This window comes from Thermomonas sp., from assembly GCF_023953935.1.
Classification (GTDB): Bacteria; Pseudomonadota; Gammaproteobacteria; order Xanthomonadales; family Xanthomonadaceae; genus Thermomonas.
This window is the reverse complement of record NZ_JAMLIW010000008.1, coordinates 57,672-113,388: the sequence shown is the minus strand read 5'-3', so window position 1 is coordinate 113,388 and position 55,717 is coordinate 57,672. Positions and strand designations below refer to the sequence as shown.

The window sequence follows — 55,717 nt, the reverse complement described above, 5'->3', positions numbered from 1 at the left end:
GGTGGTGAAGATCGCCGAGGACAGCCCCTGCGGCACCGCGTTCTGCATGGCGATGGCTTCCTGGATGTCCCGGAACTTCATCACGTACAGGATCGGCGCGAAGGTTTCGTGCTGGACGATGGCGGCGCTGTTGTCGAGGCCGGAGATGATCGTCGGCAGCACGAAGTTGCCGGGGCGATCGAGCGCGCGGCCGCCGGTTTCGACCTTGCCGCCGGCGGCCTTGGCCTGGGCGATGGCATCGAGGAAACCGTCCACCGCGTCCCTGCTGTTGAGCGGGCCCATCAGGTTGTGCGGGTCGGTGGGGTCGCCGATCTTGCCTTCCACCTGCTGGTAGGCTGCGACCAGCTTTTGCAGCACCGCCTCGTAAACCGATTCGTGCACGATCAGGCGGCGGGTGGTGGTGCAGCGCTGGCCGGCGGTGCCCACGGCGCCGAACACGATTGCCGGAATTGCCAGCTTCAGGTCGGCGCTGGCATCGACGATGATCGCGTTGTTGCCGCCCAGCTCCAGCAGGCTGCGGCCCATCCGACGCGCCACCCGTTCGCCGATGGTGCGGCCGACCTTGGTGCTGCCGGTGAAGCTGATCAGCGCCACCCGCGGATCGTCCACGAACTCCTGCGCCAGCTCGACGCCGGAGTCGTTGAACAGGAAGAAGATGTCCGGGAAACCGCCCTTGCGCAGCGCCTCGTTGCAGATCCGGGTGGCGGCGATGGCCGACAGCGGCACCTTGGGCGAGGGCTTCCAGATGCTGATGTCGCCGCAGATGGCGGCGATGAAACTGTTCCACGCCCACACCGCCACCGGGAAGTTGAACGCGCTGATGATGCCGACGATGCCCAGCGGGTGCCACTGCTCGTACATGCGGTGGCCGGGGCGCTCGCTGTGCATGGTCAGGCCGTAGAGCTGGCGCGACAGGCCGACGGCGAACTCGCCGATGTCGATCATCTCCTGCACTTCGCCGTCGCCTTCGGGCTTGGACTTGCCCATCTCCAGCGCCACCAGCGAACCCAGCGCATCCTTGTGGGTGCGCAGCGCATCGGCGCACAGGCGCACCGCCTCGCCACGGCGCGGCGCCGGGGTGGTGCGCCAGACCTGGAACGCCGCCTGCGCGCGCTCGAGGATGGCGTCGTAGTCGGCCTTGCTGGAAGCATGCACCCGCGCCAGGACTTCGCCGGTGGTCGGATTGACCGGTTCGATGACGCCGGCGTCGGTGGTTTTCGACCACTCTCCGTTGCCAAGGTAAGTGCCGGACTGTTCGGCGGCCAGGCCGAGCTGGCTGAGGATCGGGTGGGACATGGCGTACTCCGGAAACGAGAGGGGGGATGTGGGCCGTGACGCTGGCACCGATGCGGCAGGCACCGGAACGCGCAGCGCACGGCTGGCGACCCCGGCCCGATTCGAACGGGCGACCTTCCCCTTAGGAGGGGGACGCTCTATCCAGCTGAGCTACGGGGCCTGAACGTTGCATTATCGCAGCAGCATCGTGAAGCGGCCAGACTTGATTCCTGGCTTGGTTCCTGACTCCGATTCACTGGTCACGGTCCGGGTGACCCATGTCAATGCAGCCCGCAGCATCGGGCGTAGCATGGCCCGGCCCATTGCAAACAGGAGTCATTGGCATGTCCTTCCAGATTGATCCGGAGCCCAACGTCCACGTGTTCGACGCCCGCGGGATTGCCCGGCGGTTCCGCCATTCGGCGATCTTCGGCGCGCTCGGCGCGCTGCGCAACGGCGAAACCATGCGCTTCGTCAACGACCACGACCCGATCCCGCTGTTGCACCAATTGAACGAGCGCTTCGGCGAAAACCTGACCATCGACTACCGCCAGCGCGGCCAGGACGGCGTGGTGATCGATTTCGGCATCACCGGCCTGCTGGAAGAATAAGCGATGGCCTTTCCCGCGTTTTTCGACCAGGCCCCGAAAGTCCAGGTCCACGATCCGCTGTCCGAATTTCTCGGCGCCGCCGAGGGCGGGCTGATCGAATACGGCTATGCCGATGCGGTGCGCGTGGCCGGGCATTCCTGCCCGACCGTGGCCGGCGCCTACCTGATGGCCCGCGCCGGCCTGCACGCACTGTTCCCCGAAGGGCCGGCCGAGCGCGGCGGGGTGGCGGTGACGATGAGTTCGGCGGAAAGCGAGGGCACCACCGGCGTGATCGCGCAGGTGTTCACCCTGCTGACCGGCGCGGCGGCGGGCAACGGTTTCCACGGCATCGGCGGCAACTTCGTGCGCAGCGGCCTGCTGGGCTACGGCGGCGGCAATCCGGATTGCATCGCCACGTTCCAGCGCACCGACACCCACGCGGGCGTGCGGCTGGCGCTGGATTTCACCAACGTGCCGCCGTCACCGCAGATGCGGATGCTGATGGGGCAGGCGATGGCGCCCGACGCCAGCGCCGAGGTCCGGCGTGCGTTCGGCGAGGTCTGGCAGGAACGCGTGCGCCGCTTGCTGCTGGAGCACGCGGACGATCCGGCGGTGATCCTGGTCCAGGCGGTCTGAGCGTCGCGGCGCGGCGGGTCGGGGCCCACGCCGAGTGCTGGCTGCGGCGCTCAGCGCCGGATCGCCAGCACGCCATCCAGCGCCGGTTCGGCTTTGAATCCGGCGGTTTCCAGCCGCCGTACCACTTCGCGAGGCAGGTTGCGGCCCGCGCTCAGCCGGTTCGGCGCGCCGGTGTAATGGAACAGGCGCCCGCCGCGCCGCAGCACGCGGGCGAGCTGCCGGTAGAACGCCAACGAATACAGTTCGCCGGCGATGCCGAAGCGCGGTGGATCGTGCAGCGCGGCGTCGAAGCTGGCGTCGGGCTGATTGCCCAACGCCTGCAAGACATCCGCGTGCGTCAGCGCCAGCCGACCGCCGCTGGTCTCCGGATCCGGTGACCACGGATTGAGCCAGCGCAGCCACAGCACATCGCCGTTTCTTTCGAACGACTGGATGCGCGCCGCGCCGGCGTCGAGAGCGCAGGCGGCGAAATAGCCGAGCCCGCCGCAGGTGTCCAGCACCGCCTTGCCGCCGGGCTGGATCAAGGCCACCTTGCGCCGCGCATCGTCCAGCGGCGATTCCTTCACGGTCGGCAACATCTTGATGCCATCGATCTCGAAGGTCGGCACGCCCCACTCGGTCGGCACCAGCTTGATCAACTGGCCGCTGTAGCGCGAGACCGGCGCGTAGCCATCACCATCCCACCAGTACAAGGTGCGCTCCTTGAGCGCCTCCGGCCACGGGTAGTGCCGTCCGCGCCAGGTCCAACCGCCGTCGTCCAGCAGGGCGCGCCCGCTGCTGCGGCCAAGATCGAGCGAGCCGTCCCAGTGGGCCGCGCCGGCGGCAAGCGCAGCGCGCAGGGTGGTGGCGGACTGATGGGTCAGAAGGGGGCCGGCATAAGGCGTCATGCGGCGATTATCGCGGCAGGCGGGTGCTGCGGCATCGGGCCTTCCACGCGTCGCCGGCACCGGGACTGAATCCGGCGCGAGTTTTCGCGACAATGGTCTCCAATTCCCGCAACGTTTCTTCCATGGCTCTGATCCGCGTCGCCCTGCTGTCCCTGCTGATCATTACCAGCACGGTCCTGCATGTCATTCCGATCATGGCGGTGACTCTGGTCAAGCTGGTGTTGCCGATCACGCGGCTGAAAGTGGCCTGCAATCCCCTCCTGACCGGCCTGGCCGAGAGCTGGATCGGGGTGAACAATTGGGTGTGGGACAGCTTCACGCGCACCCGCCTGACCCTGGAGGGCGAGCTGGAACTCCTGCGCGATGGCCACTATCTGGTGCTGGCCAACCACCAGAGCTGGGTCGATATCCTGGTCTTGCAGAAGGCCTTCAACCGGCGGATTCCGTTCCTGCGGTTCTTCCTCAAGCGCCAGCTGTTCTGGGTGCCGCTGTTGGGGCTGGCGTGGTGGGCGCTGGATTTCCCGTTCATGGGCCGCTACACGCCCAAGCAGATCGCGAAGAATCCGGCGCTGGCCGGTCGTGACATCGTCGCCACCCGGCGCGCCTGCGAGAAATTCCGTGCGATCCCGGTGGCGATCATGAATTTCGTCGAAGGCACCCGCTTCACCAGCGACAAGCACCAGCGCCAGTCCTCACCGTATCGGCACCTGCTCAAGCCCAAGTCCGGTGGCGTCGCCTTCGTGCTGGATGCGATGGGGCAGGGCCTGCACGCGATCATCGATGTCAGCATCGCCTACCCGGGCGGCGCGCCCTCGCTGCTGGATCTGTTGGCCAACCGCGTGCCGGAGGTGCGGGCGCAGGTGCGGCAGCGGCCGATCCCGGCCGAGCTGGCCGGCGGCGACTACCAGAATGACCGCGAATTCCGCGTCCGCTTCCAGCACTGGATGAACGGGCTGTGGGCGGAAAAGGATGCGGAGCTGGCGCAGTTGCTGGCACCGCGCGTGGGCTGAGGCCGGGCGCGGCAAACGGCGCTTACATCTGCGAATCGTGCAGCGCGCCGCCGCGCAGGTCCACCATGTCCGGCTTGATGTCGGCAAAGCCGAGCACGCGGCCACCGTATTCCTTCGCGAAGGCATCGGCATCGGTGCGGTTGGCGAAACTGGCGATGGTGGGGCCCATCGAGCCCTCGCGTTTGCTGCCCAGCACGTAGCTGGCGGTCCTGGCGTCGATCCAGTGGCCCTTGGGCTCGTTCCAGTCGGCCTGGCCCATGTCCTGCACGTACACCGCGCGCACCGCGCGCACCTGTTCGCCGGCGAGCAGGGTGCTGAACAGCTCGACGGTGTCGCAGAAGAACGCGGGGCGGTCGGAATCGGCGTAGTGGATCTGCGCCTTGGGGCCGGGGTAATCGGCCAACAGCATGCCGTCCAGCTCGCAGGCGGTGCCGGCGGTGATTTCGACCGGCGTGATGGCGGCTTGTTGCGTCTCCGGTCTGGCGCAACCGCCAAGTGCGTTTGCACCAAGCGCGATAGCAAGGGCCAGGGCGAATGCGGCAGGACGCAGGGTCATGGTTTGAATCTCCAGTTGGCGAGCAGCAGGGGAAACACGATCCAGGCGAGCATCACGCCGCCCATGGTCAGCGGATTGCCGAGCGATTCGGGCATCACGCTGGCCAGCCCGTACAGGGTGCGCACGTCCTCCATCGAGAACACGTTGAGGATGCGGAACACGTCGGTCGGGTTGAGCATCAGCAGCCAGGCGAAGCTGTCGCCACCGACCTGGCCGCCGGTCGAGACCAGCAACCCCAGCAGCAGCAGATCGAACACGAGGACGAAGAAAAACCAGGCCGCGATTGCCATGCCCGAAGCGCGGGTGCGCTCACGCGCCAGCGTCGACAGCAGCAGGGCGATGCTCAGGAAGGCCAGGCCCAGCAGCACGCTGCTGAGCATGAAGCCGCCGTAGTGGTAGAGCGCGGCGGCGTTCATGTGTTTCCACAGCGCCACCGCCACGGCGCCGAATCCGGCCAGCGTGGACAGGGTGAGCGCCAGCGCCAGCCCGAGGTATTTGCCCAGCAGCAGTTCCAGCCGGGTGATCGGCAGTGCCAGCAGCAGGCCCAGCGAGCCGCGTTCGCGTTCACCGACGATGGCATCGAAGCCGAGCAACAGCGAGATCAACGGAATCAGGTAGATCACCAGGCTGACCAGGCTGGCGATGGTGAACTCGATCGAACGAAAGCCGACCTGGCCCTGTTGGGCACCGCCGAACCAGGCGATCACGAGCGAGAACACCGCGAACACCAGCGCGATGGCCAGCACCCAGCGGTTGCGGATGCGGTCGCGGAATTCCTTGGCGGCAACGGTGAGGATGGGGGTGAATTCCATGCGGTCCTCGGCTCAGCGTGACAGCCCGAAGAACATGTCTTCGAGCGAAGGTTCGAGCAGGCGCAGGTCGTGCACGCGCGCGTTCTGCGCGCCTAATGCCGCCAGCGCGGCCATCTTGTGCTGACGCGGGCAATGCCAGCGCAACCCGGTTGCAGTGGGTTCGGGTGCGGGGGCCAGTTCCAGCAGCGCGGCCGCCACGGTGTCGAGGTCGGCGGCGTCCAGATCGGCCTCGATCACCAGTGGCAGCGCGGTGCGTTCGCGCAGGTCCTGCACGCTGCCCACGGCGAGCAGCTTGCCCGCGGCCATGATCGCCAGACGATCGACCCGCCCCTGCAGCTCGGCGAGGATGTGCGAGGTGATGACGATCGTCGTGCCGGCAGCCTGCAGCTGGCGCAGAACCACGTAGAAATCGCGGATCGCCTCGGGGTCCAGCCCGTTGGTCGGCTCGTCGAGGAACAGCACCCGCGGTTTGCCGAGCAGGGCCTGGGCAAAGCCGAGACGCTGGCGCATGCCCTTGGAATATTCGCGCACCGGGCGCTTGCCGGCGTGGTTGAGGCCAACCTGTTCGAGCAATTGCGCGCACTGTGCCAGCGGGGCGCCCTTGAGACGCGCAAAGAAGCGCAGCGTTTCCAGACCGTCGAGGTTGTCGTACAGCACCACGCTTTCCGGCAGGAAGCCGATCCCGCGCCGCACCGCCCGGAACGCGCGCCCGCGCACCGGGGTGCCGTCGATCAGGATGGCGCCGGCACTGGGCGTCTCCAGCCCCAGCATCAGCTTGAACAGGGTGCTCTTGCCGGCGCCGTTGTGGCCGATCAGCCCGAGGATTTCGCCAGTGCGGATGTCGAGGTCGACGCCATCCACCGCGCGCAGCGCACCGAAGTGCTTGTGCACGCCGCGCAGGCTGATTGCGGTGGCCTCAGTGGCCGGGGAAATATCTGCCACGCCATTGGCTCCATTGTGCGTGCGCCGGGCGCATCCGCGGGCTGGGGTCGACCACCGACGGCGCGCGCAGGACCGGGAACTGCCGGCCGAGCAGGCGCAGGGTCTGGATCGCCGGGCTGGCCAGCAGCAGCTTGATGCCGGGGTGGCGCCAGGTCAGGCGATCGACGACGTCGTTGGCCTCGTAAGGGGTGTCGCCACGGTCGTCGCCGTCGCGGTCCCAGCCGAGATAATTGCTCCAGAAATTGCCGGTCTTCTCGCCCCAGCGCACGTCGCGTGAGGCGACGTAGCGCACCTGTTCACGGTTGTCGATGAAGTCGTTGCCCTCGACAAGATTGTTGATCGAGCCGGCTGACAGGTGCACGCCGACTCGGTTGTCGACCACCAGATTGTCTTTCAGGGTGACGTATTCGACGTCGTAGATGAAAAAACCGCGGTCGTTGCCGGCAACCACGTTGCCCTCGATCACCGAGTCTTGCAGGGTGCGCAGCATGATGCCGTGGTCGGAATTGCCCCAGGCGCGGTTGCCGCGCACCACCTGGTTGCGCACTTCCATCAGCGCCAGCCCGCCGCGGTTGTAGTAGGTGTCGTTGTCCTCCCACAGGTTGTAGTAGGAGTTCATGTAGTGGGTGCCGTAGCGGCTGTGGTGCAGGCGGTTGCGGCGGAAAATGGCGTGGTGGGAGACATCGACGTAGAGCGCATCGCGCACGAAGCTGATGTTGTTGTCCAGGATCCGCGCGCGCTGGGTGTTGTAGAGCTGGATGCCGTTGCCGCGCATCGGCGAGTCGTAATCGCGCTTGCCGGTGATGGTGTTGCGTTGGACCACGACGTCGTCGGCTTTCTCGATCCACAGGCCGAACAGGTTGTAGGTCAGATCGCAGTTGCGCACCACCGCGCGATGCGCGCCCGGATACACGTAGATGCCGGCGTTCTGGTCCTTCAGGCTGTCGCCGGAATCGCGCACGATCAGCCCTTCGATCACCACGTCCGGCGCGGTGATGCGGATGACGTCGCCCTGGTTGCCACCGCTGAGCGTGGGACGGTTCAGGCCGCGCAGGGTCAGCGGTTTGTCGATCAGCAGGTTGGCGCGGTAGTGGCCGCGTTCGATCTGGACCACGTCACCGGGCCGGGCTGCCTGCACCGCCGTGGCGAGGTCATCGCCGGGACGGACGGTGAGGGTGGCGGCGTGCGCGCCGGCACAGGCAAACAGGGCCGCCAGCAGCAGCCCCGGCAGGGCGAGCCTCATGCGATCATCCAGCCCAGCGATTTGAACGCGAGGAACAGGGCGGCGCCGATCAGGAGGTTCTTGAAGCTCACGTAGCTGATCATGTCAAAGATTCCGGCAACCCGGTAATTGTCGCGCCACCAGGGGCCGTCTTTCACGTAACGGCGTCCGTTCAGGCGGATCAGCACCTCGTAGACGCTCCAGCCGAACCACCAGGCGATGATCGCACCCGAAGAAAGCTGGCCCAGTGCCGCGAAGACCCAGGCGAGGGAGACCACGCCGGCCAGCACCAGCTCGGCGATCAGTCGCGCACGCTGGCCATGCCAGTTGGTGCGGCTCCACGGCCACAGGTGGTCGCGCAGTTCCAGCCAGACCCACTCCAGCACGCCGACATCGTGTTTGTGCGCAGGCAACGTGGGGTTGGTCGGCATCCGCGGATCGATCCCGCCCACCGCCTTGGGCAGGATCTGGTCTTCGAAGCGTTCACCCGCCAACGGCAGGTAATAACCGTTGTCGGCGATCAGCGTGATCGGCAGCTCGCGGCGCTCGCGGCGCTTGCGCTCCTTGGCCAGCGGCGGGCAGCCGGTGTTGTCGGTGTACAGGATCATGCAATCCAGGCAGTGCAGGCATTCGCGGTGGTCGATGCGGCCGTCGGCATCGATCGCCTGGGCGCCGCAGCCGATCGCGCAGACCTTGCAGATGTTGCAGTCCTGCTTGCGCTTGAGCCCGTACCAGCGGAACGTGCTGGGGATGGCCAGCGAGGCGCCGAGCGGGCAGACGTATTTGCAATACGGCCGTTCGATGAAGATCGACAGCCCCAGCAGCACCGCCACGAACAGCCCGTAAGGCCAGGCGCGGTGGGTGATGCCGACCAGGAAAGTGGTCTTGAACGGCTCGACTTCGGCCAATTTCTCCGCCAGCCCCATCGAGAACATCGAGGTGGCCAGCAGGCCGAAGAAGATCGCGTACTTGGCCCATTTCAGGCGGTCGTGCCAGTGCTGCGGCAGCTTGAACTGGAAACGCCCGAGGCCGAGGAAACGCGCGATCTTGTAGATCCCTTCCTGCAGCGAACCGAACGGACACATCCAGCCGCAGAACAGGCCGCGCCCGAACAGGAACACGGTGACGATGATGAAGACCCAGAACAGGAAGATGAACGGGTCGGTCAGGAACAGCGGCCACGACCACTGGAACAGGATCGAGTGGAACCAGGTCAGGACCTGAGTCACCGAGGGTTGCGCCATCAGTCCGAAGCCGACCAGGAAGATGCTGATCGCCCAGAACGCGTACTTGAAGCCGTTGACCGGCCATTTGTTCTTGCGGGTGGAGCGGCGGGTCAGTTTTTCGCGCAGCGCGTAGACCACGGTGACGACGACCAGCAGCAGCGCGAACAAGCCGATCTTGAGCGGCTGGGATTTCCAGATCCGCACCCAGGGTGCCTGCGCCTGTTCCACCGTCGGCCGTCCGCCCTGGAGCATGTCGGCTGGCAGCCACAGCGGTGCTTCGAACACCGCGAAACTGCGGTGGCCGGTGGCGCGGTCGACGCGGTTGCCGAGAAAGGCGAGTTTCCACGGATAGGCGGCCGAAAACGCGTGCGAGCGGATGATGAAGATCGCCGCTTCGGTGTAGCGCGGCGCGTCCGCCGCTTCCAGGCCATACAGGTTTTGCGCGTCGAGGTCGCGGAAGGTGAAGGAATCCGCCCCCTGCTTGACCTGCACGCGGTCGTAGATGCCGCCGCGCACGAAGCCTGATCCCTTGAACGATTCGTGGCCGGCGCTGCGGATCACGAAGAGGGCGTTTTCGCCGTCCTGCATGCTCTCGCGCAGGCGATCCCAGGTGTTGTTGCCCAGCAGGCTGCGGCCGACGTCGGGCTGATTCAGATCGCCGAACCACAGTTCGATGAACGGCTCGGCCGTGCGTGGCAGGCCCACCTGTTCGCTGCGGACGATCAAGCGCTGGACCGCGCCCAGCTTCACCAGTTCGTCCCAGCTGTAGTGTTTCCCGGTCGTGATGAAGCGCGCCTGCGTGCGCACGGTGGGGGCAATGATCCCGGTCTGGCGCGCGATCGCCGCGCCCGACATGGTGATGACCTGGTTTTGCGCCACCACGGTGACGGTGGCGCCGGAAATGGCGTCCACGCCGAGCACGTTCTCGTCCGGACGTGAGGGGCCGACCTCGATGGTGTCCTTGACCGTCTTGCCGATGTACTGGTCGTTGAAGTGGACCAGCGCCGATTCCGGGATGCCCAGCAGCAGGATCGGCTCGGAATGCTTGAGCACCTTGACGCCGACATAGCGCCCTTGCGTGTCCATGCCGATCAGGGTGATGACCGGCTTGCCCGAGTAGGCGGGAGTGTCGGTGATGTCGGTTGACAGGAACACGTAGCCCAGCAGCTTCTTCTGCGGGCCGTCATTGTCGTAGGCCTCGACGTAGGGTGGCCGGCCCTTGCGCTGCGAAAAATGGCTCGCGCCCGGGAACACCTCCTTGCACGGAACCATCGCGCACAGGTCCGGTGCGGTGGCCAGATTGTCCGGCAGCTTGGCTTCGTAGGTATCGGCGGCGGCGTGGGAAGCCAGCAGCGTCAGCGCGAGGAACAGCGGAACCCAGAGGGCGAGGAACCGTTGAACAAGTGGGGGCATTGCAACCATCCGAAGCGGGGGAAACAGGCGCCGCGCTTGCGCGGCGCCTGCGGGTCGATGCGGTCTTATGCCTCGACGATCATGCGCGTGCGCATCTCCAGATGCAGCGCATGGCAGAAGGTGGAGCAGTAGGCCCAGAACACGCCCGGCTTGTCGGCCACGAAGGTGACCGACTTGGTCTCCTGCGGGTTGATGACGAACTGGATGTTGTACTTGGGCAGTGCGAAGCCGTGGGTGAGGTCTTCGACCTTGTCGAGGTTGGTCAGGATCAGGGTGACGACGTCGCCCTTCTTGACCGTGAACTCACGCAGCGAGAACGCCGGTGCCTGCGAGGTCAGCTTGACCGTTACCTTGTTGCCGTTGCGGAACACCCCGGATTCCTTGGGGTCCTTGATCACCAGCGGCGAATCATCGAGGTCGTAGACCTGCTTGGTCTTGAGGATGTCGCGCTTGAAGATGATGAAATCATGCGGCTCGCCGCGCACCGGGTGGTCGGCCAGCAGCACCATCTTCTCGCCCGAGATGTCGATCAGCTGTTCGTTCTCCGGGTGCAGCGGGCCGACCGGCAGGAAGCGATCCTTGGAGAACTTGCAGCCCACTGCGAGGTACTTGCCGTCCGCGGCCTTGGTTTCCGACTGCGAGGCGTTGATGTGGCCGGGCTGGTAGTGCACGTCGATGCGGTCGATCACGTACTTGGCGCTCTTGTCGCCCTTGTGGAAGGCGATGGCCTTTTCCACGTTCCACTTCACCACCTGACTGTCGAGGAACAGCGTGGTGTAGGCGTTGCCGCGGCCGTCGAACGCGGTGTGCAGCGGGCCCAGGCCCACTTCGACCTCGGCCACGATGGCGTCATCAAGCTTGTCCATCTTGCCGTCGAACCAGTCCAACACCTTGGTCAGTTCGATGGTGGTGGTGGTGGGCGAGAGCTTGCCGGCGCAGATGAAGTACTTGCCGTCCGGGCTGGCGTTGACGCCGTGCGGGTTCTTCGGCACCGAGACATAGGCCACCAGCGCGGTCTTCGCATCCTTGTTGGCTTCGTGGGTGCCGTCGACCACCGGCACGCTGGAATCGCCGTAGGTCTTGAACTTGCCGTCCTTGACCGCCTGCTCGATGCGGGCTATGTGGAAAAACGCGCAGGCGTCGCGCTCGGCCGACATCATGTCCTCGTAATGCACACCGTTTTCGGTGTTGTACTGGTTGGTTGCCGCCAGCTTGCCGTCATAGGACGTGGCCACGAGGTCGCAGTTGCCGTCGATCAACACCTGCCAGCGCACCTGCATGGTTTCGGCGTCGACGCAGGAGAACAGCGAGCGGTACTTCTCCGGATTGTTGACGTCGGTGCCGTCGTTGGGCAGCGGAATGCCGAATTCGCCGCCGCAGAACACGCGGGTCGTGTAGTTGATGGCCGGGTCGACCGGATCGGCCTTGTCCGGGAAGATGCCGTGGAAGCCCTGCACGTTGGGCAGGTCGGTGATCTTGTCGCAGACCATGTAATCCAGGCGGATGCGCGCGATCCGGGAGTTGATCTTGTCGTTGATCCACGCGTAGCGGCCGTCGTAGTTGCCATCCTTGTAGGACGCGTGGGTGTGGTGGGTGTCGGCCACGTTGTAGCGCAGGTTGCCGTCCGGCCGGGTGCCCATGATCTCCTTGGATTCATTGGTGATGCCCCAGCCCACCAGGGCGTCCGGCGCGAAGCAGGGAATGCGGTGGATCTCGCGGCCCGAGGGCAGGCCGAGCACGCGCATGTCGCCGTTGTGGCCGCCGCTCCACAGGCCGTAATACGTGTCCAGCTCGCCCGGTTTGACCTCGATCGGGCTGGCCTTGCCTTCGGCACCGGCGGCGGCACCTTCACCGGTGGCCCCCGGCGCGCCAGTCTTGTCACAGGCGGCAACGCCCAAGGTCAGGCCGACGAGGGCCGTGGTGTTGATGAATTTGCGCCGGCTCATGCCGGTACTGCTCAGTCCGGGGTCTTCCTTGTGGTCGTCACTCATGGTCTGCCTCGTTGGCCTTGGGTGGGTGGATCGGAGGGGTTTCCGATTCAGGACAAATGCTCGCCCGAACGAGTGTTGGCTGAATTGCGCTGGATCAAATTTTTGCGTGATACCCCGGCTAAACTGTCTGCGTGCGGCGACGTGTCCGATAGGCGGTATCGATCGATGACGCGCCACGCCGCGAACCGTTTCCCAACCCGTCAATAAGCAGAGGCAATTCGAATGAAACTGTTTCCCTTGGCAGCCGCCCTGTCCTTCGCACTGCTGGTTTCGGCCTGCGGCAAGAACGAAGCCCCCGCACCCGCTGCAGAAGCCGCACCGGCGGCCGAGGCTCCGGCCGCACCGGCGGAAGCGGCCCCGGCCTCCGAAACGGCAAGCGCCACTCCGGACGCGGCAGCGGCCGGCGACGAGGCCGGCAAGAAGGTTTACGGCGCCACCTGCGCGTTGTGCCATGCCAGTGGGCTGGCCGGTGCGCCCAAACCGGGCGACAAGGCCGATTGGGGCCCGCGCATCGCGCAGGGCAAGGACACGCTCTACACCCACGCGCTCGAAGGCTACAACGGCAACGCCGGCGCCATGCCCGCGCGCGGCGGCAATGCCTCGCTCAGCGACGAGGACGTGAAGGCGGCCGTCGATTACATGGTGGCGCAGTCGCAATGAGTCGTTGCCCAGGATGATCGGAGAGTTGACGTGACAGACGCAGGCCAGAATGGTCGGTGGACGCGGCGGCGCTTCAGCATGGTGCTGCCGTTGCTGGGTGCGCTGCCGTGGGCGGCGCGGGCGGTGGTGGCGGACGGCATGGCGGTGGCGGCGGCACCGCAGCGCGGCCGCCGCGCACTGCTGGGGACGCAGATCGATATCATCGTTGACGGCGTTGATTCTGGCACCGGGCAGCGAGCGCTTGAGCGGGCGTTCGCGGAAATGCAGCGGCTCGAAGCGCTGCTGAGCCGCTACCGCGCCGACAGCGCGGTGCGGCAAATCGGAAACGCGGCCGGCAAGCACCCGGTTGCCGTTCCCGCCGAGGTGATGGCGGTGCTGCAGTCCGCACAGCGGGTCTACCGCGAGAGCCGCGGCGCCTTCGACCCCACCATCGGCGCGCTTGCCGGCTGGCGCTTCGAACCGGGCCAGCACGCGGCGCCGAGTGCCGCCGAACTCGCCCGGGAGCTGCGTCGCGTCGGCGCTGAAGACCTGCGCTTGGATGCCAGGGCGGGAACGGCCTACCTGGCCCGCCCGGGCATGGCGCTGGACCTTGGCGGGATCGCGAAATTGCCGATCCTCGATGCCGGGCTGCGCGCACTCAAGCGCGAAGGCGTGGCCAATGCCCTGATCAACGGCGGCGGCGACGTACTGGCGATGGGCAGGCTGTCCGGCCGGCCGTGGCGGGTGGGCGTGCGCGATCCGCGCAGTCCTGCGCGGTTGCTGGGCGCGATCCGGATCGATGGCGGCGGCGTGGTGGCGTCTTCCGGTGACTACGAGCGCGGATTCCTGCGCGATGGCCGGCTGCTGCACCACGTGCTGGATCCGAAAACCGGCTGGCCGACGACCGGCGTCCACGGCGTCACCTTGTTCGCCCGAGACGTGGAAGCGGTCAACGGTTGGGGTACCGCGCTGATGGTGCAGGGCCCGTCCGCGGCTCCAGCCTGGAGCGCCGAGCGACCCGGCAGCGCCGTGCTCAGCGCCAATGCCGATGGCTCGGTCTGGCAATCCGACGCGATGCGGCCATTACTTTTGCCGGTCGCGGCATGATGTGAAACGCGTGGAAGCTGCAACTGATTCAAGTACATTGCAATCATCTTGAGAGGGTGCCCATGGAAACCGTCAACGTCCTGACCCGTCCTCGCTACGTCCGCAGCGTGCGCCTGCTGCACTGGTGGATGGCGCTGCTGATCGTGGCCGCTTACGTGCTGGTCGAATTCCACGGGGAATTCCCGAAGGGCAGCGCGCCGCGCAATGCGATGATGCAGGGGCACTACTGGGCCGGCATCACGATCTTCCTGCTGGTGTGGTGGCGGCTGTCCGCGCGCGCGCGCGGCGGCACCCCGCCGATCGTGCCGCCGCTGGACAGGTACAGCGCGCTTTTGGCCAAGCTCACGCATCTGGCCCTGTACGCCTTCTTCATCGTGATGCCGGTGCTGGGCTGCCTGACCGCGGCCTACGAAGGCAAGCAGGTCCTGATTCCGTTCACGCAGATCGCCCTGCCGGTGCCGGTGGCCGTAGACAAGGACTTCGGGCACCAGCTCGAGGACATCCACGGCACGATCGGAACCCTGTTCTACTGGGTGATCGGCCTGCACGTGCTGGCGGCGCTGTGGCATCACCTGTTCAAGCGGGACAACGTGCTCGAGCGCATGCTTTGAGCGCTTGCGCTTGATCGAAGTCACATCGCGTCCATGCGGCTGCGCGCACCATGCACGCTGCATTCGTTGACGCAGCACCAAAGGCGGGTTTCATGGAATTTCACATCCGATTGGCAACCGATGCGCCGGATCTTGCGGTGATCGCCGATGCGCTGCAGCAGGCCGATCCGGCGGCGATCGTCGATCGCGATCCGGCCGATGGCAGCCTGCTGCGTGCAACGGTCTGGATGGATGGCGAGGAGCTCAAGCTGGTGCTGACCCAGGCCGGCTACCCGCCGCGCAGCATCGAACAACAGGCCTCCAATTGCTGCGGCGAGTGCAGCGGCTGAGGCTTGCGGCCACCACCCACGACAACAACACGGAGTCTTCATGTCAGGACCGACCTCCAAATCCATCGGGACGCAAGGCCAGCCTTGGGGCGATGCTGAAAAACGGCAATGGCGCGCGCTGCAGTCGAAGAAACGCGGCTACGCCGACGAAGTGCTGGCGCGAATCGACGCGCTGCGCGGGCGTTTCGACGTCGAACAATACGGCACGCTGGATTACGCCCCCGACGGCAGCTATCCGCTGTTTTCCCTGCGCAGCCGCAACTGGGACGACGCGCGCCCGGTCGCGCTGGTGACCGGCGGCGTGCATGGCTACGAGACCAGCGGCGTGCACGGTGCGCTGCAATTCCTCGAACGCCATGCCGAAGGCTACGCCGGCCGGGTCAATATCCTGTGCGCGCCCTGCGTCTCGCCGTGGGGCTATGAGCGCGTCCAGCGCTGGAACCCGCTGGCGCTGGACCCGAACCGCTGCTTCCGCGCCGACAGCCAGGCGCCGGAGTCGGCGGCGCTGTGGAATCTGGTGCAGCCGCTGCGCGGGCGCTTTTTGATGCATATCGACCTGCACGAAACCACCGACAGCGACGAAAGCGAATTCCGCCCCGCGCTGGCCGCGCGCGACGGCAGACCGTTCGAACCCGGCACCATTCCCGATGGCTTCTATCTGGTGGACGACACCGAGAACCCGCAGCCGGCATTCCAGGACGCGATCATCCTCGCGGTGGCCAAAGTGACGCACATCGCGATGTCGGACATGGACGCCACCATCATCGGTTCCCCGGTCGTGGCCGAAGGCGTGATCCGCTATGCATTGGTGGAACTGGGGCTGTGCGCCGGGATCACCGGCGCACGCTACACCACCACCACCGAGGTCTATCCCGACAGCCCGCGCGCGACCCCGCAGCAATGCAACGACGCGCAGGCAAGGGCGGTGTGTGCGGGGCTGGATTACGCGTTGGCGCACTGCTGCTGAGTGCGTGGCGGCGCTCAGCCGGCGGTGGATTGCAGTCCCGGCCGCAGACGCCGCATCTGCACCCAACCAATCCCCCAGAACAGGTAGGGCAGGGCCATGGCGATGCGGAAGGCGTCGCTGCGGTGGCCGCCAGGTGCCAGCCAGTCCAGCAACAGCCCGATGCCGAGCACGATGGCAATGGTCGAAATGAAGCCGCCGACGTTGACCAGCGCCAGCGCGGTGCCCACCCGCTCCGGTGGATGCGCGCTGCGGGCGAATTCGAATGCCAGCATCGCTCCGGCAAAGCCGGCGCCGACGGTGGTCATCACCAGGGCCAGCAGCCAGCTTGGCGCCGCGCCGGGCCACAGCAGGGCAGCGGTCCACAGCGCGATCGATGCGTACAGGAAGCCATCGAACAGCGGTACGTGCAGGCGCGGGCTGCGGCCGGCCAGGACGCCCACCACCGGGCCGCTGAGCATGGAGGCGGCGGTCAGGCAGGTCAGCAGCAGCGGGGCTGTCTGCTTCGACACGCCCTGGCCTTCGATCAGCCACGGATAGCCCCACAGCAACAGCAGCGCGTTGGGCAGGAACATCCCGGAAAAATATGCCCAGAACCCGAACCGGGTTTGCGCATCGCCCCAGCACGCGCGCAGGCTGGCCAGCACCGGCGGGTGGGCGTGCTGCGGCGATGGCGGCGGATCGGGCACGCTGAAGAACATGATCAGGCCGGCCACGATTCCGAGCATGGCCGCGATCAGGTAGGTCTGCTCCCAGCCCAGATGCGCCAGCGCCCGGGCCATCGGTATCGCGGTGGCCAGCGCGCCGATCTGGCCCGACAGCGAAGTCAGCTGGGTCAGCAACGGGTTGCGCCAGGGCGGAAACCACAGCGCCGCCAGCCGCAGCACCGACAGGAACGCGGTGGCATCACCCAGCCCGACCAGCGCGCGTGCCACCAGCCCCATTGGGTAGGAATGGATGAAGGCGAAGCCGAGCTGGCCGATCGTCATCAAGGCGATGCCCGCCGCCAGCAGCCGCCGCGAGCCGTAGCGGTCGAGCAGCAGGCCGACCGGGATCTGCATCACGGCGTAGACGAGGATTTGCAGCACGATGAAGCTGGACAGCTGCGTCGAGCCGACCTGAAAGCGGTCCGCCGCCGCCAGCCCCGCCACCGACAGCGAGGTGCGGTGCACCATCGCCATCATGTAGACCAGCGCGGCGGCGCCCCAGACGCGCCAGGCGCGCCAGGCGCGCGTCGGGGTGACAGCTTGGATTGCCTGCATGACCGCGTTCAATTGTCCATCGGCCCGGACGCCTTGCTCTGCGCACTCACCGGATCGGCTCATCCAGCATCAATGCGCGCACATAGCGCACCGGCGGGGCACCGTAGGACAGCACCTGGTCGTGGTAGGCCTTGAGGTTGAAGGCGGCGCCCTGGCGCGCGCGCACGGCTTCACGCAGATCAAACTGTTCCTGCGCGCCGACAAAATAGGTGGGCAGCTGCGCCGAGGTGAGCTGGGCGCGGGTCCATTTGCCGGCGGCTTCGCTTTCCTGCTGGAAGGTGTCGTGGGTCATCAGTCGCATGGCCTGTTCGCGGCTCCAGTCATCGACGTGCACGCCCTGGTCGAGGATGGCGTTGGCGACCGTGCGCAGGTAGAACTTGAGCTGGACCAGGTGGAACAGCGGATCATTCGCGAGATAGCCCTGTTCCTGCATCATCCGTTCGGTGTAGACCGCCCAGCCTTCGGCGAACAGGCCCGAGCGCAGGACGCCGCGCAGCACCGACGGATACTTGGCCGAGTGCCAGCCTTCGAGGTAGTGGCCGGGTACGCCCTCATGGATCGCCAGCAGCTCGATCATCGAATCGTTGTATTCGCGCAGGAATGAATCGGTCTGCGCCTGGGTCCAGTCGTCCGGGATCGGCGAGATCGCGAAGAAGGTCTTGAGGTTCTTGTCCAGCGGCCCGGGCGAATCGCAATAGGCCACCGCCACCCCGCGCTGGAATTCCGGCATCAGGATCACGTCCACCGGGGCGTCGGGCAGGGTGACGAGATCCTGCTTGCGCACGAACTCGGTGGCTTCCTGCAAGGCCGCCTTGGCGGCATCGACCACGCCATCGCGCGCCGGGCGGTGGGCATAGGCCAGCGCCAGCGCGGCTTCGATTGCGGCCTGCTGCTGATCGTCGCTGGGATTTTCCGGCAGCGCCGGGGCACCGGGCTTGTCTTTGAGCACGTCGCGGGCGATGCCATACATCACCCCGCGCACGCGCCGGATCTCGGCCTGCGCGCGCTGCTTGATCTCGGTGCGGCTCAGGTCGGAGGACAGCGCAAAGCGCAGCTTCTGGTCGTACTTCTCCGCGCCGAGGCGGAAATCGCCACGCGCGTTCGGCACCAGCGTGTTCTCCAGCCATGCCTGTTGCTGCGCCACCGCGGCCTTCAGTTGTTCGATGGCGGCGCGGGTGCGTGCGGCATCGGCGGCCGGCAGTTCGGACAGGTGCGGGGTGATGAAGGTATCGACGATCGACAGGATGCCCTTGTTCTGGCGTGCCACCGTCTGCGCGTGGATCAACGGCACCCGCGCCGGGTCGAGGTTGGCCCGGGCCTGCGCGAACAGCGCCGGGATCAGCTCCATCCGCGCGGTCGCGGCGCGGATGCGCTGCGGCAACGGCGCGAATTCACGCGCCATCAGGCCGTAGATCGCGCTGCCGGCCAGGTCGTTGTAGACCTGCGGATCCCAGGCCCAGGCCTGCAACACGCGCGTGTTCCACAGGTCGGATTGCAGTTGGTTGCGCAGCAGCGCTGCATCGACCTGGTTCTGCCGCGACAGCTGCGCCACAGCGATACCGTTCAAGGCATCGAGCAGGCCCTGCTCGGTGGCCTCGCGCTGCTGGCGGCCGGCGGCGCTGAGGTCGTCGAGGCGGTCATCGAAGCGATGGTCGCCGGTTTGGGTGGCGGACACCGGCGACAGCCGCATCCACGCATCCAGGGTTTGCTGCGACAGCGCGGCGAAGCGGGCATCAGCGCTGGTCGCGGGCGTGGCGGCGCTGGCTTGCGGCGGATCGGCGGGTAGCTGGGCAGGCGGCGTCGCGAGAGCGGTGCCGGAGGCCAGCAGCGCGGCGAGGGTCGATGGCAGCAATGAGCGGCGCATGGTCGTATCCGGCAATGGAGAATTCGCCACGATACGCCGCTGATGCGCCCGATGTCAGCGAACCGTCGGGCAGGGGCGCTCCCATCCAACGGCACAGGCGCCGCGCCGCGCGGTCGGCTAACGTGCCCGCTTCCTCTGTTTGGAGCTTGCCCGTGAACCTGCGCCTGTCCGGACTCTGCCTTGCCCTCACGCTGTCGCTTGCCACCTCCGCCGCCGCCGCCAGCGACCCGGCCGCACCGTCCGCCGCCGGATCGCCGCAGATCGGCGCGTTCGGAATCGACCTGGGCGCGCGCGATCTTTCGGTGCAGCCCGGCGATGACTTCAATCGCTACGCCAGCGGCCACTGGATCGAGGGCTATCAGCTCAAGCCCGACGAAGCCTCCTATGGCACCTTCAACGCCCTGCGCGATCACGCCGAGGAACAGGTGCGCGGGCTGATCGAGGGCTTGCAGCAGCGCACCGACCTTGCGCCCGGCAGCAACGGCCGCAAGATCCGCGACCTCTACGCCAGCTACATGAACCGCAGCGCGCGCGACGCCGCCGGCATCACCCCGCTGCGGCCGGTGCTGGATCGGATCGCGGCGATCGACTCCAAGGCGGCCTTGATCGAAGCCTTCGGCCGCACCGGGATCGATGGCAGCGATGCGCCGTTCGGTCTCTACGTCGGCACCGATCGCAAGAATCCCGATCGCTACCAGGTCAGTCTCGGCGTGGGCGGGCTGGGCCTGCCGGATCGTGATTACTACCTCGATGGTGATGCGCGATTCGTCAAGATCCGCGCCGCCTACCTTGAACACATCCAGCGCATGCTCGGTTTCGCCGGCGTCACCGGTGCCGACGCCAAGACCCGCGCCGAGGCAGTGCTTCAGCTTGAAACCGCGCTGGCTCGGCCGCAGTGGGATCGAGTCAAGCTACGCGACCGTGACAAGACCTGGAACGTGCGCACGTTCGCGCAACTGCAGGAACAGTACCCGGGCTATGACTGGGCCGCGCAGCTGCGCGCGCAGGGCATGCCGCAACCGACCGACCTCAATATCAGCACCCCGGACGTGCTGCAACCCGTTATTGCGCTGATCGATGCCACCCCGCTGGCGACCTGGCGCGATTACCTGACCTTCCATGCCGTCGATGGCAATGCGTCACTGCTCAGCCGCGAGATCGACGATGCCGCGTTCGCCTTCAACGGCAAGGTGCTGTCCGGTCAGCAGGCCCAGCGCGACGACTGGAAGCGGGCGGTGGCCTTTGTCGGCGGCCGCGGTGGGCTCGGCGATGCGGTCGGCGAGCTCTACGTCGCCCGCTACTTCAAGCCCGAAGCCAAGGCGGCGATGGATCAGCTGGTCGAGAACCTGCGCGCCGCGCTGCGCCGGAACATCGAGCAACTCGACTGGATGGGCGCTGCTACCAAGGCCGAGGCCTATCGCAAGCTGTCGACCTTCCGCCCGAAGATCGGCTATCCGACGAAATGGCGCGACTATTCCAGCGTGACGATTTCGCCGAACGATCTGGTCGCCAACGTGATGGCATTGCGCCGCTACAACCGCGATGACCAGAACCGCCGGGTCGGCCAGAAGACCGATCGCGACGAATGGTTCATGACCCCGCAGACCGTCAACGCCTACTACAACTCGACCTTCAACGAGATCGTGTTCCCGGCCGCGATCCTGCAGCCGCCGTTCTTCGACGTGAACGCGGACGCGGCGGTCAATTACGGCGGCATCGGTGCGGTGATCGGCCACGAGATGGGCCACGGCTTCGACGACCAGGGCAGCAAGTCCGATGCCGACGGCATCCAGCGCAACTGGTGGACGGACGAAGACCGCGCCCGCTTCGAACAACGCACCAAGGCGCTGGGCGCGCAGTACAACGGCTATTGTCCGCTGCCGGGCCAGTGCGTGAACGGCGGGCTGACCATGGGCGAGAACATCGGCGACCTCGGCGGACTGTCGATGGCCTGGACCGCCTACCAGCTCAGCCTGCACGGCCAGCCGGCGCCGGTGATCGACGGCTTCACCGCCGGCCAGCGCTTCTTCCTGTCATGGGCGCAGGTCTGGCGTGGCAAGTATCGCGACGAGTCGCTGCTGACCCTGATCCGCACCAACCCGCATTCGCCGGGGATGTATCGCGCCAACGGCCCGGTGCGCAACCTCGACGCCTGGTACGACGCATTCGGCGTCAAGCCCGGCAACGCACTGTACCTGCCGCCGGAGCAGCGGGTGCGGATCTGGTGATCGGGTAGCGCGCCAGCCAGTCGCGTGTGCCCAAGCTATCGCGCCCGATCAGGTAGGACGTGCGACTGGCCAGATCGGACTTCAGCGCCATGGTGGCGTCATAGGTCGCTGCGATCTTCGCGCCCGGATCGGCGGCGACCGGAAATTTGCCGGCGCATTTTTCGGTATCGCTCGAAAACGCCGCCAGCCGCTCGGTATTGCCGGCGGTGACGCCGATGACGGTGGCACCGGCCGCCTTGAACTTGTCGATCGCACGCGAGAATGCGGCCGCTTCGGCATTGCAGCCGGGTGTGAACGCCGCCGGGAAGAAATACACCACCACCGGACCCTGTTTCAGCGCCGCCTTCAGGTCATAGGTGAAGGCGTGGCCGGCCAGAAACGCGGGAGCGGTGAACGCGGGCGCGGGCGCACCCGGCTTGAGCGCGGCCAGCGCCGGCAGGCTGAGCGCGGCGGTCAGGACGAAGGCAAGCATCTTGCGCATGATCGTGGTCCTCGCTGTGTTCGGGCAGCATACGCAGGCGCGTGTGAATGGCGTATGGTTGCCTTGGAACGAACGCGGAGAGAGGGCATGGCCACCGGCTGGGCGGGCGATGGCGCGGTGCAGGAGCAGATCGATGCGACGGTGAAGGACGGCATCGCCCGGGCGCGGGCGAAGCTGCCTTCCGGGCCGGGCCTGCGCCATTGCGAGGAATGCGACGTGCCGATCCCGGAAGCGCGTCGACGCGCCGTGCCAGGCGTGCGCCTGTGCGTGGCCTGCCAATCGGCGCGTGATCAGGAAGGCGCAGCGTTTGCCGGCTACAACCGCCGCGGCAGCAAGGACAGTCAGCTGCGCTGAAACCTCGCGAAAAAAACGCCCGGCACGTGGCCGGGCGTCGAAGCTGAAGCAGTCGCGGGCCGAACTCAGTACAGCGCCGCGGTGAAGATCGCCGAAAGGATCGCCGGCAGGATCATCGCCGAACCGTTGTCGTAGCGGCCGTACTGGTAACGCTGGTAGTAGCCGTCACGGTAGCCGCGCTCGAAGCCCTGGCGGAAGTAGTACTGGTAGGTCCCGAGGTCGGTGTAGTAGCCGTAGTAGCCGTAGCTGCCATCCATGTAGCCGTAGCTGCCTCGGTAGTCGAAGCGCCAGCGGTCAGCGCGGTCGGCACGTCCGGCGCGCCAGCCTTCCTGATAGCCGTCGCGGATGGCCTGCTGCAGGAAGCTCACGCCGTAGCTGTTGGTGTAGTAATAGTTGCCGCCGTAGTTGTAGCGGTAGTTGTACGGGCTGTAGTAGAAGGCGTTGTTGTAGTAGTAATTGTTGTTCTGGTTGCGCCAGCGCAGCTGCATCGCCAGCCAGCGCCGCCAGTAGTCGCGGTAGAAGCGCGATGCATTGTGGCGATTGTGGCGGTCCAGATCATGGTTGTAGCGGTTGTACTGGTCTCGGTGCCACGACTGCTGGCGCTGCCACTGGGTGTACTGCTGGCGCTGCTGGTTGATGCGCAGTTCCTGGTGGCTGCGGTCGATGCGCGTCTGCCCGCGTTCCACGCGTGCCGGCGGGAGGGTGTATTCGCTGCGACCGGCGCGCATTTCCGAGCGCACGTCCACGCGCGGAGCGGGTTGCCGATCCGGACGCTCCCTGCGCGGGACGATCGGCGTGCCGCGGTTGGGGCGATCCGGGCGCTGATTGCTCGTGGTGTCGCGGTTCGGGCGATCCTGCCGCTGGAAGATCGGCGCATCGCGGTTGGGACGATCCGGGCGCTGATTTCGCGTGGTGTCACGGTTCGGACGCTCCTGGCGCTGGAAGATCGGCGCATCGCGGTTGGAGCGGTCCGGGCGCGGGCTGTCGGTGGTGTCGCGGTTCGGGCGGTCCTGGCGCTGGAAGATCGGCGCATCGCGGCTGGAGCGGTCCGGGCGCGGATAGTCCGCGGTGTCGCGATTCGGACGGTCCTGACGCTGGAAGACGGGACGATCCTCGCGCTGCGGCATCTGGCGCGGCGGTTCGGCGCGCTCGCTGCGGACATTGCTGGATGGCGAAGGCTCGCCAACGCGAATCCCCTGGTTGGAGTCGCGTGCTTGCCCGCGGTCGCCGGAGCGGCTCGCGTTTGAGTCGGAATTCGCGTCATCCGAACGCTGCTGGCGATCGGCGCGGCGCTGGCGATGGTTCTGGCCTTGATCCTGCTGCGCGAAAGCCGAGGAAACGCTGCCGAAGGCAAGCATTGCGCCCAGCAAAGTGACCGTGAGGCTGCGGGTGGCGGGTGTGCGGCTCATCTGTCTTTCTCCCCGGGGACGCAAACCATTCGCGCCCTTCGCGTGCAGTTGACAATTGCAAGAATGAATCAAAGCTGAGAGTTGCCGGTCTGCCCGCATTTTGCAAGCTCCCATTCAGTTTTGAGACCGCGGCACGGGTGACGATCGACACGCGCAATCCTGCGCAATGCAAGCAAACTGGCGCTTCGGAGGTGCCACCAATGTCCCGGGTTCCGCGTTGCTTGCTGACGTTGGCGCTGTGTGCGCCGTTGCTTTCCGTTCAGGCCGGACAGGCCAGTCAAGCCGATCCAGGCGTCACTCAACCCGCGCTGACCGCCACCACCGCGGCAACGGGACTCCCACGCACGCCCGAGCAGCTGGCGACTACCATTACCCTGGCCGATCTCGCTTTCAGGGTGGATCCATCGCGTCAGCGACTGGACGGTGATGCCAGTTTGCACCTGCGCGCGGATCGCCCGGTTGCGCGGCTGGTCGTCGATCTCGATCGCAACTACGCGATTGTTTCGGTGACGGTGGACGGCATGCCGGCGCGCTGGAGCAACCCGGAAGGGCGGATGACGGTCGAACTCCCGCGACCGCTGGCCGCCGGCGCGCAGGCCACGCTGCGCATCGCCTATGGCGGACATCCGCACGTCGCGAAAAAGGCGCCCTGGGACGGCGGCATCGTCTGGGCCACTGCGCCAACCGGCGAGCCCTGGGTGGCCACGGCAGTGCAGGGCGAGGGCTGCGACCTGCTGTGGCCCTGCATCGACCATCCGATGGCCAAGCCACTGGAAGTGATCGAACGGGTCACGGTGCCGTCCCCTCTGGTGGCGGTGGGCAACGGGGTGGCCGAAGGAATGGAAGAACGCGATGGCTGGCGCACCTACCGTTGGCGCGCGCGCATGCCGGACACCTACGCGATCACGCTCAACGTCGGCCCCTATGAGCTGCTGGAAGCCGACTACCGCAGCCGTTTCGGCAACGTCATCCCGCTGCGCTACTGGTACTTGAAGGGCCACCGCCAGAAGGCCGAGGGCCTGTTCGCCGAGTTCGCGCCCATGCTGGATTTCTTCGAGGAAACCATCGGTCCGTATCCGTTCGCCGATGAAAAGATGGGCGTGGTCGAAACGCCGTATCTGGGCATGGAGCACCAGACCGTCAACGCCTACGGCAACGATTACCGCAAATCCGAGACCGGCTACGACTGGCTGCTGCAACATGAGTTCGCGCACGAGTGGTTCGGCAACCAGCTCACCAATGTCGATTGGGACGATTTCTGGCTGCACGAGGGATTTGGCACCTACATGCAACCGCTGTACCTGCAATGGTTGCGCGGCGACATGGAATACATGGCGGCGCTGATGAAGATGCGCTCGGTGCTGATGCTGCGGCATCCCATCGTGGCGGGCCGCACGATGACCGAAAAGGATGTGTCCGATGCCGGCCGCGGCCCCGGCAACGACGTCTATTACAAGGGCGCATTGATGCTGCACACCCTGCGCGGCCTGATCGGCGATGCCGCGTTCCTGCGCGCCACCCGCGAACTGGTCTACGGCACCGATACCCCCCGCCCGGGTAATTTCCACCCGCGCTTTGCCTCGACCGACGATTTCATCGCGATCGTCAACCGCGTCACCGGCAAGGACTACGGCTGGTTCTTCGACGTGTATCTGCGGTCGATTCAATTGCCGCAACTGCTGGCGGAACGGGATGGCAGCACGCTTTCCCTGCGCTGGAAAACCGAGGGCGACAAGCCGTTCCCGATGCCGGTGCAAGTCCGCGTTGGCGATCATGTGGTCGATGTGCCGATGGCCGGCGGTCGCGGTGCGGTGACGATTGCCGCGGGCGAAAGCTACACCATCGATCCGCATTCGCGGGTGCTGCGCGATCTGCCCTGGATGGCCGACTACCAGCGCGACATGGCCGAACGCGCGCGCGCGGCAGCGCGGCCGTGATACGGGGCCTTCCGGAGTCTTGCTTGCGTCTGTGCCGGCCGCCTGCCTGCCTGCGTGCCCGGCCCGCCGCGCAAGCAGACGATCCTGCCTGTGGTTGTTCGTTCTGACAGTCGGTTCGCGCTTGCGTCCGCGCCGGTCGCCTGCCTGCGTGATCGGCCCGCCGCGCAAGCTGCGCTTCCTGCTCCGATGCGCGGCCGCGGGCCATCCTTGGCCCGCTCGGACCGATCACGCAGGCAGGCGACCTTGGGGCTTCTGTGCAGCACGTCAGGTTTTGTTTGCGGTTCAAGATCCTGAAGCGATGGCCGCCCCTGAAACCGCGGTTTCAGACCGCAGAACGCGAGAGCCTACAGGTCGCGGGTTGCCCGGTCGGGTTCGAGCAGGCCATGGATGGCCTGCGGCCGCGAATCGAAGCTGGACGCATAGCTTGAGCGGCGAACCCGACCGGGTGACCCGCGACGCATCACAGCCCGCGCCATGCATTTAGCGATCGTGTGGTCCGCGACGCATCGCGGCCCGCGCCGTACGAACCCGACCGGGCGACCCGCGACGCGTTGCATTCTGCAGCGGGCAACTCCCGACCCGGCCGCTCGCTACCAGTGCACCCCGCGCATCAACGCCGCGAACGCGATCTGCTCCTGGCTGGGCGCCGCATCCTTGCCTTCGCCCTTGGCGGCCGAGGAATCCGGGAACAGTTCGAAGGCGGTGCTCATCACCACCTCGTAGGCCTTCGGCGCCACCGCGTTGATCAACGCCGAGAAGATGCCGAGGCGCGTGGCGATCCGGCTGGGACGCTCGATGATCCCCTTGACCACCAGGTCGGCGGCCTCGTCCGGAGTCAGGGTCGGCACGCTGTCGTACATCTTGGTCGGCGCGATCATCGGCGTCTTCACCAGCGGCATGTTGATGGTGGTGAAGGCGATATGCTTGCCCGACAGCTCGCCCTGCGCGCAGCGGCTGAAGGCATCCAGCGCCGCCTTCGACGCCACGTAGGCGGAGAACCGCGGCGAGTTGGCCAGCACGCCAATCGAGCTGATGTTGATGATGTGGCCCTTGCGGCGCTCGATCATCTTCGGCATGAAGCCCATGATCAGGCGCAGGCTGCCGAAGTAGTTGAGCTGCATGGTGCGCTCGAAATCGTGGAAGCGGTCGAAGCTGAGCGCGATCGAGCGCCGGATCGAGCGCCCGGCGTTGTTGACCAGCACGTCGACGTGGCCGTGCTTTTCCAGCACGGTCGCCACCAGGCGGTCGCAGTCGGCCATGTCGGCCAGATCTGCGGTGTAGGCGAACACCTTGCCGCCGGCGGCGATCATGGCATCGCGCGCGGCGAACAATTCATCCTCGCGGCGGGCGACGATGACGGTGATGGCACCCGCCGCCGCCACTTTCTGCGCGGTGGACAGGCCAATGCCGGAGGAGCCGCCGGTGATCACCACCACCTTGCCGCGCACCTTGCCCTTGAGCGAGTGGTCGATGAACAGATCCGGGTCGAGGTGGCGTTCCCAGTAATCCCACAGCCGCCATGCGTAGGATTCCAGCGGCGGCACCGCAATGCCGCTGCCTTTGAGCGCACGTTCGGCCTCGCGGTTGTCGAAGCGGGTGGGGTAGGTGATGAAGCCGAGCACGTCCTTCGGGATGCGGAAATCGCGCAGCAGCATGCCGACGAAGCGCCGCACCGGCGGCAGCCCACCGATCGCGGCACGCACGCCACCGGGCAGGAACGCGAACATGCGCGCGTCGATGCGCATGGTCATTTCCGGCGCGTGGCCGGCGCGGGCGAAGGTATTGAGGACTTCGCCGGCGCGCATCGGATCGGGATCGGTGAGGTGGAAGCAGTGGCCGTCGAGGCGCGGCTTGTGGGCGATGTGATCCATCGCCGCGGCGACGAAATCGACCGGAACCAGATTGATGCGGCCACCTTCGATGCCCAGCGTGGGCATCCACTGCGGCAGCATTTCGCGCAGCTTCTTGAGGAAGGTGAAGAAATAGTACGGGCCGTCGATCTTGTCGATCTCGCCGGTCTGCGAATGGCCGACCACCATGCCCGGCCGGTAGATCCGCCACTTGACCCGCTTTTCGGCGCGCACCAGGCCTTCGGAATCGTGCTTGGTGCGCAGGTAGGGATTGTTCAGCCCCTCGGCCTCGTCGAACATGTCTTCGCGGAACACGCCCGGATACATGCCGGCCGCGGCGATCGAGCTGGCGTGGTGGAAGCAGCCGGCCTTGAGCGCGGCGGCGAGGTCCAGCGCGTGCTGGGTGCCATCGACATTGGCCGCCCGCTGCGATTCGGCATCCGCCGCCATGTCGTAGATCGCGGCCAGGTGGAAGAAATGCTTGATCTTGCCGCCACCGAGGCTGCGCACCTGCGCGGCACTCAACCCGCAGCGCGGCGCGGTCATGTCGCCGGCCACCGCCACGACGCGCTTGCCGTCCCAGCCCTGCCTCTTCGCCAGCGCGGTGAATTTCTTCATCGATTCCTTGCGCACCAGCACGTGGATGGTGCCTTTGCGCTTGAGGAGGAGGTCGATCAGATGCCGACCGATGAAGCCGGTGCCGCCGGTGACGAAATAGCTCATGCCCAGTCCCTGCCCATGTTGAGTGGATATCGATGCACGCCGTGGTGCCTACGTTGCCAGACCTTCGGCCGCGCGACAATGCTCCCCCGTATTGACCCTTGCGCCGGTGCGTGTTGTCATGCCTGCATCCAAGCCGAGGAGGTGTGCCATGGCCGATCTCAAGGCCGCGTTCGAACAGGCGGCGGTCGCCATCAAGGGGCTCAAGGAAAAGCCCGACAACGACACTCTGCTGCGCCTGTACGCGCTGTACAAGCAGGGCAGCGAGGGTGATGTCAGCGGCCCCAAGCCGGGCTTCTTCGACTTCGTGGCCACCGCCAAGTACGAGGCCTGGAGCAAGCTTGCGGGCACCGATCAGGCGCAGGCGATGCAGAAGTACATCGATCTGGTGAAAAAACTCACGGCCTGATCGGGATCATTCGTGGCCAGGCAAACCCGCCAGCGCATCCTCGATGCTTCGCTTGCGATGTTCAACGCGCAGGGCGAGCCAAACGTCACCACCAACCACATCGCCGACGAGCTGGAAATCAGCCCGGGCAACCTGTACTACCACTTCCGCAACAAGGACGACATCATCGAGCAGCTGTTCGCCGGCTACGAGGCGCGGATGGATGCGGCGCTGGCGGCGCCCGAGGGGCGGCTGCCGGGGCTGGAGGACATCTGGCTGCAGCTGCACCTGGTGTTCGAGTGCATCTGGGATTACCGCTTCCTGTATCGCGATCTGGTCGACATCCTGACCCGCAACCGGCGCCTGCGGATGCGCTTCGCGCGCATCCTCAAGCGCGCCGACGAGCGCGCCCGAACCGTGCTGCGCGGGCTCCAGCGCGCCGAGATCATGCGCGCCTCGGCCGCGGAACTCGATGCCGCGTCCACCAATATCCTGGTGATCGCGACCTTCTGGCTGAACTACGCCTCGGCGCGCGGCGAGCACGACGAACGCAAGTCGATTCGCGATGGCATCGTCCAGGTCATGCTTTCAATCGCGCCATTCCTGCGCGATGCCGAACGGCTGCACCTCAATACGCTGACCGGTGCCTATCGCGATTGAGACGACATCGGATTTCGCGCCGCCGCGATGTGGCATGAATCGGGGACAACTGCCGGCAGCACCGAACGTCCCGGCGCTGCCGGCGTGACGATCAGCCCACAGCCCGAGCGGTCTTGCGGCCCGCGCGCTTGGCCGTGCCCGACGTGCGGGCCGGGCTGCGCCGGGCGCTCGTCTTTGCGGGCTTGTCCGCCTTGCGGCGGGCGGCGTGCTGCGGGCCGAGGCTGAGGCCAACCCGCTGCGCAAGCGGCGCGATGCCGGCCTGCACGGTGCGGCCGATCGGGCACAGGAACGGCTGGATGCGGTCGCTCAGGCTTTCGATGCCGGCGCGGGTGTTGGCATCGAGATTGCGCAGCGCGTAGCGGGCGTCGGCGGCGGCAATCCGGGTGCGCAGGCCGGCCTCGTGGGCAACGCCGGCCGCACCGCGGCGTGCGGCGACGGCGGCGCCGAGCGCGGCCAGCCACAGATGACGCGGATTGAGGTCGAGGGCTTCGGCGCGCTGGGCGCGGGACTTGCTGGACTTGCGGGCGGCCATGGTGCTCTCCGTGGTCTGGGTGACTATGACCATGGTCGCGCCGTCGTGTGGAGCAATCACACTACCGGCGCACTTGCCATCGCGGCCGACTGGCCCGATGCTCCCATCCACACCGGACTCTGGAGCTGATCGACATGGCCGCGAAGAAATCTCCCGCCTGGGCTGCGTTCCCGCATGACGCCAAGGCCTTCCAGTACGCGGGCGATGCGCTGAAGAAAGCCTGGCCGAAATTGCACGCCGGTGACTGTGAGCCGTTTCCGGATGCCAAGCACGCTGCAGCATTGCTCAAGGCCGCCGGCAAGCTCGCGCCCAAGCTCGACGCGGAGGCGCTGGCGACGGCCTTGCAGGACGCTTGGCGCGCCTTCCATCGCGGCGACTTCCAGCAGGCGCATGAAGCCGGCGCAGCCCTGGGCCCGGTCGGTGCATCGGTGGCGGTGAAGGCAGTGGGAATCCATTCAACCTATCTGGTGGAAGACGAAGACGAGCGCCTGCGCCGCTACGAGCAGGCCGGCAAGCTGGCCGAGGCGGCGATCAAGGCTTTGCCGGATGAGGCCAACAGCCACTATCGCCACGCCTTCGCGCTGGGCCGCTACAGCCAGGGCATTTCGATCGCCAAAGCGCTCAAGCTGGGGATCGCGGGCAAGGTGCGTACCTCGCTGGATGCGGCACTGGCGTTGGCGCCCAAGCACGCCGAGGCGCATACGGCACTGGCGCTGTACCACGCCGAGATCGTCGGCAAGATCGGTGCGATGATCGGCGGGCTGACCTATGGCGCCAAGGCCTCCGAAGCCGAGAAGCATATTCGCGAGGCGCTCAAACTCACGCCCGCCTCGCCGATTGCCCATGTCGAGCATGGCAACCTGCTGCTGTTGCTGGATGCGCGCCGCAACGAGGACGCCGCCGCCGAGGCCTACGAGAAAGCCGCCAAATGCAAGCCGCTGGACGCGATGGAGACCCTGGACGCGGCATGGGCGCGTGAACAGATCGAATGACCCGCGTCGGGTAGCGGCTTCGGCGCTGATTGAATCGATCCGGTCAGCTGCGAGTCCCGACGCTGACCGAATCGTGGATCAGGTGGCTCAATAGGCCCGGCAGTGGGTGAAGCGCACCGGTTTGTCGCTGCCGTCCGGCGGCTGCAGCTGGATGCGCGAGGCCGCCAGTTCCGGGTACTGTTCGAGCAGCGGGCAGATGTCGTTGATCGGATCCGCGTTTTCCGAGGACAGATAGACCATCAGGGTCGACTGGCTGGACCACAGGGCGCGGCTGACGCCAAACAGCGTGGCCACCGCATTGGCAGCCTCCTTGCGGCGCTGGTCGAGTTCGCGGGTATCGGTGGGAACGCCGGGGATGGCGGGACGTTCGTCCTGGGGCGCCGCAGCGGGCTTGGGGGGCTGCGCCACTGGCGCGGAAGCCGCTGCAGGGGCAGCGACGGTGGCTCCGCTGTCGGTGGTGGCAGGCATGAGCCCATCCACGACCACGAAGGCCAATCCGCCGGCCAGCGCCGCACCGAGCCAGGCAAAGGCCAGGGATTTGGGCGCAATCGCGGCCGGCGGCGGTGTATTTGACACCGGGTCTTCGGGATGGGCGACGTAGGGGCGCACTTCCGGCCACAGGGTCTCGCCGTCGATCAGCTCGACCTGATGCTGGGCGACTACATCGCTGACGCCGCCTTCGAAACGGCCCGGGGTCACCACGATCACCCGGCTGGCGCCGCGCAGGGAGGCCTTGGTTGCGGCAGCTGCCACGACCTGTGGCGCGACCGTGGCGCCGGTGCCGTACTGGCAGGAGAGCAGCGCGCGTTCCCCACCGCGTTCAAGCAGGATGTCACTGCCGTCGCTGGGGATGCCGTCGGGCGGATCGTCCGGCCCGATCACCGGGCGGTAGCCGCGGCCGTGCATGGCCTGCAGCACCAGCCGGGCGAAATCGCGCCAGCGCAGCTGGGCAAGTTGCTCTGCACCGCGCCGCGTCGGCTCGGCCTGCGGCACGCCGCCCTTGCCCCGCAGCCAAACGGTCAAGCCTGCGCCGACGCCGGCAAAAACAACCAGTGCGATCAAGAAAGGAATCATGCGTTGTGCGCTTGCTGTGAGCTGGGCGCAACTATAGCGCGCCGCACGCGTTCTTGGGCAGCCTGCGAGGCCTTGGAATGATGCCCGCCAGTCCGATCAGTCGCGGGAGGGGGAGCGCAGCAGAGGCGGACTGGCGGGACTTGGGATGCACGCGGATCAACCACTTGCGTGAATCACCCGCGGCCGGCCATCCATGGCAGCAGATTTCCGGCATTGCCGTTCGAATGACGAGGCCGTGACGGGCGAGGGACGCCTGGCGTGCAGGCGTCGGACATGGCCCGGATAGCCAGTGTCAGGTCGGGATCGGTCGACCTCGCGGCCGACGGCATCCTTCACGCCGCCGGGTTGGCCGCGCCCGATTTGGTCTTCTTCGCAGCAGGCTTGCGGGACTTGGCTGCTTTCTTGATCGGCGCGGCCTTGCCGCCGGCCTTTTTCGCGGCAGCCGGACGCGCCGGTCTGGCGGCTTTCCTTGCACTGCCGGCAGTCGGCGCGGCACCGAGCTTGTGCAGGGCGGTGGTCAGGCGCTCGACGCGCTCGGTCAAGGCGTTGAGGTCGTCGCGGCCGGGGACGCCCAGCTTGACCAGCGCCCGCTGGACGCGCTCTTCGAACACCTTCTCCAGCTTGTCCCAAGTGTCGGCGGCGCGCTCCTTGGCCTGGCCGACGCGGCCTTCGACCGCACCCTTGACGCCCGTCACCCGGCTGCCGGCGAAGCGGCGCGCGGTCTGCTCCAGCGACAGGCCGTCGCGGACCAGGCTTTCGAACAGGCGGCCACCTTCGGCCTGGGCGCGGTTGAAGGCGCCCATGCCGGCCAGCCAGATCTGTTGCGCGGATTCGGTGATCGAGCGGTTCATGCGCGGTGCGTCGGACTTCGGTGCGGAGGTTTTGGCGCCGGACGAGTGCTTGCTGGCGGACTTCTTGAGCTTGGCCATGACGGTTTCCCTGCGTCGCGTGACGCGTTGTTGGTTGGATGGATTGCGGCCAAGAATCCGCCGTCCGTCTAGAGCTTTCACACCACGCGCTGCAGCAGGTGTTCGATGTCGTCCAGGTTGCGGGCGAGCCGGGCGGTCGTCTCGGTCCGGCGCACGCCGGCGGGCAGGGCATCGAGCAGGACGCGGCCGTGATCGGCCAGCACCTCCTCACGCAGGCCGATGCCGTGCCGCGCCAGCAGCGGTTCCAGAAGTTCACGCCGGTTGCGCAAGTCGTCGAGGGTGTTGCGATAGCCGAGCTGGGAAATTCGCTGCCGCGCCGAAAAGCTGAAGATGTTGGTGTAGAACAGTTCGCGATCGATCGCGTTGGGCTCGAACACGACCTGGTTGATGTGCGGGTACTGCTGCGGATAGCGGGCCAGACCGACCTGCATCCGCGATTGCAGCATGGTGCGCAGGGTTTGCGACAGCACGCCCGGCAGCCCGGCCTGGGCGATCTGGCGGTCGCCGTAGCGGGTCTGGCCGGCTTCGCGGGTCGGATTGAACGGCACCAGCGGATTGATGCCGATCAACAGGTCGACGTCGCGCTCGAGCAGGATGGAAGCGTGCATCGTGCGGCGCAGCGCACCATCGACGAAGTTGCGTCCGCGCAGTTCGACCGGCGGGTACAGGCCGGGCAGGGCCGAGCTGGCCTGCACGGCACTGGAAATCGGCACGTCGTCCCAGCCCGGCCCGCCGAAGCAGGTGGTTTCGCTGCTGTCCAGGTCAACCGCGATCACGAACAGCGGCCGCTTGAGCTTGCGGAAGTCGTTGCTGCGGCCCTTGTGCGAAAACAGCTCGCGCAGGAAGCGCTCGATCGGGGCGTTGTCGAACAATCCGGTCGGAATCAGTCCGCCAAGCCGATTGAGCAGCTCCGACCAGCGCGAGCCGGTATCCGGCGTCACCAGGTCGTGGAGCAGGCGCAGGCCTTGCCGGGGCGCTGCCGCCGCGCGTTTGAGGTATTCGCGAAATGCCGGTTGCAGGAAGATCTCCGGCGAGAAGGACGCATCGGTGCATTCGCCCTTCAGGAAGATCCGGCACAGCTCCGCGGTGTCCATGCGGTTGGCCAGGCCGGCGGCGAAGAAGGCGCCGGAACTGACCCCGACGTAGCCATCCAGCCGGGTGAGTTCAAGGCCGTCGCAGGCTTCCTCGAGCGCACGCAGCACGCCCAGTTCGTACATCGCCCCGACCGGCCCGCCGCCGGCGATCGCCAGACCAATCCGCGGATGGCGTTGTTTGGGTCCCGGATCGCGCGCCGTGTGGATCGAAAGCATGCGCCTGCCTTGTGTGCTGACCTGGCGAGTGTAGCGGAGGCGGCGCGGTCGCGTCGTGCGCGTCAGCGAGGACCGAAGACAAGCAGCGCCGACAGGCCGACCGCCAGCAGGGCCGCGGCCACCAGCAGCCACGGGACCCGGCTGGCCCAGCCGCGCGGCGGCGGCGCGGGTGCAGCATCGAGGTCCCGTGCGTCCCGGTGCGGCAGGGGCACCGGCGCGGGCGGGGCTTCCAGCACGAAGCGGTGCTGCGGGCTGAACGCGAGCTGGTCGCCGCCGAGGAGCACGGCCTCGCGCACCGTCCGGCCGTTGACCTGCACCGTGTCCGCCTGCGCGTGCAGCAGGACTTGCCCGTTGTCGACCTCGACCAGGGCGTGCTGCGGCAGGATGCCGTGGCCTTCGATCCGCAGCTCGGCGTCGCCGGCGCTGCCGATCCGGCAGGGCCGGTCGAGGCTGATGCTGCGGCCGTGGTGGCGGCCACCGACGCCGCGCAGAACCAGGCGCACGCTGGCGGCCGGGTCCTGCGGCGGGGCGATTTCGGTCGCCGGCCGCGAGTCCACTTCGGCCAGCAGCAGCAGCTTGCGCCCGGCCACGTGGATGCAGTCGCCGGCCCGCAGCATGGCCAGCTGCTGGATCGGGCGGCCGTTGACATGGACGCCGCGCAGCGGCTCGGCGACCGTCAGCCAGATCCCGCGGCGGTCATTGCTCAGCTGCAGCAGCCAAGGCGATTGGGCGTCAATCGGGGCGAGCTGGCCCGCGCCATCGCGACCGAAGGCCAGCACGCCGGCCTCCAGCGCAAGGTCGGGCCGACTGTCGTCACAAAATCGCAGGAACGGATGCTTCATCGTCGCGCAATCTAGCAGGTTGAGCCGGCATGGCGCGTGGCCCGCGCACGGGTGTGGAAGACGGAAGGCCCCGTTTCAACAACGCGGCAGGCTGCTAGCATGGGCCAAACCCCGACCACGCCGCGGCTGCCGCGGTCCCCGACGCAATTCTTTCGGAGCCTTGGCCACGCATGTCCCGCATCGATATCCGGCACGCCCATTCCCTGTCCCGGGCCAAGGCAAAAAAGGCCGTCGACGAGGTGGCCGTCAAGCTCGCGGAGCGGTTCGGGATCGACTACACCTGGGAGGGCGATGTGCTGAACTTCTCGCGCCCCGGCGTGGATGGGCAGATTGCGCTGGGCGCGGACGAACTGCACGTACAGGCCAAGCTCGGGTTTTTCGCGGCAATGTTCAAGGAGCCGATCGAAAGCGAGATCCGCCGCGTGCTGACGGAAAAGTTCTAGGCCGATAGCCGCCGGTCATTGATCGAGCATGGCCTTCGGCCCATGCGGCCGTGCTGCGCTGCGGCATACTGGCGGAATCCGACCGCCGGAAATGTCCATGACGCGCGCCTTCAACTTCAGTCCAGGTCCGGCCACCTTGCCCGAAGCGGTGTTGCAGCAGGCGCAGGACGAGCTGCTGGACTACCGCGGCTGCGGCGCCTCGGTGCTCGAAATCAGCCATCGCGGCGCCGACTTCATGGCGCTGGCGCAGCGCGCCGAGGCCGACCTGCGCGCGCTGCTGACGGTCCCGGACGAATATGCGGTGCTGTTCACCAGCGGCGGGGCGACCACGGTGCAGGCGCTGCTGCCGCTCAACTTCGCCGCGCCGGGGCAGGCCGCCGACTACGTGGTGAGCGGACACTGGGGGCAGACCGCGCTGCGGCAGGCGGCGCCCGTGATCGATGCGCGGATTGCCGCGAGCAGCGAAGACGGCGGGTTTCGCGATCTGCCCGAGCGCAGCGAATGGCGACTCTCGCCGGAGGCGGCCTACGTCCACCTGACCGCGAACGAGACCATCCACGGGGTGGAATGGCGCCAGCTGCCGGAGTTCGGCAGCGCGCCGGTGATCGCGGATTTCAGCTCGTCGATCGCCTCCGAGCCGCTGGACATCAGCCGCTTCGGGGTCGTTTACGCCGGTGCGCAGAAGAACCTCGGCCCGGCCGGCATCACCGTGTTGATCGTGCGCCGCGATCTGCTCGAACGCGCCGGCCAGCCGCGCGCGCCGATCCTCGACTACCGCGCCCAGGCCAAGGCCGGCTCCATGCTCAACACCCCGCCGACCTGGAACTGGTACCTGCTCGGGCTGTGCCTGCGCTGGATGCGCGATGAGGGCGGGGTGGCCGAATTCGCCAATCGCAATGCGCGCAAGGCGGCCTTGCTGTACGCCGCGATCGACGGCTCCGGCGGTTACTACCGCAACGAGGTGGCGGCACGCGCGCGGTCGCGGATGAACGTGCCGTTCTTCGTCCACGACCCCGCGCTGGATCCGGTGTTCGTCGCCGAGGCGAAGCAGGCCGGCCTGATCGGGCTCAAGGGCCACCGCGTGCTGGGTGGAATGCGGGCCTCGCTGTACAACGCGCTGCCGGAATCCGGGGTGCAGGCATTGGTCGATTTCATGCAGGAGTTCCAAAAGCGTCATGGCTAGGAAAAAAGACGAGTCGTTGAAAGTCGTGAAGCCGTCGTCTCCGCGCAAGCGGGCCGCTTTTCACGACGCTGGACGTCGTGAATCCAAGGGCACTGGCCCTGGTGAGGAAACGTCCATGGACTCCCGCTTGCGCGGGAGTGACGAGCAAAAACCGGGCGCGGCGCCGTCCCCGCGCAAGCGGAGTGCCAGAAGCGCTGCCATCGAGACCACGTCGGCTGGCGCCAATCCGCAAGCAAGCGGCGACCAGAAAAAGCCCGACCTGTCGCAGGTGCGCGCGCAAATCGATGGCATCGATCGCCAGATCCAGCAGCTCATCGCCGATCGCGCGCACTGGGCGCACCAGGTCGGCAAGGCCAAGGGCAAGCTGGCGGCGGCGGTCGATTACTACCGCCCCGAGCGCGAGGCGCAGGTGCTGCGGCAGGTGGTGGACCGCAACGACGGCCCGCTCTCGGACGAGGAACTGGTGCGGCTGTTCCGCGAGATCATGTCGGCCTGCCTGGCCCAGCAGGAGCCGCTGAAGATCGGCTATCTCGGGCCCGAGGGCACCTTCAGCCAGCAGGCGGTGTACAAGCATTTCGGCCACTCGGCGCACGGGCTGCCGATGGGCAGCATCGAGGAAGTGTTCGCCGAAGTGGCCTCGGGCAGCGCGGATTTCGGCGTGGTGCCGGTGGAGAATTCCGGGCAGGGCACGATCCAGGTGACGCTGGACATGTTCCTGAGCTCGCCGCTGCGGATCTGCGGCGAAATCGAGTTGCAGATCCACCAGTACCTGCAATCGCGCGGCGGCCACATCGAGGACGTGGAGCGCGTGTTCGCGCATCCGCAGACGCTGGGCCAGTGCAGCGGCTGGCTGCGCAAGCATCTGGCGAAGGCGGAAAAGATTCCGGTGTCGAGCAATGCCGAGGGTGCGCGCCGGGCGCGCGGCGCCGACGATGCGGCAGCCATTGCTGGTGAGTCGGCGGCGGTGGTGTACGGGCTGAAGAAAATCGCCGGGCCGATCGAGGACCGCGCCGACAACACCACCCGCTTTCTGGTGATCGGGCGCGAGATGTTCCCGCCGTCGGGCAATGACCGCACCTCCCTGCTGGTGTTCATCCGCGACCGCCCCGGCGCGCTGTACGGCGTGCTCGAACCATTGGCACGACGCGGCATCAGCATGAACCGGATCGAGTCGCGCCCCGAGCACGGCTACAAATGGCAGTATGCGTTCTTCATCGATGTCTCCGGCCATAGTCAGGTGGCGCCGCTCAAGGATGCCCTGGACGAGATCGCCGAACATGGCAACGAGGTGCGCGTGCTCGGCTCCTATCCGGTGGCGATCACGTGATCGACTTCGGCCAGCTCGCGGTCCCCGGCATCCGGGGCCTGCGCGCCTACGATCCCGGGCATGATCTGGTCGCGCTGCGGCGGCAGGCCGCGCAGGCCCTGGTCGAGCTGGGCTCCAACGAAAATCCGTATGGCGCCAGCCCGCGCGCGAAACAGGCCGCCGCCGTCGCGCTGGAACGCCTGCACGTGTACCCGGACCCGCTGGGCGGCGATCTCAAACGCGCGCTGGCGCGGCAGCACGGCGTAGGCGTTGAAAACATCGTGCTCGGCAACGGCTCGCACGAGCTGCTGATGCAGTGCGCGCAGGTGTTCGCCGGCCCCGATGACGCGGTGGTGGCCTCGCAGTTCGGGTTTGCGGTGTACGCGCTGGCCGCGCAGGCGACCGGTGCGACGCTCATCGCCGCGACCGCCAATCCGCACGACCACGCGATGCCCCGCGGGCACGATCTCGACGCGCTGCTTGCAGCGATCAGTTCGCGCACCAAGCTGGTCTATCTGGCCAATCCCAACAATCCCACCGGCACCTGGTTTGGTGGTGAGGCGTTTGCCGCGTTCCTGGCCGCGGTTCCCGCGCGGGTGTTGGTGGTCGTCGATGAGGCCTATGCCGAATATGTCGATGCCGCCGATTACGCCAGCGCGCTGCCGCTGCTGGCCGCGCACCCGAACCTGATCGTCACCCGCACCTTCAGCAAGGCCTACGGCCTTGCCGGCGCGCGGGTGGGCTATGCGCTTGCCCACCCGGACTGCATTGCGGTGATGGAGCGCGTGCGCGAAAGCTTCAACGTCAACGCGCTCGCACTGGCCGCGGCCGAAGCCGCGCTGGGTGATGAAGGGCATCTGCGCGCGGCCCTGGAAGACAATCGGGTGCAGCGGCAGGCGCTGGCGGCTGCACTGCACGCCTGGGGACTGCCGGTGACGCCCTCGCAGACCAATTTCCTGCTGGTCGAGTTCGGCCCCGAGACCGCCCGCGTCGAGGCGGAGCTGATCCGGCGCGGGATCGTGGTGCGTCCGATGGCGGGCTACGGGCTGGCCGATTGCCTGCGCATCACCGTCGGTACCGCCGAGGAAAACGCGCGGCTGCTGGTGGCGCTGGGCACGATCCTCGCATGAGCGCGGTGCAGAACTGGCGAGCCGGGCCGGGCGCAGCGCTGCGCGGGACCTTGGCGATTCCCGGTGACAAGTCGATCTCGCACCGGGCGGTGATGCTGGCGGCGCTGGCCGACGGAATTTCGCGGATCGACGGATTTCTGGAAGGCGAGGACACCCGCGCCACCGCGGCGATCTTCGCAAAGCTGGGGGTACGGATCGAAACCCCGTCCTCCTCGCAGCGAATCGTGCACGGCGTCGGCGTGGACGGGCTGCGCGCCCCTGCGGGCGCACTGGATTGCGGCAATTCCGGCACCGGGATGCGGCTGCTGGCGGGTCTGTTGGCCGGGCAGACGTTCGACTCGGTCCTGACCGGCGACGCCTCCCTGTGCAAGCGACCGATGCGCCGGATCTCCGAGCCACTGGCGCGGATGGGGGCCCGCATCGACACCGCCGCGGACGGCCGGCCTCCGCTGCGGATCAGGGGCGGGCAGGCGCTGGTCGGCAGCGACCATGGGCTGGAAATCGCCAGCGCGCAGGTCAAGTCCGCGCTGCTGCTGGCCGGGCTGTATGCCGCAGGCGACACCGTGGTGCGCGAACCGCACCCGACCCGGGATTACACCGAGCGGATGCTTTCCGCATTCGGCGTTGATATCGCATTTTCACCCGGCCACGCCCGGCTCCGCGGCGGCCAGCGGCTCGCTGCCACGGAGGTTTCGGTGCCGGCGGATTTTTCCTCGGCGGCATTCTTCCTGGTCGCAGCCAGCATCGTGCCGGGTTCCGAACTGCGACTGCTGCAGGTGGGCCTGAATCCGCGCCGGACCGGGCTGCTGGCGGCACTGCGGGCGATGGGCGCGGACATCCACGAAGAGAACGCATCCGTTCAGGGCGGCGAGCCGGTGGCCGATCTGGTGGTGCGGCACGCGCCGCTGCGCGGGATCGAAGTACCGGAAGCGCTGGTGCCGGACATGATCGACGAATTTCCGGCGCTGTTCATCGCCGCTGCCTGCGCCGACGGCCCGACCGTGGTGCGCGGTGCCGCCGAACTGCGGGTGAAGGAGTCGGACCGCATCGGGGTGATGGCCGCCGGGCTGCGAACGCTGGGCATTGGCGTCGATGAAACCGCGGATGGCGCGACGATCCATCCTGGCGTGCTGCAAGGCGGCAGCGTCGACAGCCACGGCGACCACCGCATCGCGATGGCCTTCGCGGTGGCGGCGCAGATGGCCGCGGGCCAGGTGGACATCCTCGATGTGGCCAACGTGGCCACGTCCTTCCCGGGGTTCGAGGTTCTGGCGCGCGGCAGCGGGTTCGCGCTGGAACGCCTCTGATGCGCCCGGCGTGGTTTCGGGAAGCTCGTGCGAGGTCGAGGCCGCGCCGCGTGCGCCGTCGCTCTGATCAGTCGGTGCTGCCCTCGTTGTCCACACGGCCCAAGCCGGTGCGGGAATCGACCGATCCCACCTTCGAGTCCTTGATGCACTCGTCGACATCGACCTGCGTCATCGTGGCATAGGGCCGGAACGCGGGCAGGGAGGCGGCCAGTTGCTGCTGGCTGGCGTGCATCGGTGGCAACAGTTCGCACAACCCGCGCGCCGCGGCTTCGATCTTCTCGCCTTCGGCCTTCATGCGCGCCTCGTAGGCCTGGCGCGCATTGTCGCCACCGAAGATCAGGCCCGGAATCCCGAGCACCGCGCTGCCGGCGATGTCCACCCCGCGCGCGCCGACGTTCATCCCGGCATCGGCCACGGCAAACACCCGCTCCCGGTAGGCCAGCAATTGCTGGCGCTGGGCCGGCGTGATCGCAACCGGCTTGCCGTCGATCAACAGGTCGCCCGCGGGCGTGATTTCCGCCTTGGGCAGGCCGCCGGCGCGGCCGTTGATCTGCTTGCCGCCCACCTGGATATCGAAGCCGTTGTTGAGGCTGATATTGGACGAACGCATGGTGCGGCTGGCCTGGGCGAAGGCCTGATCGACCTGCTGGCCGATCACGCCGAGGCCCGAATCGCTGCTGGCCTGAGCCGGCACGCTGCCGACCGCGGGCTGGGTGGCCGGAGCCGGGGCTGCGGTCGGGGTCGGCGATGCCACGGGGGGCGTTGCCGGTGCCGGTGCTGGCGTTGGTCGGCTACAGGCGGCCAGAGATACCGAGGCGAGCAGGGCAAGGGCCATGGGGCGAATGACATTCATTGCAGTCTCCGGGTCGGCGGGGAAGGGTCAGCCTTCGTCGCGCCAGCGGCGCAGGCGGATGGCGGCGGTGATCATGGCGATGCCGACGCCGGCGCCGAGCCACAGCTGCGGCGATGAAAGGACGCTGGACATGGCTTGCAGGATGCCGGCGTAGCCCATCTCCCCCGCTGCCGCACCCCGGAACATGGCCGGATTCATCGCGCTGGCCCAGGACGCGGGGAACACGCCGCCCAGCAGGTGCGCCACCACGTTCTTCCAGAACCATTTGCTGTGCAGGTCGAAGCTGCTGCCGTAGTCCAGCCAGCTGAGGACGCCGCCGGCCACCACCGGCAATGCAATCGCCCACAGGAACGGCTTGGTCTTGGCCCAGGCCGAGCACAGCAGCAGCCAGCCGGCGCTGGGCAGCGCCCACAGGGCGTACAGCGGCAGCGCGGCCAGCACGATCCCGACGTTGCCGAGCAGCACCCGCGGGCTCCAGACCAGGGCCAGCGGATTGCCGTGGTGGATCAGGATGAACACGCTGGTAATCAGCATCTGCGCGATCATGGCGACGATTGCAATGCCGGTGGCCAGCACCGGGGCCAGCACCAGCGCGGCCAGCAACTTGGACAGGACGGTGTCACGGTCGGACACCGGCAGCGACTTCCAGAACAGCACGCTGCGATCCTTGCGGTCGTCGTAGAGGGCGCCAAGGCAGTAGAAAAAGACCACGAAGCCCAGCACCGCCATCGGCCAGAACATGGCACTGAACGCGCCGATGCCGAGCAGGTCGACCAGATGTTGCTGTTCGGCCGGTGACATCTGCGCGCTGATGCTGTTCAGGTCCAGGCCGTTGATCACGAACTTCCCGCCGCCGGCGCTGCCGCTGCCGGCAAGCGCCTGGCGCAGCAGGACTTCGGCGATGACCAGGCCGATCAGATGCATCAGCACCGTGATGATGCCGGCCACCAGCGGCCCCCAGAAAAAGCCGCCGCGATGCTCCCAGTACTCGCGCTTGAGCAACAGCTTGAGCTTGTGGGTGGGGTGGGCGGTGGCCTTGACGGTCGGCGCGGATTCAACGATGGCGTTCATGCGTAGGTCCCTTTCATGGTGGCGACGAACAGGTCGGCCAGGCCCGGCGTGCGGGTTTCGCCCAAACCGGAAAGCTGGTCGGGGCTGGCGCCGTCGTAAAGCATTACGGTCTTGCCGAACGGCAGGGCACGTTCGTCGATGGGTTTGAGTGCGCGCGCGGCGTCCAGCCGGTCGGCGTTCACCAGCACCTCGACGTAGCGTTCGCCCAGCGTGTCCATGCTGGCGTTGAGCACGACCTTGCCTTGCTGGATGAACATCACGTCGGTGAGGATGTGCTCGATTTCCTCGACCTGGTGGGTGGTGATGAGGATGGTCTTTTCCTCGTCGAAATAGTCTTCCAGCAGGCGCTGGTAGAACTGCTTGCGGTAGAGGATGTCCAGTCCCAGCGTGGGCTCGTCGAGCACCAGCAGGCGGGCGTCGATGGCCATCACCAGCGCCAGGTGCAGCTGCACGATCATGCCCTTGGACATTTCCCGCACCCGCATCTTCGGCTTGAGCTGGGTGCCCTGGAGGAGTGCATGGCAGCGCGCCGGGTTGAAGCGCGGATGGACCCCGGCCACGAATTCGATGACCTGGGTCACCGTGATCCAGCGCGGCAGAACGGCGACGTCGGCGATGAAGCTGACATCCTGCATCAGCGCGTCGCGCTGGCTGCGGGGGTCCTTGCCCAACACCCGCAAATCGCCCTCGAATTGGGTCAGACCGAGGATGGCCTTGAGCGCCGTGGTCTTGCCGGCGCCGTTGGGGCCGATCAGGCCGACGATGCGGCCGGCGGGGATCGAGAAATCGGCGCCATCGAGGGCGAGGGTGTTCTTGTACGCCTTGCGCAGCCCGCGGGCCGCGATGACGCTGGTGTCCGTGCTGGTACTCATTTCGGCCCCCACTTGCCATTGGGATCAAGAAGTTCCTTGGCGTCCAGGCCGAGGCGCTGGATGCGCTCCAGGATCTGTGGCCATTCGTCGTTCAAAAAGCGTTCGCGCTCGCTCGAGCGCAGGCGCTTGGTGGCGCCATCGGTGACGTACATGCCCAGCCCGCGGCGCTTTTCGACGAGGCTGTCATCGACCAGTTCCTGATAGGCGCGCGAAACGGTGATCGGGTTGAGCTGATATTCGGCCGCCACTTGCCGTACCGAGGGCAGGGCATCGCCGGGCTTGAGCAGGCCGTCGAGCATCATCGCCACGACGCGCTCCTTGAGTTGCCGATAGATCGGAGCACCATCGCTCCATTCGACGCTGGTCATGGCTTACCCCAGAGGCTGGAAGGAGAAGAACGGCATCCGCAGGGAGTGCCGCAGCCGGTGCGTGGACAGCCGCCGTGGCGGATCGCCGTCGGGGCGGATGTCGCTGGCAGCCGCGCCCGCTGCCGTGGGCAGGTCGGAGCTGGCGTCGGACCCGGATCCCGGATCAGAGCCCAGGGCGTTCAAGGTCACCAGCAGCAGGCCGACGGCCGTGGCCGCCAGGGCGGGTCGGAAGAATTGCTTGATCGTCATCGCGGTCGCTCCACGGCGTTGAGCTCGGTGTTGTAGGCAAGTATAACACTACAATTGTGGCCGTCAAGCGCCCCAGACCCAACTGATGGCCTATGCAGCGGATCGACTCATCGAGAGGCGGGACCGAAACGCAACGCCGGATCCGGTGGCCCATGCGCACGGGAACGGGCGAGAGGTGGCCAAGGATTGCCCGCAGCCGCTCCAGCAAGGACAATGGCGGTTCCGGGCCAGGCGCCCGAGCCGCCTGTGGAGATCATTGGATGAACCTCATTCCGCGCGCGCTGGGTGCGCTGCTCGCGGTCGTGCTGATTGCCGGCGCGGCCTGGGCGCAAAGTACCGCACCAGTGAGCGAACGCGACAAGGTCGGCTACATGGTGGGCCTGGATGCGGGACGCGCGATTGGCCCGGGCCTCCAGGATCTGGACCAGGCCGCGTTCACGCGCGGGATGGAAAACGCGATGGCTGGCGGCGCGCCGCTGGTGCCGGAAGAAGAAGCGCGGGCAGCGCTGCGCACGCTGCTGGCCAGCATCGGCGCACGCACTTCCGGCAAGCCGGCGGTGGCGGTGGATCGGGTCAAGACCGGGCTGGTGGTGGGCACCAACGTGGGTCGCTCGCTGGCCCATCTGCGCGGTGAATTCGACCTGCCGATGTTCCTGCGCGGCCTGCACGATGGTGCGGATTCCAGCATCCCCGCGGCGCTGGATGCCACGGAGCTTGCCCGCGTGCGTGCCGCATTGGCCGCGCGCGTCACTGCGGCGCGGCAGACGGAACAGGCTTCGGCGCAGGAGCGCGAACAGGCCTTTCTGGCCGAGAACCGCAAGCAGGCCGGCGTGTTCGTTACCCGCAGCGGCCTGCAATACAAGGTGCTGCAGCAGGGCAACGGCGTGCGCCCGCGGCCCGACCAGCGGGTTCGGGTCCACTATGTCGGCAGCTTGCTCGATGGCACCAAGTTCGACAGCTCCTACGATCGCGGCGAACCGGCGGAATTCGGTCTGAATCAGGTCATCCCGGGCTGGACCGAAGGCCTGGGCCTGATGCCGGTGGGTGCGAAATACCGACTCTGGATTCCCGCGCAGCTGGGCTATGGCCCGGCCGGTGCGCCGCCAAGGATCCCGCCCAACGCGACTTTGGTGTTCGACGTGGAACTGCTGGGCGTCGAATGAGTCAAACTGCCTCCTTTTCAGCTTCTTCTTCAGCTTCTTCTCCCGGCACCTGCGGCCGGGCCCATCCTGTCCCCCGGAGCCACTGACCGATGAACCCGATTCTTCGCACCACCGCACTGACCGCATCCCTGCTGGTGGCGCTCACCGCCTGCAAGGCCGCCAACAAGCCCGTCGACACGGGCACGAACGGTGCCCAGGCCGGCAATGCCGCTGCGGCCACCCAATACCCGGGCCTGCCCACGGAGAAGGACCAGGTCAGCTACACGATCGGCATGGCGATGGGCAAGCAGCTCACTGAAATCAAGGATGAAATCGACGTCGATACCCTGATCCGGGCGCTCAAGACCCAGCTCAGCGGTGGCCAGGCGCAACTGACCGAAGCCCAGGCCCAGCAGATCATGCAGGCCTTCGGCCAGAAGATGCAGGCCAAGCAGATGGCGGAGATGATGGCGGCGCAGCGCGCCAATCTGGAGAAGGGCGAGAAGTTCCTGGCCGAAAACGGCAAGAAACCGGGCGTGGTGACGACCGCGTCGGGCCTGCAGTACCAGATCCTGACCCCGGGCACCGGTCCCAAGCCGGGCGCGGCCGATGGCGTCAAGGTCAACTATGTCGGTACCTTGCTGGATGGCACCAAGTTCGACAGTTCCTATGATCGCGGCGAGCCGGCGGTGATGCCGCTGTCCGGCGTGATTCCGGGCTGGTCGGAAGGCCTGCAGCTGATGCCGGTGGGCAGCAAGTTCCGGTTCTGGATCCCCTCGCGCCTGGCCTATGGCGAAGAGGCCGGCCCGCCGATCGGACCGAACCAGGTCCTGGTGTTCGAGGTCGAACTGCTGGATGTGGTCAAGCGCCCGCCGGGGGCGCCGAACGCGGCGCCGGCACCCGAGGCGGCACCGGCACCAGCGCCGGCACACTGAGCCTGGCACCGTCCGCCGCGCGTCTTGCGATGCGCGGCGGATTCGGTCGCTGCAACGGAGTTGACTCGATCGGCTCCGATCCAACCGGAAGGATTCGAATTCCATGCGCGTCTGCATTTTCGGCACCGGCTACGTCGGTCTGGTGACGGGGACTTGTCTGTCCGAGGTGGGCCACGAGGTGCTGTGCATCGACGTGGACGCGGCCAAGGTCGAAGCACTCAACCGCGGGGTCGTGCCGATCTTCGAACCCGGACTGGCGCCGATGGTGGCCAGCAACCGCGCCGAAGGCCGGCTGCGGTTTTCCACCGATGCCGCCGCCGGGATAGCGCATGGCGAAATCCTCTTCATCGCGGTCGGCACGCCGCCGGACGAGGACGGCAGTGCGGATCTCAAATACGTGCTGGCCGTCGCCGCGACCATTGGCCAGCACCTGCAGCGGCCGGCGGTGGTGGTCGACAAGTCCACCGTGCCGGTCGGCACCGCCGACAAGGTCGCCGCGAAGATCGCCGAAGCGCTGGCCGCGCGCGGTGCACGGATCGCCTTCGACGTGGTCTCCAATCCCGAGTTCCTGAAGGAAGGCGCGGCGGTCGATGATTGCCTGCGCCCGGACCGGATCGTGATCGGCACCGACAGCAGCGCCGCGCTCGAAACCATGAAGCGGCTCTACGCGCCGTTCAATCGCAATCACGAACGGATCGTGGCGATGGACGTGCGTTCGGCGGAGCTGACCAAGTACGCCGCCAACGCGATGCTGGCGACCAAGATCAGCTTCATGAACGAAATTTCCCGGATCGCCGAGGAAGTTGGCGCCGACGTCGAGCTGGTGCGCAAGGGGATCGGTTCGGATCCGCGCATCGGCTGGCGCTTCATCTACCCCGGTGCCGGCTACGGCGGCTCCTGCTTCCCCAAGGACGTGCAGGCGCTGGCCAAGACCGCCCTGCAGCACGGCGTGCGCACGCGCCTGCTGGATGCGGTGGAAGCGGTCAACGACGCCCAGAAGAGCCATCTGTTCGAATTGATGGTGCGGCATTACGGCAGCGTCAGCGCTCTGCGCGGCAAGACCGTAGCGCTGTGGGGCCTGGCCTTCAAGCCGGATACCGATGACATGCGCGAGGCCTCGAGCCGGCGCCTGCTGGATCACCTCTGGGATGCCGGTGCCAAGGTGCGGGCGTTCGACCCCGAGGCACTGGCTGAGGCGAAGCGGCTGTATGGCGAGCGCGCCGATCTTGCCCTGTGCGACTCCTCGGCGGAGACGTTGGAGGCGGCCGACGCGCTCGTCGTGATCACCGAGTGGAAGCAGTTCCGCAGCCCCGATTTCGCCGCGCTGAAGCAGTCGCTGACCGATGCTGTGCTGTTCGATGGTCGCAACCTGTACGAACCCACCGACGTCGAAGCCGCGGGCCTCGCCTACTACGGCATCGGGCGCGGGCGCTCGGTGCGCAGGGCCTGAGCGTGGCCGATCTCGACCAGCGCCTGATCGATCTGGAAACCCGCCTGACCTTCCAGGAGCAGGCCTTGCAGGAACTCGGCGATGCGCTGGCCGCCGCGCGTGACGCGGAGTCGCGCAATGCGCTGCTGCTGCACCGCGCGCTGGAGGACCTGCGACTATTGCGCAGTGCGCTGGCGGCCAGTCCGGTCACCGGCGATGCCGCCAGCGAACCACCGCCACCGCATTACTGAGCCGCCGCAACGCAATGAGCAATTCCCTGCGCGACCAGCTGTTGGGACTGGGATTCAAGTCCGCACCGAAGCCGCCGTCGCCCGCGAAGCCGGCGGCACGCGAGCGCCCGCAACCCCATCGCCCGAACACGGAAGCGACGGGCCGTGGCAAGCCGTCGCAGGCGGGCAGGCCCCGGCCTCCACGCCCGCCGAAACCACAGGGCGACATCGATCTCGCCAAGGCCTACGCGATCCGCGCGCAGCAGGACAAGGACGAACGCATCGAGGCCGAGCGCCTCAAGCAGGAAGAAGCCAGGCTGCGCCGCGAAGCGCGTGCCAGGCTGGAAGCGTTTCTGATAGACAAGGCCCTGAACGTCGCCGATGCCGATCACGTCCGCCACTTCGACTACGGCGGCAAGATCAAGCGCATCCACGTCAATGCCGACCAGCTCAAGGCGCTCAACACCGGCGCGCTTGGCGTGGTGCAGCTCAACGGGCGCTATCTGCTGGTGGACGCCGACACGCTGGTGCAAGCCGAGGCCATCTTCGCGCCGGCGGTGGCGCTGAAGGTGGATCCGAACGCGCCGGTCGCGGATGACCCGTATGCCGATCCGCAGTACCAGGTGCCGGACGATCTGGTCTGGTGAGGCGGGGTTTCGCCTTGACTTTGCCCCAACGGCATTTGCCGTATTCCGGAAACTCGCTGGTTCCGTCGCCTCTGCATGTGCAGGCAGTCCGGGGCGAGTGTCCTTGGGCGCGAAATAAAGGGGGAGACGTCGGCCGCAGGTCGACGTCGGAGGACATTCGCGCTCAAGGACACTCGCCCCGGACTGCCACCTCCGGCACACGAGACCAATCCCCAATGCGGAGATGGGCCTCCCAAACCGTAGGTTCGACGGGGAAGCGGCGCTACCTCACTCCGGATCGTAATCCAGGTTGAATGACAGCCAGCGCTCGGCCTGCTTCAGGTCCACGCCCTTGCGCTTGGCGTAGTCGGCCACCTGGTCCTTGGTGACCCGTCCGACCACGAAATACTTGCTGTCGGGATGGCTGAAGTACAGGCCCGAGACGCTGGACGCCGGGTACATGGCGAAGTGGTCGGTGAGGGTGACGCCGGCGCGCGCGGTCGAGCCGAGCAGGTCGAAGATGACGCGCTTCTCGCTGTGCTCGGGGCAGGCTGGGTAGCCCGGCGCCGGGCGGATGCCGCGGTAGGCTTCGGCGATCAGGGCGTCGTTGTCGAGGTCTTCGTCGGCGGCGTAGCCCCACAGCTCCTTGCGCACGCGCTGGTGCAGGCGTTCGGCAAAGGCTTCGGCGAGCCGGTCGGCCAGCGCCTTGAGCAAGATGACGCTGTAATCGTCGTGTTCCCCGCGCAGGCGTTCCAGGTGCGGTTCGATGCCCAGACCGGCGGTGACGGTGAACGCGCCGATCCAGTCCTGCTTGCCCGACGCTTTCGGGGCAATGTAGTCCGCGAGGCACAGGTTCGGGCGTTCGACCGGCTTGTCGGCCTGCTGGCGCAGACAGCGCAGCATCTGGATTGCGTCCGGGTCGGGGTAGTGGCCTTCGAAATACCGGTGCTGCCCGCTGCCCGCTGCGTCCACGCCGGCGCCCCAGGGTGCGGCCAGGGTCAGTGCCAGGTCGTCATCGCCGATGCGGTTGGCCGGCCAGAAGCCGCACACCGCCTTGGCCTGCAGCCATTTCTCCTTGACGATGCGGTCGAGCATCGCGCGTGCGTCGGCGTACAGATCGCTGGCCTGGGCACCGACCACCGCGTCGGTGAGGATTGCCGGATATTTCCCCGACAGCTCCCAGGCGTTGAAGAACGGCGTCCAGTCGATGCAGGCCACCAGCTCGGTCAGCGGGTAATCATCGAAAACGTGCAGGCCCGGCTGCCGCGGTGGCGGTGGCGTGTAGGCGGCCCAATCGCATTTGAAGCCGCGCTCGCGCGCATGCGCCAGCGTCACCAGCTTGTGTGGGTTGCCGCGCACGCGGTGGCGTTCGCGGATTTCGATGTAGTCGTCGTTGGCGGCCTTGAGCACCTCATCGCGCTGTTCGACCGACATCAGCGACTGCGCCACGCCGACCGCGCGCGAAGCGTCCTTGATCCAGATCGTGTGTGCTTCGTAGTTCGGTGAAATCTTCAGCGCGGTGTGCGCGCGCGAGGTGGTGGCGCCGCCGATCAGCAGCGGGGTGGTGAACCCCTGCTGCTTCATTTCGCGGGCAACGTGGGTCATCTCCTCCAGCGAGGGCGTGATCAGGCCGGAGACGCCGATCATGTCGGCGTGCTCGGCGCGCGCGGTATCGAGGATCTTCTGCGCCGGCACCATCACGCCAAGGTCGATCACCTCGAAGTTGTTGCAGGCCAGCACCACCCCGACGATGTTCTTGCCGATGTCGTGGACATCGCCCTTGACCGTGGCCATCACGATCTTGCCGTTGGATTTGGGGGCGTCGCCGCTGCGCGCTTTCTCGGCTTCGATGTAGGGCAACAGCCAGGCCACCGCTTTTTTCATCACCCGCGCGGATTTGACGACCTGCGGCAGGAACATCTTGCCCGCGCCGAACAGATCGCCGACCACGTTCATGCCGTCCATCAGCGGGCCTTCGATCACGTCCAGCGGGCGGGTTGCCTGCAGGCGCGCCTCTTCGGTGTCCTCGGTGACGAAGGCATCGATGCCGTGGACCAGTGCGTGCGAGAGTCGCTGCGCGACCGGCAGCTGGCGCCAGGCGAGGTCTTCGACCTTCTTTTCGCCTTTCTTGCGGCGGTAGTTGTCGGCGATTTCCAGCAGCCGTTCGGTGGAATCCGGACGCCGGTTGAGCACCACGTCTTCGACCCGTTCGCGCAGCTCGGGTTCGAGGCTGTCGTAGATCGGCAGCGCGCCGGCATTGACGATGCCCATGTCCATGCCGGCCTGGATCGCGTGGTAGAGGAACACCACGTGGATCGCCTGGCGCACCGCTTCGTTGCCGCGGAAGGAAAAGCTGATGTTGGAGACGCCGCCGGAGACGTGGCTGAACGGGAAACGCCGGCGCAGTTCGCGGGTGGCCTCGATGAAGGCGACCGCGTAGTCGTCGTGTTCCTCGATGCCGGTGGCGATCGCGAAGCAGTTGGGGTCGAAGATGATGTCTTCGGGCGGAAAGCCGACCTCGCGGGTGAGCAGGTCGAAGGCGCGCGCGCAGATTTCGACCTTGCGCTGGGCGGTGCCGGCCTGACCTTCCTCGTCGAAGGCCATCACCACCACCGCCGCGCCGTAGCGGCGCACCAGCCGCGCCTGGCGCAGGAATTCGACCTCGCCTTCCTTCATCGAAATGGAGTTGACGATGCCCTTGCCCTGCAGGCACTTCAAGCCAGCCTCGATCACCGTCCACTTCGACGAATCGATCATCACCGGCACCTTGGCGATGTCCGGCTCGGCCGCGATCAGATTGAGGAATTCGACCATGGCCTTTTCGGCGTCGAGCAGGCCGTCGTCCATGTTGATGTCGATCACCCGCGCGCCGCTTTCGACCTGCTGACGGGCCACCGCCACCGCTTCGTCGTAGCGGTTTTCGACGATCAGTTTCTTGAACTGGGCGCTGCCCGTCACATTGGTGCGTTCGCCGATGTTGATGAAGTTCGCTTCCGGGCTGAGGATCAGCGGTTCCAGCCCGGACAGGCGGGTGTAGCGGTGCAGAAAGCTGCTCATGCGGCATCCTCCAGCTGCGGCAGCACGCGGGGCGGCAGCCCGGCGACCGCGTCGGCGATCGCGTGGATGTGTTCAGGGGTGGTGCCACAGCAGCCGCCGACGATGTTGAGCAGGCCGCTTTGTGCGAATTCGCGCAACTGCTCGGCCATGCTTTCCGGGGTTTCGTCGTAGCCGCCGAAAGCGTTGGGCAGGCCGGCATTGGGATGGCAGCTCACCGGCGCGTCGGCCACCTGCGCGAGCACGGCGATGTGCTGGCGCAATTCGTGCGCGCCGAGCGCGCAGTTCAGACCGATCGCCAGCAGCGGGAAGTGCCGCAGCGAGTACCAGAACGCTTCCGCGGTCTGGCCGGACAGGGTGCGCCCGGACGCATCGGTAATCGTGCCCGAGACGATCACCGGCAGCCGCCCGCCGGATTCCTCGAACACGTCGCCGATGGCGAACAGCGCGGCCTTGGCGTTCAAGGTGTCGAACACGGTCTCGACCATCAGGATGTCGGCGCCGCCTTCGATAAGGCCGCGCGCCGATTCGCGGTAGGCCGCGGCAAGATCATCGAAGCTGACCGCGCGGAAGCCTGGGCGATTGACGTCCGGCGACAGCGAGGCGGTGCGACTGGTGGGCCCCAGCACGCCGACCACGAAGCGCGGCCGCGCCGGGTTGAGCGCTTCAACCGCGTCGCATTCGGCCCGTGCCAAGCGGGCGCTTTCGCGGTTGAGTTCGCGCACCAGGTGCTGCAAACGGTAGTCAGCCAGTGAGATCGAAGTTGAATTGAACGTGTTGGTCTCGACCAGGTCGGCACCGGCGTCGAGATACTGGCGGTGGATGCCGGAAATCAGCGCGGGGCGGGTCAGGCTGAGCAGGTCGTTGTTGCCGCGCTGGTCGCTGCCCTCGCAGCCGCAGCCGGGGCCGTGCAGGTGACCGGTGGGAGCGAACAGGGCGTCATAGCCTTGGGCGAAGCGTTTGCCACGGTAGTCGGCTTCCTCCAGCCCTTCGCGCTGGATCATCGTGCCCATTGCACCATCAAGGATCAGGATGCGTCGGGCCAGTGCGGCGTCCAGCGCGGCGACGCGCGCCGGGTGTTTCCATGCAAGGGTCATGCGGTCAGGTCCAGATCTGGTTGCAGCAAGGCGGCAGGCGAGCGGGGCATCAGGGTTTCACCCCGGTCAGCGAAATCACTTCGAAATGCGGCGGCCGTCGTTCGCGGGTGACGGGCTCGAGGTTGGCCACTTGCAAGCCGGCCTTCTCGGCGAATTTGCGCAGCTCGCGCGCGCTGAAACCGAGGTTCACGTGACCGTAGGCCTCGGCGACGTTGCGATGCCCGTGGCGGTCCAGGCTGGACAGCAACAGTCGTCCGCCATGACGCAGTACCCGGGCGGCCTCGGCCACCGCTTGAGCCGGTTTGGCGGCATAGGTCAGGGCCTGCATCAGCACGACCAGATCGAAACTTTCGTCGTCGAACGGCAGCGCGTGCATGTCGCCAGCGCGCACGTCGACATTGGCGAACCGGCGCAGGCGTTCACTCGCGGCCGCCACCACGCGTGGATTGGAATCGATGCAGACATAGCGCCCGGAATGCGGCGCCAGCAGCTCGGCCAGCACCCCGTCGCCGGAGGCGATATCGAGCACGTCACCCGGCCACAGCAGCGGAATGACGGTGCGCGCCATCGCTTCCCAGGTACGGCCCGGCGAGTAATGACGCTCCATGTCGCCGGCCACGCTGTCGGCCCAGTTCTGGTCGGCGGCGCGACTGGCCAGCACCCCGGTGACGCGGGCAGCGTCCTGATCCAGCAGTGGGTCGTTGCTGCCGCTGCGGATCGAGTGCCACAAAGCGCGCTGCGCGGCGTCCAGACCGGCTTCGTCGAAGCGATAATAGGCGGAGACGCCGGCGCGGCGATCGCGCACCAGCCCGGCCTCCTTGAGCCGGGCAAGATGGGTGGACACCCGCGGCTGTGCCAGCTGGGTGATTGCCGACAGTTCGGCCACGGTCAGTTCCTCGCGCTCCAGCAGCGACAGCAGCCGCACCCGGGTGGCGTCGGCAAACACCTTGAGATGGGCAGACCAGCCTTCGAGGTCCATATATCTTTCCATCGCGATTTAGCGATGAATTATACCCGGCGCCGTGTCGGGGTCAAGGCGGCTGTGGGTGGCGTCGGCTCTCCGCGCGGAGCTCAAGCGTGGCTGGCTGTCGCAAGCCCAAGCCAGCCTGATTTCATCGACGCGATCCCGGCAGGCAAGACCGGCAAGCTTTGGCATCGTACCGCTGATTGCTACAATCGCGCGCTGATGGCGCCTTCCCGTGCAGTCGGCGGGGCGTCCTCCCGTTCGCAGCCTACCCAGCCGCCCTCATGACAAAAACCACCGTCAGCCTGGTCACACCCCACATCCTGAGCGTCATCGATCTTGCCAAACAGGCAGAGACGGGGATCAATGTGGACTGGCATCTGAAGGATGCCGTTGCCAAGACCTATGCCGACCTGGGTCACCAGTTCAACGCCCGCGACTTGATTTCGGCCTTCATCCACGGTCTGGAAACGACGGCCGAGCAAGCGGAGCCAAGACGCAAGTTCTACTCCGGGGCCTTGCGGACGGCCGCAGTGCTGGCGACGCAAAGGCTCAACGAACTGGATTGAGGCCGGGGCAGGGGCTGGGGTTCCCCCGCGCGGCGAGCTACAATGGCGCTTTCCGGTTGCGTCACGAGGCAGTCGTGGAATTTGGCTTCAGCGAAGAGCAGCGGATGCTGCAGGATGTGGCCCGCCGCATCGCCCGCGAGAAGATCGCACCCAGCGCGGAGCACCATGACCGGACCGGGGAGTTTCCGCTCGAAAACATCCGCGCCCTCGGTGAAAACGGGCTGATGGGCATCGAGGTGCCGATCGAATACGGCGGCGCCGGGATGGACAGCGTGGCCTACGTGCTGGCGATGATCGAGATCGCCGCCGCCGATGCCGCCCACAGCACGATTCTTTCGGTCAACAATTCGCTGTTCTGCAACGGCATCCTGACCTTCGGGACCGAGGCGCAGAAGCAGAAGTACGTGCGCGAGATCGCCGAAGGTCGCGAGATCGGCGCGTTTGCCCTGACCGAATCACAGTCCGGCTCGGACGCCACCGCGATGCGCTGCAAGGCCGTCAAGCAGGCCGACGGCAGTTTTCTGGTCAACGGCAAGAAAAGCTGGATCACCTCCGGCCCGGTCGCCAAATACATCGTGTTGTTCGCCGTCACCGCCCCCGAGCTGGGCGCCCGCGGCATCACCGCCTTCATGGTCGATACCACCCGTGAAGGCTTCCATCGCGGCAAGACCGAACCGAAGCTGGGCATTCGCGCTTCGGCCACCTGCGAGATCGAATTCACCGATTACCGCGTCCAGCCCGACGAGGTCCTGGGCGCGGAAGGCCAGGGCTTCAAGATCGCGATGGGCGTGCTCGATGCCGGCCGGATCGGGATTGCCTCGCAGGCGATCGGCATCGCCCGCGCCGCCTATGAGGCCACGCTCGGCTATGTCAAGGAACGCAAGGCCTTCGGCCAGCCGATCGGCGCGTTCCAGATGACCCAGGCCAAGATCGCCGACATGAAGTGCAAGCTCGATGCGGCCTGGCTGCTTACCCTGCGGGCGGCGTGGCTGAAAAGCCGGGGGCAGCGATTCACGACCGAGGCTTCGGTGGCCAAGCTCACCGCTTCGGAGGCCGCGATGTGGATCACCCACCAGGCGCTGCAGATCCACGGCGGCATGGGCTATTCGAAGGAATTGCCCATCGAACGCTATTTCCGCGACGCCAAGATCACCGAAATTTACGAGGGCACCAGCGAAATCCAGCGGCTGGTCATCGCCCGCAACGAAACCGGCCTGCGCTGAAGGCCAGATTGATCCAACCGGCCGCGCCAGAGGGTGCGGCCGTCTTCCTTTGGAGGCAGTGATCCACATGAGCAAGTCAGTCGAAAACGGCGGGAAAGACAGCCTGAAGCCGGTCCTTGATGCCGTGCAAAAACGGGTTGGCAAGGCCAGTCAGGCGGAAGCGGCGGCGTTTGCAGGCGCCCTGTTCCAGCGCATGGATGCCGAGGAATTCGCCAGCCGCGGTGCGGAGGCATGGGCCGAGCTGGCGCTGTCGCTGCTGGACTTTTCGCGATCGCGCAAGCGCGGCAAGGCCAATGTGCAGGTCTTCAACCCGCCGCTGGAAGCGGGGACCGCCGGCAGTGCCCGCACGATCCTGCAAATCGTCAACGACGACATGCCGTTCCTGGTCGATTCGGTGACGATGGCGCTGGCCGAGAAGGGCATCAACGTGCATGCGCTCGGGCACCCGGTCATGCGCATCACCCGCGACCGCAGCGGCGCGCTCACCCGGATCGGGGAGGGCGAGCGCGAGTCGATCATGCATTTCGAACTGGACCGGCAGCCGAAGGCCGGGCTGGCGACGGTCAAGGCGCGCATCACCCACGTGCTGGACGACGTACGTGCGATCGTGGCCGACTGGCAGCC

Annotated in this window: 53 protein-coding genes and 1 tRNA gene (2 of these 54 only partly in view); 27 read left to right on the top strand and 27 right to left on the bottom strand. The window is 66.9% G+C overall.

Features of this window, described 5'->3' with window-relative positions:
• Both M9902_RS10065 and M9902_RS10060 read right to left on the bottom strand, forming a co-directional pair.
• Window positions 1-1,296, bottom strand: partial view of an aldehyde dehydrogenase family protein gene (locus M9902_RS10065; protein WP_297222717.1) — the 5' portion only. Its footprint begins 237 nt before the window's first position; the window shows 1,296 of its 1,533 coding nt (coding positions 1-1,296); the start codon lies at window positions 1,294-1,296; its stop codon lies off the left edge, out of view.
• Between the two features lie 83 nt (window positions 1,297-1,379).
• Window positions 1,380-1,456, bottom strand: a tRNA-Arg gene (locus M9902_RS10060).
• Between the two features lie 163 nt (window positions 1,457-1,619).
• On the opposite strand from M9902_RS10060, the gene M9902_RS10055 reads away from it, so the two are divergent.
• Together M9902_RS10055 and M9902_RS10050 are read left to right on the top strand one after the other, a co-directional pair.
• Window positions 1,620-1,886, top strand: coding sequence for a DUF2249 domain-containing protein (locus M9902_RS10055; protein ID WP_297222715.1), 267 nt, complete (start codon window positions 1,620-1,622; stop codon window positions 1,884-1,886).
• Between the two features lie 3 nt (window positions 1,887-1,889).
• Complete coding sequence (locus M9902_RS10050; RefSeq protein ID WP_297222713.1) at window positions 1,890-2,501, top strand: FmdE family protein; 612 nt, start codon at window positions 1,890-1,892, stop codon at window positions 2,499-2,501.
• A gap of 50 nt (window positions 2,502-2,551) precedes the next feature.
• On the opposite strand, the gene M9902_RS10045 is transcribed toward M9902_RS10050, so the two are convergent.
• Window positions 2,552-3,388 (bottom strand): SAM-dependent methyltransferase, encoded by an 837-nt coding sequence (locus M9902_RS10045; RefSeq protein ID WP_297170774.1) that lies wholly within the window; start codon window positions 3,386-3,388, stop codon window positions 2,552-2,554.
• Between the two features lie 122 nt (window positions 3,389-3,510).
• Between M9902_RS10045 and M9902_RS10040 the strand changes: the two genes are divergently transcribed.
• Window positions 3,511-4,398 (top strand): acyltransferase, encoded by an 888-nt coding sequence (locus M9902_RS10040; RefSeq protein WP_297222711.1) that lies wholly within the window; start codon window positions 3,511-3,513, stop codon window positions 4,396-4,398.
• Window positions 4,399-4,420: 22 nt separating this feature from the next.
• On the opposite strand, the gene M9902_RS10035 is transcribed toward M9902_RS10040, so the two are convergent.
• The 6 genes from M9902_RS10035 to nosZ all read right to left on the bottom strand — a co-directional run bounded on the left by M9902_RS10035 (window position 4,421) and on the right by nosZ (window position 12,560).
• A complete protein-coding gene (locus M9902_RS10035) occupies window positions 4,421-4,954 on the bottom strand; it encodes a nitrous oxide reductase accessory protein NosL (RefSeq protein ID WP_297222709.1) in 534 nt (177 codons plus the stop codon).
• A complete protein-coding gene (locus M9902_RS10030) occupies window positions 4,951-5,766 on the bottom strand; it encodes an ABC transporter permease subunit (protein WP_297222707.1) in 816 nt (271 codons plus the stop codon). Before M9902_RS10030 ends, M9902_RS10035 begins: the two co-directional genes overlap by 4 nt.
• Window positions 5,767-5,778: 12 nt before the next feature.
• Entirely contained in the window at window positions 5,779-6,708 is a 930-nt protein-coding gene (locus tag M9902_RS10025) for an ABC transporter ATP-binding protein (protein WP_297222705.1), read from the bottom strand.
• On the bottom strand, window positions 6,683-7,951 hold the full coding sequence (locus tag M9902_RS10020; RefSeq protein WP_297222703.1) for a nitrous oxide reductase family maturation protein NosD: 1,269 nt from the start codon (window positions 7,949-7,951) through the stop codon (window positions 6,683-6,685). The genes M9902_RS10025 and M9902_RS10020 overlap by 26 nt, the downstream gene beginning before the upstream one ends.
• Window positions 7,948-10,569: a 4Fe-4S binding protein gene (locus M9902_RS10015; RefSeq protein WP_297170786.1), complete on the bottom strand. Its 2,622-nt coding sequence runs from the start codon at window positions 10,567-10,569 to the stop codon at window positions 7,948-7,950. Before M9902_RS10015 ends, M9902_RS10020 begins: the two co-directional genes overlap by 4 nt.
• Window positions 10,570-10,634: 65 nt before the next feature.
• Window positions 10,635-12,560 carry a TAT-dependent nitrous-oxide reductase gene (gene nosZ / locus M9902_RS10010; RefSeq protein WP_297170787.1) on the bottom strand — a complete coding sequence of 642 codons (1,926 nt, stop codon included), beginning with the start codon at window positions 12,558-12,560 and terminating at the stop codon, window positions 10,635-10,637.
• Window positions 12,561-12,782: 222 nt separating this feature from the next.
• Here nosZ and M9902_RS10005 point away from each other — a divergent pair, with 222 nt between their 5' ends.
• From M9902_RS10005 to M9902_RS09985, 5 genes are all read left to right on the top strand, one after another.
• Window positions 12,783-13,220, top strand: coding sequence for a c-type cytochrome (locus M9902_RS10005; protein ID WP_297222700.1), 438 nt, complete (start codon window positions 12,783-12,785; stop codon window positions 13,218-13,220).
• Between the two features lie 30 nt (window positions 13,221-13,250).
• A complete protein-coding gene (locus M9902_RS10000) occupies window positions 13,251-14,306 on the top strand; it encodes an FAD:protein FMN transferase (RefSeq protein ID WP_297222698.1) in 1,056 nt (351 codons plus the stop codon).
• Window positions 14,307-14,368: 62 nt separating this feature from the next.
• Complete coding sequence (locus M9902_RS09995; protein ID WP_297222765.1) at window positions 14,369-14,917, top strand: cytochrome b; 549 nt, start codon at window positions 14,369-14,371, stop codon at window positions 14,915-14,917.
• 92 nt (window positions 14,918-15,009) lie between these two features.
• The gene (locus M9902_RS09990; RefSeq protein WP_297222696.1) at window positions 15,010-15,246 is read left to right on the top strand and encodes a hypothetical protein; all 237 of its coding nucleotides are present in this window, start codon (window positions 15,010-15,012) and stop codon (window positions 15,244-15,246) included.
• A 40-nt stretch (window positions 15,247-15,286) separates the two neighbouring features.
• Window positions 15,287-16,213, top strand: coding sequence for a M14 family metallocarboxypeptidase (locus tag M9902_RS09985; protein WP_297222694.1), 927 nt, complete (start codon window positions 15,287-15,289; stop codon window positions 16,211-16,213).
• A 14-nt stretch (window positions 16,214-16,227) separates the two neighbouring features.
• Here the strand turns inward: M9902_RS09985 and M9902_RS09980 are convergent, their stop codons facing one another.
• Window positions 16,228-17,472 carry an MFS transporter gene (locus M9902_RS09980; RefSeq protein WP_297222692.1) on the bottom strand — a complete coding sequence of 415 codons (1,245 nt, stop codon included), beginning with the start codon at window positions 17,470-17,472 and terminating at the stop codon, window positions 16,228-16,230.
• A 46-nt stretch (window positions 17,473-17,518) separates the two neighbouring features.
• Window positions 17,519-19,336, bottom strand: coding sequence for a DUF885 domain-containing protein (locus M9902_RS09975; protein ID WP_297222690.1), 1,818 nt, complete (start codon window positions 19,334-19,336; stop codon window positions 17,519-17,521).
• A gap of 152 nt (window positions 19,337-19,488) precedes the next feature.
• On the opposite strand from M9902_RS09975, the gene M9902_RS09970 reads away from it, so the two are divergent.
• Window positions 19,489-21,564: a M13 family metallopeptidase gene (locus M9902_RS09970; RefSeq protein WP_297222688.1), complete on the top strand. Its 2,076-nt coding sequence runs from the start codon at window positions 19,489-19,491 to the stop codon at window positions 21,562-21,564.
• Here the strand turns inward: M9902_RS09970 and M9902_RS09965 are convergent.
• The gene (locus M9902_RS09965) at window positions 21,509-22,045 is read right to left on the bottom strand and encodes a peroxiredoxin (protein WP_297222686.1); all 537 of its coding nucleotides are present in this window, start codon (window positions 22,043-22,045) and stop codon (window positions 21,509-21,511) included. The genes M9902_RS09970 and M9902_RS09965 overlap by 56 nt on opposite strands.
• An 87-nt stretch (window positions 22,046-22,132) precedes the next feature.
• Between M9902_RS09965 and M9902_RS09960 the strand changes: the two genes are divergently transcribed.
• Window positions 22,133-22,399 (top strand): DksA/TraR family C4-type zinc finger protein, encoded by a 267-nt coding sequence (locus tag M9902_RS09960; RefSeq protein WP_297170807.1) that lies wholly within the window; start codon window positions 22,133-22,135, stop codon window positions 22,397-22,399.
• Between the two features lie 65 nt (window positions 22,400-22,464).
• Here M9902_RS09960 and M9902_RS09955 read toward each other — a convergent pair whose 3' ends face one another.
• A complete protein-coding gene (locus M9902_RS09955) occupies window positions 22,465-23,808 on the bottom strand; it encodes a hypothetical protein (protein ID WP_297222684.1) in 1,344 nt (447 codons plus the stop codon).
• A 200-nt stretch (window positions 23,809-24,008) separates the two neighbouring features.
• On the opposite strand from M9902_RS09955, the gene M9902_RS09950 reads away from it, so the two are divergent.
• A complete protein-coding gene (locus tag M9902_RS09950; RefSeq protein ID WP_297222682.1) occupies window positions 24,009-25,745 on the top strand; it encodes a M1 family metallopeptidase in 1,737 nt (578 codons plus the stop codon).
• A 590-nt stretch (window positions 25,746-26,335) separates the two neighbouring features.
• Here M9902_RS09950 and M9902_RS09945 read toward each other — a convergent pair.
• On the bottom strand, window positions 26,336-28,318 hold the full coding sequence (locus M9902_RS09945; protein ID WP_297222680.1) for an SDR family oxidoreductase: 1,983 nt from the start codon (window positions 28,316-28,318) through the stop codon (window positions 26,336-26,338).
• Between the two features lie 148 nt (window positions 28,319-28,466).
• Between M9902_RS09945 and M9902_RS09940 the strand changes: the two genes are divergently transcribed.
• On the top strand, window positions 28,467-28,724 hold the full coding sequence (locus tag M9902_RS09940; protein WP_297170815.1) for an acyl-CoA-binding protein: 258 nt from the start codon (window positions 28,467-28,469) through the stop codon (window positions 28,722-28,724).
• 12 nt (window positions 28,725-28,736) lie between these two features.
• Window positions 28,737-29,363 (top strand): TetR/AcrR family transcriptional regulator, encoded by a 627-nt coding sequence (locus M9902_RS09935; RefSeq protein ID WP_297170817.1) that lies wholly within the window; start codon window positions 28,737-28,739, stop codon window positions 29,361-29,363.
• Between the two features lie 91 nt (window positions 29,364-29,454).
• Here M9902_RS09935 and M9902_RS09930 read toward each other — a convergent pair whose 3' ends face one another.
• Window positions 29,455-29,895 (bottom strand): hypothetical protein, encoded by a 441-nt coding sequence (locus tag M9902_RS09930; RefSeq protein ID WP_297222678.1) that lies wholly within the window; start codon window positions 29,893-29,895, stop codon window positions 29,455-29,457.
• Between the two features lie 134 nt (window positions 29,896-30,029).
• On the opposite strand from M9902_RS09930, the gene M9902_RS09925 reads away from it, so the two are divergent.
• Window positions 30,030-30,887, top strand: a complete 858-nt coding sequence (locus tag M9902_RS09925) for a hypothetical protein (protein WP_297222676.1) — start codon at window positions 30,030-30,032, stop codon at window positions 30,885-30,887.
• Window positions 30,888-30,974: 87 nt separating this feature from the next.
• Here M9902_RS09925 and M9902_RS09920 read toward each other — a convergent pair whose 3' ends face one another.
• From M9902_RS09920 to M9902_RS09905, 4 genes are all read right to left on the bottom strand, one after another.
• Window positions 30,975-31,961 carry a restriction endonuclease gene (locus tag M9902_RS09920; RefSeq protein ID WP_297222674.1) on the bottom strand — a complete coding sequence of 329 codons (987 nt, stop codon included), beginning with the start codon at window positions 31,959-31,961 and terminating at the stop codon, window positions 30,975-30,977.
• Between the two features lie 332 nt (window positions 31,962-32,293).
• Window positions 32,294-32,890: a phasin family protein gene (locus M9902_RS09915; protein ID WP_297170826.1), complete on the bottom strand. Its 597-nt coding sequence runs from the start codon at window positions 32,888-32,890 to the stop codon at window positions 32,294-32,296.
• A 77-nt stretch (window positions 32,891-32,967) separates the two neighbouring features.
• Window positions 32,968-34,200 carry a patatin-like phospholipase family protein gene (locus tag M9902_RS09910; RefSeq protein ID WP_297222672.1) on the bottom strand — a complete coding sequence of 411 codons (1,233 nt, stop codon included), beginning with the start codon at window positions 34,198-34,200 and terminating at the stop codon, window positions 32,968-32,970.
• A gap of 62 nt (window positions 34,201-34,262) precedes the next feature.
• Window positions 34,263-35,042, bottom strand: coding sequence for an FHA domain-containing protein (locus M9902_RS09905; protein ID WP_297222670.1), 780 nt, complete (start codon window positions 35,040-35,042; stop codon window positions 34,263-34,265).
• Window positions 35,043-35,212: 170 nt separating this feature from the next.
• Here M9902_RS09905 and M9902_RS09900 point away from each other — a divergent pair, with 170 nt between their 5' ends.
• The 5 genes from M9902_RS09900 (at window position 35,213) to aroA (ending at window position 40,411) form a co-directional block, all read left to right on the top strand.
• Window positions 35,213-35,485, top strand: coding sequence for a polyhydroxyalkanoic acid system family protein (locus tag M9902_RS09900; protein WP_297222669.1), 273 nt, complete (start codon window positions 35,213-35,215; stop codon window positions 35,483-35,485).
• A gap of 97 nt (window positions 35,486-35,582) precedes the next feature.
• The gene (gene serC / locus M9902_RS09895; RefSeq protein WP_297222667.1) at window positions 35,583-36,668 is read left to right on the top strand and encodes a 3-phosphoserine/phosphohydroxythreonine transaminase; all 1,086 of its coding nucleotides are present in this window, start codon (window positions 35,583-35,585) and stop codon (window positions 36,666-36,668) included.
• Window positions 36,669-36,783: 115 nt separating this feature from the next.
• Window positions 36,784-37,995: a prephenate dehydratase gene (gene pheA / locus M9902_RS09890; RefSeq protein ID WP_297222666.1), complete on the top strand. Its 1,212-nt coding sequence runs from the start codon at window positions 36,784-36,786 to the stop codon at window positions 37,993-37,995.
• On the top strand, window positions 37,992-39,104 hold the full coding sequence (hisC, locus tag M9902_RS09885; RefSeq protein ID WP_297222664.1) for a histidinol-phosphate transaminase: 1,113 nt from the start codon (window positions 37,992-37,994) through the stop codon (window positions 39,102-39,104). Before pheA ends, hisC begins: the two co-directional genes overlap by 4 nt.
• Window positions 39,101-40,411 carry a 3-phosphoshikimate 1-carboxyvinyltransferase gene (gene aroA, locus M9902_RS09880; RefSeq protein ID WP_297222662.1) on the top strand — a complete coding sequence of 437 codons (1,311 nt, stop codon included), beginning with the start codon at window positions 39,101-39,103 and terminating at the stop codon, window positions 40,409-40,411. The genes hisC and aroA overlap by 4 nt, the downstream gene beginning before the upstream one ends.
• 67 nt (window positions 40,412-40,478) lie before the next feature.
• Here the strand turns inward: aroA and M9902_RS09875 are convergent, their stop codons facing one another.
• The 5 genes from M9902_RS09875 to M9902_RS09855 all read right to left on the bottom strand — a co-directional run bounded on the left by M9902_RS09875 (window position 40,479) and on the right by M9902_RS09855 (window position 43,824).
• Complete coding sequence (locus M9902_RS09875) at window positions 40,479-41,165, bottom strand: hypothetical protein (protein ID WP_297222661.1); 687 nt, start codon at window positions 41,163-41,165, stop codon at window positions 40,479-40,481.
• Window positions 41,166-41,291: 126 nt separating this feature from the next.
• Window positions 41,292-42,335 carry an ABC-2 transporter permease gene (locus M9902_RS09870; RefSeq protein ID WP_297173997.1) on the bottom strand — a complete coding sequence of 348 codons (1,044 nt, stop codon included), beginning with the start codon at window positions 42,333-42,335 and terminating at the stop codon, window positions 41,292-41,294.
• On the bottom strand, window positions 42,332-43,207 hold the full coding sequence (locus M9902_RS09865) for an ABC transporter ATP-binding protein (RefSeq protein ID WP_297174000.1): 876 nt from the start codon (window positions 43,205-43,207) through the stop codon (window positions 42,332-42,334). The genes M9902_RS09870 and M9902_RS09865 overlap by 4 nt, the downstream gene beginning before the upstream one ends.
• On the bottom strand, window positions 43,204-43,575 hold the full coding sequence (locus M9902_RS09860; protein WP_297174003.1) for a GntR family transcriptional regulator: 372 nt from the start codon (window positions 43,573-43,575) through the stop codon (window positions 43,204-43,206). Before M9902_RS09860 ends, M9902_RS09865 begins: the two co-directional genes overlap by 4 nt.
• A gap of 3 nt (window positions 43,576-43,578) precedes the next feature.
• Complete coding sequence (locus M9902_RS09855; protein WP_297222658.1) at window positions 43,579-43,824, bottom strand: hypothetical protein; 246 nt, start codon at window positions 43,822-43,824, stop codon at window positions 43,579-43,581.
• 260 nt (window positions 43,825-44,084) lie between these two features.
• On the opposite strand from M9902_RS09855, the gene M9902_RS09850 reads away from it, so the two are divergent.
• The 5 genes from M9902_RS09850 to M9902_RS09830 all read left to right on the top strand — a co-directional run bounded on the left by M9902_RS09850 (window position 44,085) and on the right by M9902_RS09830 (window position 48,207).
• Window positions 44,085-44,987 carry an FKBP-type peptidyl-prolyl cis-trans isomerase gene (locus M9902_RS09850; RefSeq protein ID WP_297222656.1) on the top strand — a complete coding sequence of 301 codons (903 nt, stop codon included), beginning with the start codon at window positions 44,085-44,087 and terminating at the stop codon, window positions 44,985-44,987.
• A gap of 89 nt (window positions 44,988-45,076) precedes the next feature.
• A complete protein-coding gene (locus M9902_RS09845; protein WP_297222654.1) occupies window positions 45,077-45,901 on the top strand; it encodes an FKBP-type peptidyl-prolyl cis-trans isomerase in 825 nt (274 codons plus the stop codon).
• A 103-nt stretch (window positions 45,902-46,004) separates the two neighbouring features.
• Entirely contained in the window at window positions 46,005-47,351 is a 1,347-nt protein-coding gene (locus M9902_RS09840; protein ID WP_297222652.1) for a UDP-glucose/GDP-mannose dehydrogenase family protein, read from the top strand.
• Window positions 47,352-47,353: 2 nt separating this feature from the next.
• Window positions 47,354-47,581 (top strand): SlyX family protein, encoded by a 228-nt coding sequence (locus M9902_RS09835; RefSeq protein ID WP_297222650.1) that lies wholly within the window; start codon window positions 47,354-47,356, stop codon window positions 47,579-47,581.
• Window positions 47,582-47,595: 14 nt separating this feature from the next.
• Window positions 47,596-48,207 (top strand): DUF2058 family protein, encoded by a 612-nt coding sequence (locus M9902_RS09830; RefSeq protein WP_297222648.1) that lies wholly within the window; start codon window positions 47,596-47,598, stop codon window positions 48,205-48,207.
• A gap of 267 nt (window positions 48,208-48,474) precedes the next feature.
• Here the strand turns inward: M9902_RS09830 and metH are convergent, their stop codons facing one another.
• From metH to M9902_RS09815, 3 genes are read right to left on the bottom strand one after another with little or no spacing between them, the layout of a single operon-like run.
• Window positions 48,475-51,243: a methionine synthase gene (metH, locus tag M9902_RS09825; protein WP_297222646.1), complete on the bottom strand. Its 2,769-nt coding sequence runs from the start codon at window positions 51,241-51,243 to the stop codon at window positions 48,475-48,477.
• A complete protein-coding gene (locus tag M9902_RS09820; protein WP_297222644.1) occupies window positions 51,240-52,337 on the bottom strand; it encodes a homocysteine S-methyltransferase family protein in 1,098 nt (365 codons plus the stop codon). The genes metH and M9902_RS09820 overlap by 4 nt, the downstream gene beginning before the upstream one ends.
• 49 nt (window positions 52,338-52,386) lie before the next feature.
• Window positions 52,387-53,316, bottom strand: coding sequence for a metalloregulator ArsR/SmtB family transcription factor (locus M9902_RS09815; RefSeq protein WP_297222763.1), 930 nt, complete (start codon window positions 53,314-53,316; stop codon window positions 52,387-52,389).
• A 269-nt stretch (window positions 53,317-53,585) separates the two neighbouring features.
• Between M9902_RS09815 and M9902_RS09810 the strand changes: the two genes are divergently transcribed.
• From M9902_RS09810 to M9902_RS09800, 3 genes are all read left to right on the top strand, one after another.
• A complete protein-coding gene (locus M9902_RS09810) occupies window positions 53,586-53,870 on the top strand; it encodes a hypothetical protein (protein WP_297222642.1) in 285 nt (94 codons plus the stop codon).
• 74 nt (window positions 53,871-53,944) lie between these two features.
• Window positions 53,945-55,093 carry an acyl-CoA dehydrogenase family protein gene (locus M9902_RS09805; RefSeq protein ID WP_297222640.1) on the top strand — a complete coding sequence of 383 codons (1,149 nt, stop codon included), beginning with the start codon at window positions 53,945-53,947 and terminating at the stop codon, window positions 55,091-55,093.
• A gap of 67 nt (window positions 55,094-55,160) precedes the next feature.
• Window positions 55,161-55,717, top strand: partial view of an NAD-glutamate dehydrogenase domain-containing protein gene (locus M9902_RS09800; protein WP_297174036.1) — the 5' end (the start) only. The gene runs 4,399 nt beyond the window's last position; the window shows 557 of its 4,956 coding nt (coding positions 1-557); it begins with the start codon at window positions 55,161-55,163; its stop codon lies beyond the right edge, outside the window.

What these genes read in the sequence shown, in the direction of transcription:
- M9902_RS09985 (WP_297222694.1), top strand. Translation starts at nt 15,287, where the DNA reads ATGTCAGGACCGACCTCCAAATCCATCGGGACGCAAGGCCAGCCTTGG.
- M9902_RS09960 (WP_297170807.1), top strand. Translation starts at nt 22,133, where the DNA reads ATGGCCACCGGCTGGGCGGGCGATGGCGCGGTGCAGGAGCAGATCGAT.
- M9902_RS09930 (WP_297222678.1), bottom strand. Translation starts at nt 29,895, where the DNA reads ATGGCCGCCCGCAAGTCCAGCAAGTCCCGCGCCCAGCGCGCCGAAGCC.
- serC (WP_297222667.1), top strand. Translation starts at nt 35,583, where the DNA reads ATGACGCGCGCCTTCAACTTCAGTCCAGGTCCGGCCACCTTGCCCGAA.
- M9902_RS09905 (WP_297222670.1), bottom strand. Translation starts at nt 35,042, where the DNA reads ATGAAGCATCCGTTCCTGCGATTTTGTGACGACAGTCGGCCCGACCTT.
- M9902_RS09830 (WP_297222648.1), top strand. Translation starts at nt 47,596, where the DNA reads ATGAGCAATTCCCTGCGCGACCAGCTGTTGGGACTGGGATTCAAGTCC.
- M9902_RS10020 (WP_297222703.1), bottom strand. Translation starts at nt 7,951, where the DNA reads ATGAGGCTCGCCCTGCCGGGGCTGCTGCTGGCGGCCCTGTTTGCCTGT.
- M9902_RS09815 (WP_297222763.1), bottom strand. Translation starts at nt 53,316, where the DNA reads ATGGACCTCGAAGGCTGGTCTGCCCATCTCAAGGTGTTTGCCGACGCC.
- M9902_RS10030 (WP_297222707.1), bottom strand. Translation starts at nt 5,766, where the DNA reads ATGGAATTCACCCCCATCCTCACCGTTGCCGCCAAGGAATTCCGCGAC.
- M9902_RS10005 (WP_297222700.1), top strand. Translation starts at nt 12,783, where the DNA reads ATGAAACTGTTTCCCTTGGCAGCCGCCCTGTCCTTCGCACTGCTGGTT.
- aroA (WP_297222662.1), top strand. Translation starts at nt 39,101, where the DNA reads ATGAGCGCGGTGCAGAACTGGCGAGCCGGGCCGGGCGCAGCGCTGCGC.
- M9902_RS09940 (WP_297170815.1), top strand. Translation starts at nt 28,467, where the DNA reads ATGGCCGATCTCAAGGCCGCGTTCGAACAGGCGGCGGTCGCCATCAAG.
- M9902_RS09950 (WP_297222682.1), top strand. Translation starts at nt 24,009, where the DNA reads ATGTCCCGGGTTCCGCGTTGCTTGCTGACGTTGGCGCTGTGTGCGCCG.
- M9902_RS09810 (WP_297222642.1), top strand. Translation starts at nt 53,586, where the DNA reads ATGACAAAAACCACCGTCAGCCTGGTCACACCCCACATCCTGAGCGTC.
- M9902_RS09865 (WP_297174000.1), bottom strand. Translation starts at nt 43,207, where the DNA reads ATGAGTACCAGCACGGACACCAGCGTCATCGCGGCCCGCGGGCTGCGC.
- M9902_RS09920 (WP_297222674.1), bottom strand. Translation starts at nt 31,961, where the DNA reads ATGATTCCTTTCTTGATCGCACTGGTTGTTTTTGCCGGCGTCGGCGCA.
- M9902_RS10040 (WP_297222711.1), top strand. Translation starts at nt 3,511, where the DNA reads ATGGCTCTGATCCGCGTCGCCCTGCTGTCCCTGCTGATCATTACCAGC.
- M9902_RS09840 (WP_297222652.1), top strand. Translation starts at nt 46,005, where the DNA reads ATGCGCGTCTGCATTTTCGGCACCGGCTACGTCGGTCTGGTGACGGGG.
- M9902_RS09945 (WP_297222680.1), bottom strand. Translation starts at nt 28,318, where the DNA reads ATGAGCTATTTCGTCACCGGCGGCACCGGCTTCATCGGTCGGCATCTG.
- M9902_RS10050 (WP_297222713.1), top strand. Translation starts at nt 1,890, where the DNA reads ATGGCCTTTCCCGCGTTTTTCGACCAGGCCCCGAAAGTCCAGGTCCAC.
- metH (WP_297222646.1), bottom strand. Translation starts at nt 51,243, where the DNA reads ATGAGCAGCTTTCTGCACCGCTACACCCGCCTGTCCGGGCTGGAACCG.
- M9902_RS09820 (WP_297222644.1), bottom strand. Translation starts at nt 52,337, where the DNA reads ATGACCCTTGCATGGAAACACCCGGCGCGCGTCGCCGCGCTGGACGCC.
- M9902_RS09850 (WP_297222656.1), top strand. Translation starts at nt 44,085, where the DNA reads ATGAACCTCATTCCGCGCGCGCTGGGTGCGCTGCTCGCGGTCGTGCTG.
- M9902_RS09900 (WP_297222669.1), top strand. Translation starts at nt 35,213, where the DNA reads ATGTCCCGCATCGATATCCGGCACGCCCATTCCCTGTCCCGGGCCAAG.
- M9902_RS09990 (WP_297222696.1), top strand. Translation starts at nt 15,010, where the DNA reads ATGGAATTTCACATCCGATTGGCAACCGATGCGCCGGATCTTGCGGTG.
- M9902_RS09955 (WP_297222684.1), bottom strand. Translation starts at nt 23,808, where the DNA reads ATGAGCCGCACACCCGCCACCCGCAGCCTCACGGTCACTTTGCTGGGC.
- pheA (WP_297222666.1), top strand. Translation starts at nt 36,784, where the DNA reads ATGGACTCCCGCTTGCGCGGGAGTGACGAGCAAAAACCGGGCGCGGCG.
- M9902_RS10015 (WP_297170786.1), bottom strand. Translation starts at nt 10,569, where the DNA reads ATGCCCCCACTTGTTCAACGGTTCCTCGCCCTCTGGGTTCCGCTGTTC.
- M9902_RS09845 (WP_297222654.1), top strand. Translation starts at nt 45,077, where the DNA reads ATGAACCCGATTCTTCGCACCACCGCACTGACCGCATCCCTGCTGGTG.
- M9902_RS09995 (WP_297222765.1), top strand. Translation starts at nt 14,369, where the DNA reads ATGGAAACCGTCAACGTCCTGACCCGTCCTCGCTACGTCCGCAGCGTG.
- M9902_RS10035 (WP_297222709.1), bottom strand. Translation starts at nt 4,954, where the DNA reads ATGACCCTGCGTCCTGCCGCATTCGCCCTGGCCCTTGCTATCGCGCTT.
- M9902_RS09870 (WP_297173997.1), bottom strand. Translation starts at nt 42,335, where the DNA reads ATGAACGCCATCGTTGAATCCGCGCCGACCGTCAAGGCCACCGCCCAC.
- M9902_RS09915 (WP_297170826.1), bottom strand. Translation starts at nt 32,890, where the DNA reads ATGGCCAAGCTCAAGAAGTCCGCCAGCAAGCACTCGTCCGGCGCCAAA.
- nosZ (WP_297170787.1), bottom strand. Translation starts at nt 12,560, where the DNA reads ATGAGTGACGACCACAAGGAAGACCCCGGACTGAGCAGTACCGGCATG.
- M9902_RS09925 (WP_297222676.1), top strand. Translation starts at nt 30,030, where the DNA reads ATGGCCGCGAAGAAATCTCCCGCCTGGGCTGCGTTCCCGCATGACGCC.
- M9902_RS09910 (WP_297222672.1), bottom strand. Translation starts at nt 34,200, where the DNA reads ATGCTTTCGATCCACACGGCGCGCGATCCGGGACCCAAACAACGCCAT.
- M9902_RS10055 (WP_297222715.1), top strand. Translation starts at nt 1,620, where the DNA reads ATGTCCTTCCAGATTGATCCGGAGCCCAACGTCCACGTGTTCGACGCC.
- M9902_RS09965 (WP_297222686.1), bottom strand. Translation starts at nt 22,045, where the DNA reads ATGCGCAAGATGCTTGCCTTCGTCCTGACCGCCGCGCTCAGCCTGCCG.
- M9902_RS09975 (WP_297222690.1), bottom strand. Translation starts at nt 19,336, where the DNA reads ATGCGCCGCTCATTGCTGCCATCGACCCTCGCCGCGCTGCTGGCCTCC.
- M9902_RS09860 (WP_297174003.1), bottom strand. Translation starts at nt 43,575, where the DNA reads ATGACCAGCGTCGAATGGAGCGATGGTGCTCCGATCTATCGGCAACTC.
- M9902_RS09855 (WP_297222658.1), bottom strand. Translation starts at nt 43,824, where the DNA reads ATGACGATCAAGCAATTCTTCCGACCCGCCCTGGCGGCCACGGCCGTC.
- M9902_RS10045 (WP_297170774.1), bottom strand. Translation starts at nt 3,388, where the DNA reads ATGACGCCTTATGCCGGCCCCCTTCTGACCCATCAGTCCGCCACCACC.
- M9902_RS09980 (WP_297222692.1), bottom strand. Translation starts at nt 17,472, where the DNA reads ATGCAGGCAATCCAAGCTGTCACCCCGACGCGCGCCTGGCGCGCCTGG.